The 54,028-nt window shown below is 65.3% G+C and carries 59 protein-coding genes (1 of these 59 only partly in view); 29 read left to right on the top strand and 30 right to left on the bottom strand.

The features are described 5' to 3' along the window. Nucleotides 1-83: 83 nt before the first annotated feature. The gene (locus ACFB49_RS17755; RefSeq protein ID WP_380872628.1) at nt 84-785 is read right to left on the bottom strand and encodes a DUF3313 family protein; all 702 of its coding nucleotides are present in this window, start codon (nt 783-785) and stop codon (nt 84-86) included. 189 nt (nt 786-974) lie between these two features. Here ACFB49_RS17755 and ACFB49_RS17750 point away from each other — a divergent pair, with 189 nt between their 5' ends. Beyond that, nucleotides 975-1,619, top strand: a complete 645-nt coding sequence (locus ACFB49_RS17750) for an O-methyltransferase (RefSeq protein WP_380872627.1) — start codon at nt 975-977, stop codon at nt 1,617-1,619. 562 nt (nt 1,620-2,181) lie between these two features. Here ACFB49_RS17750 and ACFB49_RS17745 read toward each other — a convergent pair. The 3 genes from ACFB49_RS17745 to ACFB49_RS17735 all read right to left on the bottom strand — a co-directional run bounded on the left by ACFB49_RS17745 (nt 2,182) and on the right by ACFB49_RS17735 (nt 5,387). Further along, complete coding sequence (locus ACFB49_RS17745) at nt 2,182-3,015, bottom strand: hypothetical protein (RefSeq protein WP_380872626.1); 834 nt, start codon at nt 3,013-3,015, stop codon at nt 2,182-2,184. Nucleotides 3,016-3,023: 8 nt separating this feature from the next. Then, the gene (gene guaA, locus ACFB49_RS17740) at nt 3,024-4,586 is read right to left on the bottom strand and encodes a glutamine-hydrolyzing GMP synthase (RefSeq protein ID WP_380872625.1); all 1,563 of its coding nucleotides are present in this window, start codon (nt 4,584-4,586) and stop codon (nt 3,024-3,026) included. Nucleotides 4,587-4,790: 204 nt separating this feature from the next. Continuing rightward, nucleotides 4,791-5,387: a hypothetical protein gene (locus ACFB49_RS17735; RefSeq protein ID WP_380872624.1), complete on the bottom strand. Its 597-nt coding sequence runs from the start codon at nt 5,385-5,387 to the stop codon at nt 4,791-4,793. Between the two features lie 182 nt (nt 5,388-5,569). On the opposite strand from ACFB49_RS17735, the gene ACFB49_RS17730 reads away from it, so the two are divergent. Then, entirely contained in the window at nt 5,570-6,622 is a 1,053-nt protein-coding gene (locus tag ACFB49_RS17730) for a methyl-accepting chemotaxis protein (RefSeq protein ID WP_380872622.1), read from the top strand. Between the two features lie 24 nt (nt 6,623-6,646). Here the strand turns inward: ACFB49_RS17730 and ACFB49_RS17725 are convergent, their stop codons facing one another. Both ACFB49_RS17725 and ACFB49_RS17720 read right to left on the bottom strand, forming a co-directional pair. Then, nucleotides 6,647-8,374, bottom strand: coding sequence for a flotillin family protein (locus ACFB49_RS17725; protein ID WP_380872621.1), 1,728 nt, complete (start codon nt 8,372-8,374; stop codon nt 6,647-6,649). Further along, a complete protein-coding gene (locus ACFB49_RS17720) occupies nt 8,375-8,989 on the bottom strand; it encodes a YqiJ family protein (RefSeq protein WP_380872620.1) in 615 nt (204 codons plus the stop codon). Between the two features lie 119 nt (nt 8,990-9,108). On the opposite strand from ACFB49_RS17720, the gene ACFB49_RS17715 reads away from it, so the two are divergent. The 4 genes from ACFB49_RS17715 to ACFB49_RS17700 all read left to right on the top strand — a co-directional run bounded on the left by ACFB49_RS17715 (nt 9,109) and on the right by ACFB49_RS17700 (nt 11,223). Further along, entirely contained in the window at nt 9,109-9,585 is a 477-nt protein-coding gene (locus ACFB49_RS17715) for a HEAT repeat domain-containing protein (RefSeq protein ID WP_380872619.1), read from the top strand. Nucleotides 9,586-9,655: 70 nt separating this feature from the next. Further along, complete coding sequence (locus ACFB49_RS17710) at nt 9,656-10,324, top strand: RluA family pseudouridine synthase (protein WP_380872617.1); 669 nt, start codon at nt 9,656-9,658, stop codon at nt 10,322-10,324. Further along, complete coding sequence (gene arfB, locus ACFB49_RS17705; RefSeq protein WP_380872615.1) at nt 10,311-10,724, top strand: alternative ribosome rescue aminoacyl-tRNA hydrolase ArfB; 414 nt, start codon at nt 10,311-10,313, stop codon at nt 10,722-10,724. Before ACFB49_RS17710 ends, arfB begins: the two co-directional genes overlap by 14 nt. Nucleotides 10,725-10,734: 10 nt before the next feature. Beyond that, a complete protein-coding gene (locus ACFB49_RS17700) occupies nt 10,735-11,223 on the top strand; it encodes a GAF domain-containing protein (RefSeq protein WP_380872613.1) in 489 nt (162 codons plus the stop codon). A 145-nt stretch (nt 11,224-11,368) separates the two neighbouring features. Here the strand turns inward: ACFB49_RS17700 and ACFB49_RS17695 are convergent, their stop codons facing one another. After that, complete coding sequence (locus ACFB49_RS17695) at nt 11,369-11,824, bottom strand: universal stress protein (RefSeq protein WP_380872612.1); 456 nt, start codon at nt 11,822-11,824, stop codon at nt 11,369-11,371. A 133-nt stretch (nt 11,825-11,957) separates the two neighbouring features. Here ACFB49_RS17695 and ACFB49_RS17690 point away from each other — a divergent pair, with 133 nt between their 5' ends. From ACFB49_RS17690 to lpdA, 3 genes are read left to right on the top strand one after another with little or no spacing between them, the layout of a single operon-like run. Then, entirely contained in the window at nt 11,958-13,256 is a 1,299-nt protein-coding gene (locus ACFB49_RS17690) for a pyruvate dehydrogenase complex dihydrolipoamide acetyltransferase (protein WP_380872611.1), read from the top strand. 53 nt (nt 13,257-13,309) lie between these two features. Next, a complete protein-coding gene (locus tag ACFB49_RS17685; RefSeq protein ID WP_380880016.1) occupies nt 13,310-13,666 on the top strand; it encodes an acyl-CoA thioesterase in 357 nt (118 codons plus the stop codon). Nucleotides 13,667-13,720: 54 nt separating this feature from the next. Next, complete coding sequence (lpdA, locus tag ACFB49_RS17680; RefSeq protein WP_380872610.1) at nt 13,721-15,115, top strand: dihydrolipoyl dehydrogenase; 1,395 nt, start codon at nt 13,721-13,723, stop codon at nt 15,113-15,115. Between the two features lie 122 nt (nt 15,116-15,237). On the opposite strand, the gene ACFB49_RS17675 is transcribed toward lpdA, so the two are convergent. Both ACFB49_RS17675 and ACFB49_RS17670 read right to left on the bottom strand, forming a co-directional pair. Then, nucleotides 15,238-16,305 carry a hypothetical protein gene (locus ACFB49_RS17675; RefSeq protein ID WP_380872609.1) on the bottom strand — a complete coding sequence of 356 codons (1,068 nt, stop codon included), beginning with the start codon at nt 16,303-16,305 and terminating at the stop codon, nt 15,238-15,240. Further along, nucleotides 16,296-16,790 (bottom strand): hypothetical protein, encoded by a 495-nt coding sequence (locus tag ACFB49_RS17670; RefSeq protein WP_380872607.1) that lies wholly within the window; start codon nt 16,788-16,790, stop codon nt 16,296-16,298. The genes ACFB49_RS17675 and ACFB49_RS17670 overlap by 10 nt, the downstream gene beginning before the upstream one ends. Before the next feature lie 21 nt (nt 16,791-16,811). Between ACFB49_RS17670 and ACFB49_RS17665 the strand changes: the two genes are divergently transcribed. Together ACFB49_RS17665 and ACFB49_RS17660 are read left to right on the top strand one after the other, a co-directional pair. Further along, nucleotides 16,812-17,696 (top strand): aspartyl/asparaginyl beta-hydroxylase domain-containing protein, encoded by an 885-nt coding sequence (locus ACFB49_RS17665; RefSeq protein ID WP_380872606.1) that lies wholly within the window; start codon nt 16,812-16,814, stop codon nt 17,694-17,696. A 101-nt stretch (nt 17,697-17,797) separates the two neighbouring features. Beyond that, nucleotides 17,798-18,082 carry a hypothetical protein gene (locus tag ACFB49_RS17660; RefSeq protein ID WP_380872605.1) on the top strand — a complete coding sequence of 95 codons (285 nt, stop codon included), beginning with the start codon at nt 17,798-17,800 and terminating at the stop codon, nt 18,080-18,082. Between the two features lie 58 nt (nt 18,083-18,140). On the opposite strand, the gene clpB is transcribed toward ACFB49_RS17660, so the two are convergent. Further along, nucleotides 18,141-20,720 carry an ATP-dependent chaperone ClpB gene (clpB, locus tag ACFB49_RS17655; protein WP_380872604.1) on the bottom strand — a complete coding sequence of 860 codons (2,580 nt, stop codon included), beginning with the start codon at nt 20,718-20,720 and terminating at the stop codon, nt 18,141-18,143. Between the two features lie 202 nt (nt 20,721-20,922). On the opposite strand from clpB, the gene ACFB49_RS17650 reads away from it, so the two are divergent. Beyond that, nucleotides 20,923-23,781 carry a M16 family metallopeptidase gene (locus ACFB49_RS17650; RefSeq protein WP_380872603.1) on the top strand — a complete coding sequence of 953 codons (2,859 nt, stop codon included), beginning with the start codon at nt 20,923-20,925 and terminating at the stop codon, nt 23,779-23,781. A gap of 186 nt (nt 23,782-23,967) precedes the next feature. Then, nucleotides 23,968-24,270, top strand: coding sequence for a hypothetical protein (locus ACFB49_RS17645; protein WP_380872602.1), 303 nt, complete (start codon nt 23,968-23,970; stop codon nt 24,268-24,270). Between the two features lie 116 nt (nt 24,271-24,386). Here ACFB49_RS17645 and ACFB49_RS17640 read toward each other — a convergent pair whose 3' ends face one another. The 7 genes from ACFB49_RS17640 to ACFB49_RS17610 form a co-directional block, all read right to left on the bottom strand. Next, on the bottom strand, nt 24,387-25,253 hold the full coding sequence (locus ACFB49_RS17640) for an RDD family protein (RefSeq protein ID WP_380872601.1): 867 nt from the start codon (nt 25,251-25,253) through the stop codon (nt 24,387-24,389). Continuing rightward, nucleotides 25,246-26,262 carry a stage II sporulation protein M gene (locus tag ACFB49_RS17635; RefSeq protein WP_380872600.1) on the bottom strand — a complete coding sequence of 339 codons (1,017 nt, stop codon included), beginning with the start codon at nt 26,260-26,262 and terminating at the stop codon, nt 25,246-25,248. Before ACFB49_RS17635 ends, ACFB49_RS17640 begins: the two co-directional genes overlap by 8 nt. Further along, on the bottom strand, nt 26,262-27,575 hold the full coding sequence (locus ACFB49_RS17630; RefSeq protein WP_380872599.1) for a DUF58 domain-containing protein: 1,314 nt from the start codon (nt 27,573-27,575) through the stop codon (nt 26,262-26,264). The genes ACFB49_RS17635 and ACFB49_RS17630 overlap by 1 nt, the downstream gene beginning before the upstream one ends. Further along, entirely contained in the window at nt 27,572-28,528 is a 957-nt protein-coding gene (locus ACFB49_RS17625) for an AAA family ATPase (RefSeq protein WP_380872598.1), read from the bottom strand. Before ACFB49_RS17625 ends, ACFB49_RS17630 begins: the two co-directional genes overlap by 4 nt. Next, a complete protein-coding gene (locus ACFB49_RS17620; protein WP_380872597.1) occupies nt 28,518-29,726 on the bottom strand; it encodes a hypothetical protein in 1,209 nt (402 codons plus the stop codon). The genes ACFB49_RS17625 and ACFB49_RS17620 overlap by 11 nt, the downstream gene beginning before the upstream one ends. Next, the gene (locus tag ACFB49_RS17615; RefSeq protein ID WP_380872596.1) at nt 29,723-30,355 is read right to left on the bottom strand and encodes a DUF4129 domain-containing protein; all 633 of its coding nucleotides are present in this window, start codon (nt 30,353-30,355) and stop codon (nt 29,723-29,725) included. Before ACFB49_RS17615 ends, ACFB49_RS17620 begins: the two co-directional genes overlap by 4 nt. Before the next feature lie 75 nt (nt 30,356-30,430). After that, nucleotides 30,431-30,949 carry a TIGR00645 family protein gene (locus ACFB49_RS17610; RefSeq protein ID WP_380872595.1) on the bottom strand — a complete coding sequence of 173 codons (519 nt, stop codon included), beginning with the start codon at nt 30,947-30,949 and terminating at the stop codon, nt 30,431-30,433. Nucleotides 30,950-31,122: 173 nt separating this feature from the next. Here ACFB49_RS17610 and ACFB49_RS17605 point away from each other — a divergent pair, with 173 nt between their 5' ends. Further along, nucleotides 31,123-31,893: a hypothetical protein gene (locus tag ACFB49_RS17605; protein WP_380872594.1), complete on the top strand. Its 771-nt coding sequence runs from the start codon at nt 31,123-31,125 to the stop codon at nt 31,891-31,893. Nucleotides 31,894-31,911: 18 nt separating this feature from the next. On the opposite strand, the gene ACFB49_RS17600 is transcribed toward ACFB49_RS17605, so the two are convergent. Then, complete coding sequence (locus tag ACFB49_RS17600) at nt 31,912-32,673, bottom strand: class II aldolase/adducin family protein (protein WP_380872593.1); 762 nt, start codon at nt 32,671-32,673, stop codon at nt 31,912-31,914. Nucleotides 32,674-32,881: 208 nt separating this feature from the next. Here ACFB49_RS17600 and rpsU point away from each other — a divergent pair, with 208 nt between their 5' ends. Both rpsU and ACFB49_RS17590 read left to right on the top strand, forming a co-directional pair. Beyond that, nucleotides 32,882-33,088, top strand: coding sequence for a 30S ribosomal protein S21 (gene rpsU, locus ACFB49_RS17595; protein ID WP_025295445.1), 207 nt, complete (start codon nt 32,882-32,884; stop codon nt 33,086-33,088). A 73-nt stretch (nt 33,089-33,161) separates the two neighbouring features. Then, a complete protein-coding gene (locus ACFB49_RS17590) occupies nt 33,162-33,782 on the top strand; it encodes an FKBP-type peptidyl-prolyl cis-trans isomerase (protein WP_380872592.1) in 621 nt (206 codons plus the stop codon). A 90-nt stretch (nt 33,783-33,872) separates the two neighbouring features. On the opposite strand, the gene ACFB49_RS17585 is transcribed toward ACFB49_RS17590, so the two are convergent. The 6 genes from ACFB49_RS17585 to pyrE all read right to left on the bottom strand — a co-directional run bounded on the left by ACFB49_RS17585 (nt 33,873) and on the right by pyrE (nt 38,857). Then, nucleotides 33,873-34,958, bottom strand: a complete 1,086-nt coding sequence (locus tag ACFB49_RS17585; protein WP_380872591.1) for an AI-2E family transporter — start codon at nt 34,956-34,958, stop codon at nt 33,873-33,875. After that, nucleotides 34,955-35,905 (bottom strand): signal peptidase I, encoded by a 951-nt coding sequence (lepB, locus tag ACFB49_RS17580; protein WP_380880014.1) that lies wholly within the window; start codon nt 35,903-35,905, stop codon nt 34,955-34,957. The genes ACFB49_RS17585 and lepB overlap by 4 nt, the downstream gene beginning before the upstream one ends. Nucleotides 35,906-35,954: 49 nt before the next feature. Beyond that, a complete protein-coding gene (gene acpS / locus ACFB49_RS17575) occupies nt 35,955-36,356 on the bottom strand; it encodes a holo-ACP synthase (protein WP_380872590.1) in 402 nt (133 codons plus the stop codon). Between the two features lie 112 nt (nt 36,357-36,468). Continuing rightward, nucleotides 36,469-37,197, bottom strand: coding sequence for a pyridoxine 5'-phosphate synthase (locus ACFB49_RS17570; RefSeq protein ID WP_380872589.1), 729 nt, complete (start codon nt 37,195-37,197; stop codon nt 36,469-36,471). After that, nucleotides 37,197-38,276 carry a serine hydrolase domain-containing protein gene (locus tag ACFB49_RS17565; RefSeq protein WP_380872588.1) on the bottom strand — a complete coding sequence of 360 codons (1,080 nt, stop codon included), beginning with the start codon at nt 38,274-38,276 and terminating at the stop codon, nt 37,197-37,199. Before ACFB49_RS17565 ends, ACFB49_RS17570 begins: the two co-directional genes overlap by 1 nt. Next, nucleotides 38,273-38,857 carry an orotate phosphoribosyltransferase gene (pyrE, locus tag ACFB49_RS17560; protein WP_380872586.1) on the bottom strand — a complete coding sequence of 195 codons (585 nt, stop codon included), beginning with the start codon at nt 38,855-38,857 and terminating at the stop codon, nt 38,273-38,275. Before pyrE ends, ACFB49_RS17565 begins: the two co-directional genes overlap by 4 nt. Nucleotides 38,858-39,038: 181 nt before the next feature. Between pyrE and coxB the strand changes: the two genes are divergently transcribed. The 8 genes from coxB (at nt 39,039) to ACFB49_RS17520 (ending at nt 45,389) form a co-directional block, all read left to right on the top strand. Further along, complete coding sequence (gene coxB / locus ACFB49_RS17555) at nt 39,039-40,097, top strand: cytochrome c oxidase subunit II (RefSeq protein WP_380872584.1); 1,059 nt, start codon at nt 39,039-39,041, stop codon at nt 40,095-40,097. Nucleotides 40,098-40,108: 11 nt separating this feature from the next. Next, entirely contained in the window at nt 40,109-41,770 is a 1,662-nt protein-coding gene (gene ctaD, locus ACFB49_RS17550) for a cytochrome c oxidase subunit I (RefSeq protein WP_380872583.1), read from the top strand. A 125-nt stretch (nt 41,771-41,895) separates the two neighbouring features. After that, nucleotides 41,896-42,807 carry a heme o synthase gene (locus tag ACFB49_RS17545; RefSeq protein WP_380872581.1) on the top strand — a complete coding sequence of 304 codons (912 nt, stop codon included), beginning with the start codon at nt 41,896-41,898 and terminating at the stop codon, nt 42,805-42,807. Beyond that, nucleotides 42,804-42,929 carry a hypothetical protein gene (locus ACFB49_RS17540; protein WP_380872580.1) on the top strand — a complete coding sequence of 42 codons (126 nt, stop codon included), beginning with the start codon at nt 42,804-42,806 and terminating at the stop codon, nt 42,927-42,929. The genes ACFB49_RS17545 and ACFB49_RS17540 overlap by 4 nt, the downstream gene beginning before the upstream one ends. 1 nt (nt 42,930) lies before the next feature. Continuing rightward, nucleotides 42,931-43,485, top strand: a complete 555-nt coding sequence (locus ACFB49_RS17535; RefSeq protein ID WP_380872579.1) for a cytochrome c oxidase assembly protein — start codon at nt 42,931-42,933, stop codon at nt 43,483-43,485. Between the two features lie 35 nt (nt 43,486-43,520). After that, on the top strand, nt 43,521-44,366 hold the full coding sequence (locus ACFB49_RS17530; RefSeq protein WP_380872578.1) for a cytochrome c oxidase subunit 3: 846 nt from the start codon (nt 43,521-43,523) through the stop codon (nt 44,364-44,366). Between the two features lie 76 nt (nt 44,367-44,442). Continuing rightward, nucleotides 44,443-44,811, top strand: a complete 369-nt coding sequence (locus ACFB49_RS17525) for a DUF983 domain-containing protein (RefSeq protein WP_380872577.1) — start codon at nt 44,443-44,445, stop codon at nt 44,809-44,811. Continuing rightward, nucleotides 44,808-45,389 (top strand): SURF1 family protein, encoded by a 582-nt coding sequence (locus ACFB49_RS17520; protein WP_380872576.1) that lies wholly within the window; start codon nt 44,808-44,810, stop codon nt 45,387-45,389. Before ACFB49_RS17525 ends, ACFB49_RS17520 begins: the two co-directional genes overlap by 4 nt. Before the next feature lie 60 nt (nt 45,390-45,449). Here the strand turns inward: ACFB49_RS17520 and ACFB49_RS17515 are convergent, their stop codons facing one another. Genes ACFB49_RS17515 through ACFB49_RS17505 form a run of 3 tightly spaced genes read right to left on the bottom strand, consistent with a single transcriptional unit; the run spans nt 45,450 to nt 48,060 of the window. Beyond that, complete coding sequence (locus ACFB49_RS17515) at nt 45,450-45,818, bottom strand: VOC family protein (protein ID WP_380872574.1); 369 nt, start codon at nt 45,816-45,818, stop codon at nt 45,450-45,452. Nucleotides 45,819-45,859: 41 nt separating this feature from the next. Further along, nucleotides 45,860-47,017, bottom strand: coding sequence for a sulfotransferase family protein (locus ACFB49_RS17510; RefSeq protein ID WP_380872573.1), 1,158 nt, complete (start codon nt 47,015-47,017; stop codon nt 45,860-45,862). Between the two features lie 8 nt (nt 47,018-47,025). Further along, nucleotides 47,026-48,060: a zinc-binding alcohol dehydrogenase family protein gene (locus ACFB49_RS17505; protein ID WP_380872572.1), complete on the bottom strand. Its 1,035-nt coding sequence runs from the start codon at nt 48,058-48,060 to the stop codon at nt 47,026-47,028. A 177-nt stretch (nt 48,061-48,237) separates the two neighbouring features. On the opposite strand from ACFB49_RS17505, the gene thrC reads away from it, so the two are divergent. Genes thrC through ACFB49_RS17490 form a run of 3 tightly spaced genes read left to right on the top strand, consistent with a single transcriptional unit; the run spans nt 48,238 to nt 51,730 of the window. Beyond that, the gene (gene thrC, locus ACFB49_RS17500; RefSeq protein ID WP_380872571.1) at nt 48,238-49,638 is read left to right on the top strand and encodes a threonine synthase; all 1,401 of its coding nucleotides are present in this window, start codon (nt 48,238-48,240) and stop codon (nt 49,636-49,638) included. Continuing rightward, the gene (locus tag ACFB49_RS17495; RefSeq protein WP_380872570.1) at nt 49,635-50,864 is read left to right on the top strand and encodes a M16 family metallopeptidase; all 1,230 of its coding nucleotides are present in this window, start codon (nt 49,635-49,637) and stop codon (nt 50,862-50,864) included. Before thrC ends, ACFB49_RS17495 begins: the two co-directional genes overlap by 4 nt. After that, nucleotides 50,861-51,730: a class I SAM-dependent methyltransferase gene (locus ACFB49_RS17490; RefSeq protein ID WP_380872569.1), complete on the top strand. Its 870-nt coding sequence runs from the start codon at nt 50,861-50,863 to the stop codon at nt 51,728-51,730. The genes ACFB49_RS17495 and ACFB49_RS17490 overlap by 4 nt, the downstream gene beginning before the upstream one ends. Before the next feature lie 98 nt (nt 51,731-51,828). Here ACFB49_RS17490 and ACFB49_RS17485 read toward each other — a convergent pair whose 3' ends face one another. Genes ACFB49_RS17485 through ACFB49_RS17475 form a run of 3 tightly spaced genes read right to left on the bottom strand, consistent with a single transcriptional unit; the run spans nt 51,829 to nt 53,455 of the window. Then, a complete protein-coding gene (locus tag ACFB49_RS17485) occupies nt 51,829-52,476 on the bottom strand; it encodes a heme exporter protein CcmB (RefSeq protein WP_380872568.1) in 648 nt (215 codons plus the stop codon). Beyond that, entirely contained in the window at nt 52,473-53,063 is a 591-nt protein-coding gene (ccmA, locus tag ACFB49_RS17480; protein WP_380872567.1) for a heme ABC exporter ATP-binding protein CcmA, read from the bottom strand. The genes ACFB49_RS17485 and ccmA overlap by 4 nt, the downstream gene beginning before the upstream one ends. After that, the gene (locus ACFB49_RS17475) at nt 53,060-53,455 is read right to left on the bottom strand and encodes a metallopeptidase family protein (RefSeq protein ID WP_380872566.1); all 396 of its coding nucleotides are present in this window, start codon (nt 53,453-53,455) and stop codon (nt 53,060-53,062) included. The genes ccmA and ACFB49_RS17475 overlap by 4 nt, the downstream gene beginning before the upstream one ends. Nucleotides 53,456-53,598: 143 nt before the next feature. Between ACFB49_RS17475 and ACFB49_RS17470 the strand changes: the two genes are divergently transcribed. After that, nucleotides 53,599-53,889, top strand: coding sequence for a 4a-hydroxytetrahydrobiopterin dehydratase (locus ACFB49_RS17470; RefSeq protein ID WP_380872565.1), 291 nt, complete (start codon nt 53,599-53,601; stop codon nt 53,887-53,889). 55 nt (nt 53,890-53,944) lie between these two features. Then, on the top strand, nt 53,945-54,028 hold the 5' portion of the coding sequence (locus ACFB49_RS17465; protein ID WP_380872564.1) for a hypothetical protein. The gene runs 858 nt beyond the window's last position; 84 of the gene's 942 nt are visible here — the first part of the coding sequence; it begins with the start codon at nt 53,945-53,947; the stop codon falls past the right edge of the window.

Genomic DNA, 54,028 nt, shown 5'->3' with positions numbered 1-54,028 from the left:
GGGAGCCTGCGCTTTATGTTGCGGAAATACAATCCGTGGCCCGGACGGCGCCCCACACGCCGCCCGGGGGACGCGCGAGCGAATTACTTCGCCGGCTGCGCGTTCGTGTTGATGGGTGAAAGCGCCTTGAGTTCGTCAAGGCCCTTCGCGCTGATCTCCGCCCAGCGCTTGAACGCCATCATATAATCGCTGCGGTTGGTGACGCTGTTGCGCATGTAGGCCATGGTGTCGCCGATCTCGCGCGCATCGACCGCACGGCCCAGGATCGCGCCGCTCTGCGAATCCCGCACCTCCAGCACCAATGTCGCCTCACCCGCCTCGCGCGAATAGGTGCGCGACCGGCCCGGCGCCATCACGTCGGGCGCGTTGACCGAAATGTTGATGACGGCAGTGCGGATGCGCAGCACATCCGGCCCCGGCGTGGTGACGACCTGATAGCCGCTCGCCGTCTGGGCCTGCCGGAACGCTTCTTCAAAGCCCGCGCGGACCTCACCCAGCATCTTCTCCGCATCGGAATCGCTGATCCGCCGCGACACGCCGATCGTGGAATTGTTGTAATCGCGCAGCCAGTTCTTCTGGAACGCGACTTCGGTGGGATCGAGCATCACCTTGGTGTAGGTGCGGAAATCCGCGCCCGGCAGCAGATAGACGGCGTCGAGCCGCTTCGATTTGACCTTGTAGAGGCTGTCCCAGGTGTCGGGCGCCTTGGCGATCGCCATGGTGGCGGGCACCACTGCCGCGACCAGCGACAGGCCGACAATCGAGGTCATGATTCCGCGCAGCATGGCAGCACCTCTTTTTCGTTTCGCCGCGGATATTAGGCCGTGATGCCCTGAGTTTTGTATCGGGGAAAATCCCGACGCGGCATGGGGATGATTGCGGGGTGGCGGGGCCGGCGGCGTAAGCGTTGATTTGACAAAGAGCTATCAAGATATATCTTTGGATTGCTGCGCCAAACTCGGAGGACCGATGCGATGAACTTTTCCAGCCCTGCCGTTGCGGACGTGTTCGCCGACTATGAGGCGCGCGCCACGGCGGACCGCGCGCAGATGGCGGCGCTGGGGGCGGAGGCCCATGCCCGGCGCGACGAATTTCTGCTGCCCGTGGGTATCGAGGTCGGCCGCTTCCTCCACAGCCTCGTCCTCGCCCGCCGCCCCGCCCGCATCCTCGAACTGGGGACGAGCTATGGCTATTCCACCCTGATCCTGGCCGATGCCGCCGTCCAGGTCGGCGCGACTGTCATCAGCATGGACCTGGCCGATTACAAGCAGGCCGAAGCGCGGCGGATGCTGGAGAAAGCGGGCGTCGCGGGCGCGGTGGATTTCCGGCTGGGCGACGCGGTGGCGCTGATCCACGCCGATCCCGGCCCGTTCGATCTGGTGCTGCTCGATATCTGGAAGGATCTCTACGTCCCCTGCCTCGACGCTTTCTATCCGAAGCTTTCGGAGGAGGGGATCATCGCCGCCGACAATATGATCGAACCGGTCGCCGCGCGCGAGGATGCCCGCGCCTATCGCGCGGCGGTGCGGACGCGACCCGATCTGCAAACGACGCTGCTGCCGATCGGCAACGGGGTGGAGCTTTCGGTGAAGTGGAGCGCGGGGAACGGGAAGTTGTGAGGGGGGAAGCTCCGATCGCGTTAAAACTCGAATGATTCGACTTATTGTTGATGTTAGCTTGGGTTAGCTGAAACTGAGGATCTTCGGATGGTCGAGGGGGTGCCGATCTTAGGTCTTTTTGTGCTCGCCTGTACGCTTCAGGATATTGACCCGCATACTGGCGCTGCAATTTCCGAGGAGCACGCCGCATCGCTAGTCGCGCGCGACGGTGTTGGAACGTTGATCGGGTGGGAAGGGTTGGACGGTCAAGGAAACGTATTGGTGCGACGGTTTGCGAACGGCGAAATATACCTCACTGGGATGATATCGAGGGAAACCTCGGCTGAGATATGGGCCGTCGTAAAACCATCTAAAATAGTTAGAAATTTCGAAATCGAATGGCGGGCACTCGATTACATTTCGGAGGACGAGCCTCCCGTTGCCGTAACATGGTCGAAGGGTTCCTGTGAGCAATTGGCGGCCGGAGGCGACTAAGCTTGTCCGGTATCGGCAGGAACTAACAAATTGGTGTTGCGGCCGATGATATCGAGAAGTCTGTCAAGATATCGATGAGATCGTTCGTTTAATAATCTCGCATAAGAGGATTTTCGATCAAACCGGGAACGCTGTCGGTTGACATCAGATCGCTCACGCTTACCCAACCGGAGCGCTGCTCCTCGATCGGTAAATCCTCGGCGATCAAAACTGCGATCACCATTCCGTCCCCGAATTGGCAAGTCGTTGCAAAAACCTCTACATCTTCCTCAGGATCGGATGCGCTCCAGCGATAACGGAAGCGATCACCAAAATTGATATTGGTGCGACTGCCAATCGTCATTTTTGGAAGAAATCCGGAAACTTCTACAAAGGATTCCATTTGTTTCAGATTGGTTGCCTGTGTCCAAGCTGACCATATCAAATAATTTTGCAGTGCGACCTTGAACATCTCGCGGTAATATAGCGCTAGCCCAATTTTGGACGCGTAGCGCAAGATCGGTCTATTTATCTCCGGATTAAAGCTGACCGCTGGAACGCGATCAAGATATAAACCCTCCGGCCTTTGTTGTCCGAGCTGGCGTAACGCGCGACGCTTGTCATTTGCACCCGACAAAACTTCTGGCACCAGCATCGGGTGGTTATTCACCATTCCGGAAATGGCGTTCTTTGCCATGTCGCGGTCCCGATTGGCTGGGTTTTGATCTGAGAGATGAACCATGAACGAGAACACCTGCTCATCCTTGCGAGAGGCATCCTGACATAGCTGGCAAGCTGGAAACTCGAAGCCATCGGGAAACTGGCGTTGAGGAAAGCAGGCGCGATTTGGAACGTGGTCGATGGTAAGACTCGGTGTCGCTCCACCGCAAAAGCAGCAAAAGGGGTGCGCCTCAAGCAGCTTGCGACGCTTCCCCAATTTCATCGACTATCTCATTCCCATTCAATCGTCCCCGGCGGCTTCGACGTATAGTCGTAGGTCACGCGGTTGATGCCCTGGACCTCGTTGACGATGCGGGTCGCCACGCGGGACAGGAAGGCCGCGTCGAAGGGGTAGATGTCGGCGGTCATGCCATCGGTGGAGGTGACGGCGCGGAGCGCGCAGACCGAATCATAGGTGCGGCCGTCGCCCATCACGCCGACCGTCTTGACCGGCAGCAGCACCGCGAACGCCTGCCAGATCGCATCATAGAGGCCGGCGTTGCGGATCTCCTCCAGATAGACGGCGTCGGCCTTGCGCAGGATGTCGCAGCGTTCCTTGGTCACTTCACCCGGAATGCGGATGGCGAGGCCGGGGCCGGGGAAGGGGTGGCGGCCGACGAAGATGTCGGGCAAGCCAAGCTCGCGGCCCAGCGCGCGGACCTCGTCCTTGAACAATTCGCGCAGCGGCTCGACCAGCTTCATGTTCATGCGATCGGGCAGGCCGCCGACATTGTGGTGGCTCTTGATCGTGACGCTGGGGCCGCCGGTGAAGGACACGCTTTCGATCACGTCGGGATAGAGCGTGCCCTGGGCGAGGAACTCGGCGCCGCCGATCTTGCGGGCTTCTTCCTCGAACACGTCGATGAAGGTCTTGCCAATGAACTTGCGCTTCTTTTCCGGGTCGGTCTCGCCCTTCAGGCCCGACAGGAACAGGGTCTCGGCATTCACATGGACGAGCGGGATGCCATAATGCTCGCGGAACAGGCCGACCACCTGGTCCGCCTCACCCATCCGCATCAGCCCGTGATCGACGAACACGCAGGTGAGCTGGTCGCCGATCGCCTCGTGGATCAGGACAGCCGCCACCGCCGAATCGACGCCGCCGGAAAGGCCGCAGATCACCTTGCCGTCGCCGACCTGTTCGCGGATCTCGGCGATCTTGGCGGCGCGGAACTCTGCCATCGTCCAGTCGCCGGCGAGGCCGCAGACATGGCGGGCGAAGTTCGCGATCAGCTTGCCGCCATCGGGGGTGTGAACCACCTCCGGGTGGAACTGCACACCGTAGAAGCGGCGGCTTTCATCGGCGGTGACGGCGAAGGGTGCGCCTTCGGATGCGGCGACCGGGTGGAAACCCGCCGGCAGCGCATCGACCTTGTCGCCATGGCTCATCCACACCTGGTGGCGCTCGCCTTCCTTCCACAGCCCGTCGAACAGGCTGCATTCGCGCGTCACCTCGATGAAGGCGCGGCCGAATTCGCGATTGTCGGTGGAGGGAGAGACGGAGCCGCCCAGTTGCTCGCACATCGTCTGCTGGCCGTAGCAGATGCCGAGGATGGGGATGCCCGCCTCGAAGAAATGCTGGGGTGCGCGGGGGGAACCCGCCTCGGCCACCGAAGCCGGCCCGCCCGAAAGGATGATGCCGCGCGGGCGGAGGCGCTGGAACGCTTCCTCGGCCGCGTTGAACGGGGCGATTTCGGAATAGACGCCGGCCTCGCGGACGCGGCGGGCGATGAGCTGCGTGACCTGGCTGCCGAAATCGACGATCAGGATGCAATCATTGGGATGGGCTGTCATGGCGGCCCGATAAAGAAAGGGCCGCTTTCTGTCCAGCCGTTGTGGACCTTTCCTTCCTCTGCATACCGGTCATGCTGAACTTGTTTCAGCATCCATGTGGGCGGTCGGTCCGGGACGCTAAGGAAAACCGCCTTTCTGCAATGATGCGATGCGGTAGTCGGCTCGCATGGACCCTGAAACGAGTTCAGGGTGACGGTGTGGAGTTCACCGCACCGCCAGTTCATTGCCGAGTTGCACGAAATCCACCCGGCCGGAACGCACCCCGCATTGGAAGTTGCGCTGGTCGCTGCCCTGATCGCCGATCGCGACCACGCCTTCGACGCGCCAGCCATCGCCATCCGGGGTGACGGTGCCGACGTCGACCACCCTGGCATCGTTGGAAAGGCGGCGCGCCTGGCGTTGCGCGGCGGTGGCGCAGGCGGTGGCTGCGGCGTCCTCTTCGCCGGTCGACGACCGTTCGGAACGGACTTCGCCTTCGTCATGATCGTTGATGGCGGAGGTGGCGATCGCGGCGATTCCGCCCGCGACCACCGCGCCCAGCAGGAAATCACCCCAGTCGAAATGATCGTGATGATAACCGTAAGCCGGATAGCCATAAACCGGGTAGCTGTAGCGCGGATAGGCGTAGCCGCCGTAGCGATAGCCGCCATGGCCAGAGCCCCTATAGCCATAGCCCTTGTAGCGGTGGCCGCCATGGCCATAGCCGCCCTTGCCATAGCCGTGACCGCCCCCGCCATGGCCGCCGCCTCGGCCTGGCCGCGCCTCGGCCGGCAGGGATGCGGCGAGCAAGACGGCCGCCATGCCCAGCCCCAACAATTTCGCGCCAATGCCCATCGTAATCGTCCCTGAAAACAGGCTCTCCTTATACGCCCAACGCGCACGCGATGCGAAGAATCCACGCGGCTCGGCTCGTCCCGATGGAGGACGCTTTGTTAACCATTGTCGCTTAGCCGTCGTCCGATAAACCTTCGGAATCGCGCCACATGCCCAGACGGATACGCTCGCTTCTCGCCTCGCTCCGTGATGAGGTGCAGCTTTATGCGACCGAAAATGCCCGACTCGCGGGCCGCACCAACCTGCTCGCGCTCAATGCCACGATCGAGGCGGCGCGATCGGGTGAGGCCGGCCGCGGCTTCTCGGTCGTCGCGCAGGAGGTGAAGGCGCTTGCCAACCAGGCGCGGGCGAGTTCACTCGCCTTCCGGGCGGAGGTGCTCGATCGCTTGGCCAAGGCCGCCGGCATCGCCGACGAGATGGTGGCGGAGATCGAGGGCGCGCGCCTCGTCGATCTGGCCGAGGCGATCGTCTACAACGTCACCCGCGCGGTCTATGCTCGCTCGGTCGAGCTCAGGATGCTGGCGACCGATCCGGCGGTGGTCGCCGCGGTCGCAGACCCGAGCCACGCCAACCTCGCCGCCGCACAGGCGCGGCTCAAGGCGATGGTGCGTTACTCAAAGGACTATCTCAACGCCTTCGTCGCCAATGCGGAAGGCCGCATCTTCCTGTCGGCGGATGAACATGCCCGCGTCCAATCGGCCGACGTGCGCGATGCCACCCAGTTCCGCCGCGCGATGACCAGCCATCGTTCGGACGACTGGTTCACCGATGAGGTGTGGCAGAACCCCTGGTCCGATCATCATGCCGTGCTGATCTTCGCAGCCGGCATCCGCCTCAATCCCGCGCATGACGGCCCGGCCGCGGGCGTGATGTATCTGGAATATGATTGGGAACGGAAGATCGGCGAACATATCGCCGCGATGGACAGTGCTGACAACGGCAAGCGTCGGGTGAGCCTGGTCGACGGCCAGAACCGCATCGTCGCCTCGTCCTGGGGCGCGCGTTTCGGCGAGACGATGGTGATCGATACGTCGACGCCGATCGGCCTGTCTTCGGGCGAGGACACGATCATTGCGCACGCAAAGGCGGAGCCGTTCGGCGGCTTCGATAGCCTGGGCCTGCGCTGCGTGATCGAACAGAAATTGATGACCGAGGCCGAAGTTCAGGCGGCCATCGCCAACGAGAACCGCTTCGCCGCCTGATTGGCGACGAAGCGGCGCAACCTCTTATTCGGCGGCCTTGGGCAGCTTCGCGGGCACAGGCTTCGCGGCGACTGGCGCCGGCACCTGCGCACCATCGACCTTGGCCGCACCGGCGACGAGCGAATCGAGCGTCGATCCGTCGAAGCCCAGCTCCTTCATCAGCCCGTCGATAACCGGGGCCTGCGCGCGATAGCGCAAAGCCGCCGCGACCGCCGAATTGGCGAGGTTGCCGTCATTGGCGGGCACAGCCACGCCATCGACGGCCACCGAGCCGCCGCCGGTCAGGCCATCGACCTGGACGATCTTGATGCTGTCGATCGCCTCCATCGGCTTGGCCGCCTCGCGGATCACCTCCGGCAGAACCTTCAACAACGCCATCTTGGTCTGGAGCGAGATCTGGTCGGATGACAGCAGGTTGGCCGCCTCGTTGATCGCGCGCTGGCCGGCGGCTTCCACCTCGAAACGGACGCGTGCGGCCTCGGCCCGCAACTTTTCGGCTTCGGCCTCACCTTCGGCGGCGGCACGCAGCGCTTCGGCACGGTCGGCAGCCGCCTGCTTTTCGGCTTCGGCCTGAACCTTGATGCCGATCGCGGCGCGCTCGGCCTCGCGGGCGGCGTCGATCAGCTCGATCCGCTTCACGCGCTCGGCCACCTCGGTCTCACGCGCGGTGCCGACCTGTTCCTCGGCGGCGACCGCGGCGGCGCGCGCCTTGTCGGCTTCCGCTTTCGCCTGGCTCTCCTCGCGGCTCTTGTTCTGCACCGCGATCTGCTGTTCCTGCCGGGCGATCTCGATCGCCTGGGCCTGGGCGATCTTGGCCTGCTGGATCGCGCGATCGGCCTCGATCTGGGCGGCGTCGGTCTGCTGCTTGGCAAGGATTCGCGCTTGATCCGCCTCGCGCTGGCGTTCGGATTGCTGGCGGGCGATTTCGGACGACTGCTCGGCGCGGCGCATCTCCACCTCGCGCTCCTGCTCCAGCCGCGCGAACTCATTGTCGCGGCCGATGGTGAGTGACTGGCGCGATGCCTCCAGATTCTTCGCCTCGATCTGGACGCGGGTGTCCTGCTCGATGTCGTTGCGCGCCTTCTTGCGCAGTTCGATCTGCTCGGTGAGCTTGGTCAGGCCTTCGGCGTCGAAGGCGTTGTTGGCGTTGAAATGCTCGATCGAAGTCTGGTCGAGCCCGGTCAGCGACACCGATTCCAGCTCGAGCCCGTTCATCGCGAGATCGGCGGACGAAACCTGCTGCACCTTCTGCACGAAGTCCGAACGCTGCTCATGCAACTGGTTCATCGTCATGCCGGCCGCGACCGAGCGGAGCGCGTCGACGAACTTGCCTTCGACCAGTTCCTTCAGCGCATCGGGGTGCATCGTCCGCATGCCGAGCGTCTGCGCCGCGATGGCGAGCGCTTCGCGATCGGGGCGGACGCGGACGTAGAATTCCGCCTTCACGTCGATGCGCAGACGATCGAGTGTGATCAGCGCATCGGCATTCTTGCGTTCGACCGCGAGGCGCACCGTGTTCATGTTGACCGGCATCGTCTCGTGGAAGACCGGCAGCACCAGCGCGCCGCCGTTCATCACCACCTTCTCGCCACCGAAACCGGTGCGGACGAAGGCGATTTCCTTGGACGCGCGCTTATAGAGGCGGGCGATGATGAAGCCGAGCGTCAGGATCAGTGCCAGCGCGACGCCGGCATAGATGCCGATGCTGATCAGCGAACCGCCCTGTTCGGCGGCGGGAATGATGTTGGTCATCTAGGCATCCAGTTGGAGAGGAGAGGGGCGGCCCGTGGCGACGGCGCGGAAGACATGGCCCTCGCGCCGGACGAGCAGGACTTCGTCATTCTCGCCGAAGCTCTGGCCGTGATTGTCGGGCTCGACCATGATGTAATGGGTCAGGCCATGATAATCGCGCACCCGCGCCTTGGCGGGCGAGCCCTGGGCGGCGCGGCCGACGACGATCGTGGCGGACAAGCCCACCAGTTCGCCGATATCGATCGCGGTGGTTTCGTCCTGGGGCAAGATGCGGCCTAGGCCGCGGGCGAGGACGCCGGTGACAGGCAGCGCCGCGACGCCGGCGGCAGGCGCGGCGATCCAGGCGGGGAGCAGGGTGCCGGTGATGTTCAGCGCGACCTGCTGGCCGATCAACCCGATCAGCCCGAAGCAGGCGAGCAATACGCAGAGCAGCATGAGCAGGGGGATGCGGCCGACGCCCAGCCAGCCGAGCCAGTCGCCATCGCCGTCAATGTCGATCTCATGGCCGATCATGCCGGCGGACAAGCCGACAGCCTCCACCGCGCCGATCAGCAGCATCACCGCCAGCGCGACCGCAAACGCCAGATTTTCGCTGGCCCCCAAAAACTCCAGCAAGCCCTTGATTCTCCCCTGCCCATCAGCAGGCTAGCCGGCGCGGATCAACTCGTCGAGACAGATGGAGGTTAATTGTCGGCGGGATGGATCGCGCGGCGCTAAGATGCCATTTCTCACCCATGAGCGAAGGATATTACCCGGCGTCCGAATTTCTCAGGTCGATCATTGCCGAGGAAGTTCCCTTGTTCGGCAGCGAAATGGCCGAGCATAACTTCAAGCGCCTGATCGCGTTGACGCGGGACGAGGATCGGTCGAACCGCGATTGGGCGGCCATGCTTTTATCGCAGCAGGATATCGACACGGCGGAGGTTCGCGAGGCGCTGCTTTGCGCTGCCGCTGATGAAGATGCAGATGTTCGCGCGGAAGCAATTTGCGGGCTGGCCCGACGCGATCCGGCGATCGCTCTGCCTTTCATCCGTGAGGCGTTGATATCCGACAGGGTCGGCTATGGCGTATTTGAGGCGGCCGCTTTGGTAGCGGATTCGTCGTTGGTTGATCATCTCCGTTCCTTCGCCGATCCTTCGGACGACCCCTTTGTCGATGATGCCGTTTTGAGGGCGTTGGCGGCGTGTGAGAGTGGCGTTCCGCGCGATTGAGCAGCGCCGACTCCCGCGCCCTTGTCCCGGCAAAGTTGCACCCGCCCCCACTCCGTGACAGAGCGGCGACATGCTTTCCGATAACGTCCTTTTCATCGATGCCGAGGCGCTGGTGGTGAACAAACCCGCGGGCCTGCCGGTGACGGAGGTTCGCGACGGGTCGCTCAGCGTCGAGAACCATCTCGATTCGCTGCGTTTCGGTTTCCAGCGGCGGCCGGCGATCGTCCATCGGCTCGATCGTGATACGTCCGGCTGCCTGTTGCTCGCGCGCAACCCCAAAGCACACAAGCGCTATTCCGCCGCGTTCGAGGAAGGGGCGGTCGAGAAGTTGTATTGGGCCGTTGTCAGCCCGGTGCCGGCCGAGGAGAGCGGGACGATAGACCTGCCGCTGCTCAAGGTTTCGACGCGGGAAACGGGCTGGCGGATGGTGGTCGACGATCGCGGCAAGGCATCGCGCACCCACTGGCGCAAGCTGGCCGAGGCCGATGGCCGGGCGCTGATCGAATTCCGGCCGGAGACGGGCCGCACCCACCAGATCCGCGTCCACGCTGCGTCGGGCCTCGGCGCGCCGATCCTTGGCGATCCGGTCTATGGCCAAGCTGGCGGGCCGATGCTGCTCCACGCCCGCGCGCTGACGGTGCCGCGCGGCAGCAAGCCGCCGATCATCGCCGTGGCTGATTTGCCGCCGAGCTTCGGCGCCTTTGCATCCTACGCGCCCAAGGCCGATGCCGCCGCCTGATCCCTGGCCGATCCCGGAGGAGGCGCTGGAGGAGAAATTCCTCGCCGCGACCGGGCCGGGCGGCCAGAACGTCAATAAGGTGGCGACCGCGGTGCAGATCCGGCTCGACGTGTTCGCGCTCGGCCTCGCGCCGGATGTCTATCAGCGGCTGAAGACGCTCGCCGGCAGCCGCTTCACCAGCGAGGGCGAGATCGTGCTGGTCGCGCGCAGCCATCGCACACGCGAGGCGAACCGGGCGGAAGCGCGCGAGCGGCTGGGGGAGTTGCTGGCCAAGGCGCATGTCCGCCCGATCCGCCGGGTCAAGACCAAGCCGGGCAAGGCCGCGAAGGCGCGCAGGCTTGAAGGAAAGTCGGCGCGTTCCGAAATCAAGCGTGGACGGGGCAAGGTCTCGTTCGATTGAAGGATTGGAAATGTATCAATTCGCCATCGCGGAAGGGCAGGACAAGCCCGCTTTCTATCACGAGGTCGCCGACGCGCTGGAGGCGCTGACCGCCGGCGAGCCGGACCCGATCGCCAATATGGCGAATGCGGCGGCCTTGTTGTGGGAATATCTGCCCGATCTCAACTGGGCGGGCTTCTATCGCGCGCAAGGGAGCGAGCTGGTGCTCGGGCCGTTCCAGGGCAAGGCGGCGTGCATCCGCATCCCGTTCGGCAAGGGCGTCTGCGGCGCGGCAGCGGCGACGGGCGAGACGCAGGTCGTTGCCGACGTTCACGCTTTCCCCGGCCATATCGCCTGCGATGCCGCCTCGGCGTCCGAGCTGGTGGTGCCGGTGGTCAGAGACGGCAAGGTGATTGCGGTGATCGATCTCGACAGCCCCAGCCCGAACCGGTTCGATCGGGAGGATGCCGCGGGGGTCGAAAGGCTGGCGGCGATATTGGCCGGGCGGATCGGGGAGTAGGCCTTCCCACCCCGTTTGTGTCGAGCGAAGTCGAGACACGGCCGCAAGCAGCGCGCTCGCGGATGGGATGTCTCGACTACGTTCTCGGCTTCGCTCGAACTCCGCTCGACACGAACGGGTTGGTAGTGAGGCAGGGGCATGCGCCCTAACTCAACCGATCCAGCGCCTCGTCGCTCAGCGAGCCCGGAATGATCATCACCGGGCAGGGGAGCTTGCCAGCATCCGGGCCGGCGAAGTGCGTGACCAGCGGGCCGGGCGCGCCCGATGCGGCGGCGCCGAGCACCAAAGCCGCGGTCTCGGGCCGGTCCTTCAGCATGTCGCGGACCACCGCCACCGGTTCGCCGGTCTTCACCGTGATCGACGGTCTCAGGCCGGTCTCCTCGATCAATTCGCCCGCGGCCTGCGCGACCAGCGCGTCGGCGCGCAGCCGCGCTTCCTCCTCCATCGCCGCCTGGACGCCGCCCCACTGGACGAACTCCGGCGGCGGGATCAAGGCGACGATTTCCACCGCGCCCCCCGTCTTGGCGGCGCGGCGCGCGGCGAAGCGCAATGCGACGCGCGATTCGTCATTGTCGTCGATCACCACCAGATAGGTGCGCATCGCCCGTCTCTCCCCTGTTGGGGCGAGACATGAGAGATATCGTCGCGGCGCGCAAGCTGCGGCCTTGACCCCAATGGCCGCTTGTCCGAGAGACGGCGCCTGACCACTTGCCCATCTGATACGAGGCCAGCCCATGCCCATCGAGCTCAAGATGCCCGCCCTCTCGCCGACCATGGAGGAGGGGACGCTGGCAAAATGGCTGGTGAAGGAAGGTGACGTGGTGAAGTCCGGCGATCTCCTCGCGGAGATCGAGACCGACAAGGCGACCATGGAGTTCGAGGCCGTCGATGAGGGCACGATCGCGAAGATCGTGATCCCCGAAGGCAGCGAAGGCGTGAAGGTGGGCGCGGTGATCGCGCTGATCGCCGGCGAAGACGAGGATGCCGCGGCGGTTGCCCCGAAGGCGGAGAAGAAGGCCGAGGCGCCTGCGCCCAAGCCCGAGCCAGAAGTCACTGCCAAGGCCGAGGCCGCGCCCAAGGCGGCGCGGACCGCCGCGCCTGTAGCTGCACCGGCCCCCGCGGCCTCCGGCGATCGCGTGAAGGCGAGCCCGCTCGCCCGCCGGCTGGCGCAGGCGCAGGGCCTCGACCTTGCGAGCGTCGCCGGTTCCGGCCCCAACGGCCGTATCGTCAAGGCGGACCTTGCCGGCGCCAAGGCTACGGCCCCTGGTGCGCCCGCAGCCGCCCCGGCTGCCGTCCAGCCCGCGCCGGCCCCCGTGGCCGCCGGTGGAACGCCTTTCGCGAGCATTCCGCAGCAGGCGATCAAGCTGTCCAACATGCGCAAGGTGATCGCCAAGCGCCTCACCGAATCCAAGCAGACGGTGCCGCATTATTATCTGACGATCGACTGCAACCTCGATGCGCTGCTCAGGCTGCGCGGCGATCTCAACGCCGGGCTGGAAGGCCGCGGCGTCAAGCTTTCGGTCAATGATCTGCTGATCAAGGCGCTCGGCGTGGCGCTGGCGGAAGTGCCAGATGCCAATGTCCAGTTCGCGGGCGATACGCTGATCAAGTTCGAGCGGTCCGACATCTCGATGGCGGTCGCCATCCCCGGAGGTCTCATCACGCCCGTGATCACCGATGTCGTCAACAAGCCGCTGTCCCGCATCGCGACCGAGGCGAAGGACCTCGCCGCGCGTGCCCGCGACGGCAAGCTGGCGCCGGAGGAATATCAGGGTGGCACCGCCTCCATCTCCAACCTTGGCATGTTCGGCATCAAGCAGTTCGATGCCGTCATCAATCCGCCGCAGGGCATGATCCTGGCGGTCGGCGCGGGCGAGAAGCGGCCCTATGTCGTCAACGACGCGCTGTCGGTGGCGACGGTGATGACGGCGACCGGCAGCTTCGACCATCGCGCGATCGACGGCGCCGTCGGTGCCGAGCTGATGGCAGCGTTCAAGCGGCTGGTCGAAAAGCCGCTGGGCATGCTCGCTTGAACGAAGACGACCCGCTGCCGCCGGAGGGCGCGCCGGCGATCCGCGTGATCGCAATGCCGGCCGATACCAATCCCAATGGCGATATCTTCGGCGGCTGGCTGATGAGCCTGATGGATTCGGCCGCGGGATCGATCGCGGCCCGGCATGCGCATGGGCGCGTCGTCACCATCGCGGTCGACAGCATGACATTCCACCGGCCCGTCGTCGTCGGCGACGAGGTATCGGTCTATGCGAAGCTGGTGGGCGTTGGCCGAACCTCGATGAAGATCGACGTACAGAGCTGGCGGCGCGCGCGTCATGACGATCGCAGCTATCAGGTGACCCACGCCACCTTCACCTTCGTCGCGATCGGCGAGGATCGGCAGACACGCCGCGTGCCGCCGTTGGCGAACGGTGAGGCTGCGGCTTGAATTTTCACATGGCCGGCGCGGAAATCCGCACGGTGATTAGATCGGGAGCGTTCCTTGGCTGACTCTTACGACCTCATCGTCCTCGGCTCCGGGCCCGGCGGCTATGTTGCGGCGATCCGCGCGAGCCAGCTTGGCCTGAAGACCGCCATCGTCGAGCGCGAATTGCTGGGCGGCATCTGCCTCAACTGGGGCTGCATCCCCACCAAGGCGCTGCTCCGCACGTCCGAGATCTATCATTATATGGGCCACGCCGACGCCTATGGGCTGACGGTGGAGAAGCCCGGTTTCGATCTGTCGAAGATCGTCCAGCGCAGCCGCAAGGTCGCTGGCCAGTTGAACCAGGGCGTCAAGGGCCTGATGAAGAAGCACAAGATCACCGTGGTCGAAGGCTTCGGCACGCTGACGGGCAAGGGCAAGCTTTCGGTTGAGAAGGACGGCAAGAAGACCGATCTCGAGGCCAAGAACATTATCGTCGCCACCGGCGCGCGGGCACGAGAGCTGCCCTTCGCCAAGGCCGACGGCAAGCGGATCTGGACCTATCGCCATGCCATGACGCCGGAGGAGATGCCGACCAAGCTGCTCGTCATCGGATCGGGCGCGATCGGGGTCGAATTCGCCAGCTTCTATTCGGACATGGGCGCCGAGGTGACGATCGTCGAAATGCTGCCGCGCATTCTGCCGGTGGAGGATGAGGAAGTCTCCGCCTTCATGGAAAAGGCGCTGACCAAGCAGGGCATGAAGATCCTGACCGGCGCTGGCGTCGAAAAGCTCGACGCGACGGCCAAGGGCGTTACCGCCGTCATCAAGACCAAGGATGGCAAGGCGGAGACCGCCGAGTTCAGTCACGCCATCGTCGCCGTCGGCATCGCCCCCAATACCGAGAATATCGGGCTGGAGACGCTGGGCGTGAAGACCGACCGCGGCCATATCATCAATGACGGCTATGGCCGCACCAATGTCGATGGCATCCTCGCGATCGGCGATGTCGCCGGCGCGCCCTGGCTCGCGCACAAGGCGATGCACGAGGCGGTGATCTGCGTCGAGAAGCTGGCCGGCGGCAATCCGCACGCCTTCGACAAGGGCAATATCCCGGGCTGCACCTATTCGCGGCCGCAGGTCGCCTCGGTCGGCCTGACCGAGGCCAAGGCCAAGGAAGCCGGCCACAAGGTCAAGGTCGGTAAATTCCCCTTCATCGGCAACGGCAAGGCGATCGCGCTCGGCGAGCCAGAAGGCTTCATCAAGACGGTGTTCGATGATGCTACCGGCGAACTGCTGGGCGCGCACATGGTCGGCGCCGAGGTGACCGAGCTGATCCAGGGCTATGGCATCGCCCGCACGCTCGAGACCACCGAGGCCGAACTGATGGAAACGACCTTCCCGCACCCGACGCTCAGCGAAATGATGCACGAAAGCGTTCTCACGGCTTACGGACGGCCGCTGCATATCTGAACCTGTTCCCCTCCCGCTTGCGGGAGGGGGTGTCGCAACAGTTCGAGGCGCCGCTTCCGCTGGGCCAGTACCCGGGGGCATTCCATCAATTAACGTGCGGATGCGGGCTTCACGACCGCGGGTCAGCTGAGGAGCGGGGTGCCCAGAGCCATTGGCAGGCCGGCGCTTTCCGCGACGGCCGCAGCCCATATCGTCACTTTCTTGATTTCGTCTGCGTGAATTGCCGACGCGTCGCGATATTCCGCTTCGCGATCCGACGAGGCGAATTCGCTGCCGAATTTGGAATGCCGCGTGAAGGCTGGCCCTGCCATGATCTCTGTGAGTGCTGCATCGTCGAGCGCGAGCCCGTAATGCTGCGCGAGCGAACGCATCGCCGCTGCCGGATGCGCCAGCAATGTCTGGCTGTCGAGTGTGCGCACCCGATCCGGGCCGAGGCGTTCGATAAGCTGGTGAAAATTCGCATGCTGCGCGAGCCAGCCAATCGCCGCGACCTGCAGGTCGGTCTGGCCCAGATAATCCTTCTGATCGAAACCGAACGGGACTGCACCGTCCATCAGCAGGCCGACGATGGCGTCTCTTGCCCAGATCCGTCCTGTCATGCCCTTCTTCGCGATCGACGCGAGATAGGTTTCAAGCGGCGCGTGCAGCAGCAAGGCCCGCGCATTGGGCCGCATGCCGAGCATCGCGGTGGCCAGCACGTTCACCACATTCGAGGGCTTCACCACCACCGCCTCGCCGGACGCAAAGGACCGTCCCAGCAAGTGCAGGCTATGGTCCAGCACCATTGCTATCCTGCGCGGCTCGCCGCCGCGCCGTCGCCAGCCGACGAGATCATTGAGAATGACCGGTTCCTTAAGGCCCATGGCCCAGCCTTCGCGGTCGAATGCGCGGGCGAGCAGTGTCGAGCAGCAGAAAGCCGAATGGAAGAGAAAGTGGATTGGCGCCTCCGGGGGCGCTGCGGCCACGGCTTCATCGCGTCGCAACACCAGCTTGCGGCTGTTCTCCGGCAGATATTCGTCGGTGATGAAGGTGGCTGCCCGATGCGCTTCGCGCGGTGTCCACTGGAAGTGGATCGCGTCATGTTCCGGGTCATAACGATGGGCCAACCAGGACGGATCGTTCGCGACGTCGGTTACAATGGAATTGATGGCGGCCACACCCGCTGATCGCACATCGCCAATCAATTGCACAAGCGTCTCTGCCGCTGCTTGCGCGTCTCCTCGCTTCCATTTACTCCCGTGTCAGTGGCAATATCGTTCCCGTATCGGGACGTGGGCGGCCGTGGGGGCCAATGGAAAGACAGAAACAGGACGTGGCGCGGCTGATGGCGGCGTCGGCGGCTGCGCGTCAGCGCGGCGATCGCGAAGAAGAGCGGAAACAGCTTGAAGCAGCGTTGAAGCTGGAACCCGGCAATCCCCATGCGCTTAACGCGCGCGGGATGCTTGCCCTGGCGACAGGAGATACGGCCGCAGCCGTGGGCTTCTTCCGCCGGGCGGCGGACGCTGATCCCCGGGAGCCTGCGTTGTGGATGAACGTCGCGCGGGCGCAGCGCGATCTTGGCGACGACAAGGGTGAAGGCGAAAGCCTGGATCGCGCGCTGGCCATCGATCAGCGCCACTTCATGGCGCGACTGCGAAAGGCCGAGCGCCACGAGCGACTGGGCGAACTGGCGCATGCCGTTCCCGCGTGGCACGCGGTGCTGGCGCTTGCCGCGGGGGCTGACCAACTGCCGCCGGCTCTGGTCGAAAGGTTGGCGCAGGCGCGTGCTTTTGTGACCGAGCAGACGGAGGCCTTCTCGCGCGAGATCGATGCCGGCATGGCGGCGGCGCGGGCGCAGTTGTCGGGCACGGACACGCGGCGTTTCGATGCCTGTCTCGATCAGGTGTTCGGCCGACGACAGATCTACCGCAACGAATGTGCCGGCGTGCACTTCCCATTTCTGCCAGCCTACGACTTCTTTGACCGGCATCACTTCCCCTGGTTCGCAGAACTGGAAGCCAAGACCGATCTTATCCGAGCTGAACTGGAAGCGGTCATCGCGCGATCCCAAACAATGCGACCCTATGTCGCCATGGATCCTGGGACGCCCCAGAATAAATGGAGCCCGCTTGATGGATCCCTCGACTGGAGTGCGTATTTCCTTTGGGAATATGGCGAGGCGAAGGAAGAGGCCTGCGCCTTGTGCCCCAACACCGTGGCGGCACTTCAGGCCGTGCCGCATGCCAAAATCCCGGGTCGGGCACCGACCGCCTTCTTTTCGATCCTTCGTCCCCGCACCCACATTCCGCCGCACACTGGCGTCACCAACACGCGCGCGGTAATCCACCTGCCACTGATTATTCCGGAAGGGTGCGGGATCAGGGTCGGCGGTGAAACCCGTCAATGGCAGGTCGGCGAGGCCATGGCGTTCGACGATACGATCGAGCATGAGGCGTGGAATGATAGTGATGAATTGCGCGCGGTACTGATCTTCGATGTCTGGAACCCGTTCCTGACCCAGGCCGAACGCGATTTGCTGTGCCGTTATTATGGCTTGGCAGAATCCAGCGGCCATAATCCGGTGTCAAAAGGGCCGCTTTAGGCCGTCTGGACAATCATCGGGAATCGATTAACTTGCAGCTTTAGGCGATTGCTGGATCAGGGGGGACTGAGCCTGGCTCGCGTTTACCAGGAGTTTTGTAGATGATCTTGCGCAATTTGTTCGTTGCATCCTTGTTAGCCGTCGTCGCCCAGCCTGTCATGGCCGCGGAACCGGCGGACCCGCCTGTGAAGAAGGACAAGCGGGATCCCAACGCCGTGCGCTGCCGTTCCGAGCCGATGATCGGTACCCTAGCGAAGCGGACCAAGATTTGCCGTACCAATGCCGAGTGGCAGCGTCTGTCGATCGAAGGCAATCGGGACGCCGCCGATGTCGTTCGCGGCAATGGCGGATGCGCTGGCGGTGCTGGCTGCTCTGGCGGCAACTGACGCCATTCAGTCGTTATGAAAAGAGGACGGGCGGGACATTGTCCCGCCCGTCCTTTGTTTAGGACGTCTTCAACGCCAGCGCGCCGTCGCCTTCGTCGATGGTGACGAGCGAGCCGTCCTTGATCTCGCCCTTCAGGATTGCGTCGGCGAGCGGGTCCTGCAGATATTTCTGCACCGCCCGCTTCAGCGGCCGGGCGCCATAGACGGGATCATAGCCGACCCGGCCCAGCCAAGCGCGGGCAGCGTCCGTCAGCGACAGCGCGATCTTGCGGTCCTTCAGGAGCTTCTGGACGCGTGCGACCTGGATGTCGACGATCGGGCCCATATGCTCCTGGCCCAGCCGGTGGAACAGGATGATCTCATCCAGCCGGTTGAGGAATTCGGGCCGGAAATGGGCGCGAACGACCTCCATCACCTGCGGCTCGACCGACTCGACGTCCGTCCCGTCGGGCAGGTTGGAGAGGAACTGGCTGCCGAGGTTCGACGTCAGGATGATCAGCGTGTTCGAGAAATCGACCGTGCGACCCTGGCCATCGGTCAACCGCCCGTCGTCGAGCACCTGCAGGAGCACGTTGAAGACGTCGCTGTGCGCCTTTTCGACCTCATCGAACAACACGACCTGGTAGGGGCGCCGCCGCACGGCCTCGGTTAGCACGCCACCTTCCTCATAGCCGACATAGCCGGGAGGAGCACCGATCAAGCGGGCGACCGAATGCTTTTCCATGAATTCCGACATGTCGATGCGGACCATCGCGTTGTCATCGTCGAACAGGAAGCCGGCGAGCGCCTTGGTCAGTTCGGTCTTGCCGACGCCGGTGGGCCCGAGGAACAGGAAGGAACCGAGCGGGCGGTTCGGATCCTGCAACCCGGCGCGACTGCGGCGGACGGCGCGGGCCACGGCGGAGACCGCGTCCTTCTGGCCGATGACGCGCTTGCCGAGCATGTCTTCCATCGCGAGGAGCTTCTCGCGCTCGCCCTCCAGCATCTTGTCGACGGGAATGCCGGTCCAGCGGCTGACGACCGAGGCGATGTCCTCGCTGGTCACTTCCTCGCGCAGCATTGCGCCCTGCGAGACGGCCTGCGCTTCGGCGAGTTGCTTTTCGAGATTGGGGATCACGCCGTAGGAGAGCTCGCCCGCGCGGGCGAGGTTGCCCGAGCGCTGCGCCTGATCGAGTTCGAGCCGGGCGGTATCGAGCTGTTCTTTGATCTTGGCCTCGGCGTGGATCTTGTCCTTCTCCGCCTGCCAGCGGGTGGTGAGCTCCGCCGACTGCTGCTCTAGCTGCGCCAGATCAAATTCGAGCGTGCCGAGCCGATCCTTGGAGGCCTGGTCGGTCTCCTTCTTCAGCGCCTCGCGCTCGATCTTCAGCTGGATGATGCGGCGGTCGAGGCTCTCGATCTCCTCGGGCTTGGACTCGACCTCCATGCGTAGACGCGACGCGGCCTCGTCCATCAGATCGATCGCCTTGTCCGGCAGGAAACGATCGGTGATGTAGCGGTTGGAGAGCGTTGCGGCCGAGACCAACGCCCCGTCGGTGATGCGGACGCCGTGGTGGAGCTCGTACTTCTCCTTCAGGCCGCGGAGGATCGAAATCGTATCCTCGACCGTCGGCTCGCCGACGAAGACCGGCTGGAAGCGCCGCTGAAGCGCCGGGTCTTTCTCGACATACTTCCGATACTCGTCGAGCGTGGTGGCGCCGATGCAGTGAAGCTCGCCGCGGGCAAGCGCGGGCTTGAGCAGGTTCGAGGCATCCATCGCGCCTTCGGATTTGCCGGCGCCGATCAGCGTGTGCATCTCGTCGATGAACAGGACGATATCGCCCTCGGCCTGCTTGACCTCGTCGAGCACACCCTTCAGCCGTTCCTCGAACTCGCCGCGATATTTGGCGCCCGCGATCAGGCTGCCCATGTCGAGCGCCATCAAGGTGCGGTCTTTCAGCGTATCGGGCACGTCGCCATTGGCGATGCGCAGCGCGAGCCCCTCGGCGATCGCGGTCTTGCCGACGCCGGGTTCGCCGATCAGCACGGGATTGTTCTTGGTGCGGCGAGCAAGGATCTGGATGGTGCGGCGGATCTCCTCGTCGCGGCCGATAACCGGATCGAGCTTGCCGTCGCGTGCGGCTTCAGTGAGATCGCGGGCGAATTTCTTGAGCGCGTCGTAGCGATCTTCGGCGCCGGCGGTGTCGGCCGAGCGGCCCTTGCGGAGCTGGTTGATAGCCAGGTTCAGACTGTTCGCGTCAAGACCGGCCTGGTTGAGGGCCTTGCCTGCGGCGGTGTTGGATGCGAGCGACAGGGCCTGGAGCAGGCGTTCGACGGTGACGAAGCTGTCGCCCGCCTTGTTGGAAACCTGTTCAGCCTGATCCAACAGGCGCACGGCATCATTGCTGAGGCCCGGCGTCGACTGGGCGCCGCCGCCCGATACGGCGGGGATCTTGGCGAGCGCGGCATCGACCTCGCGCGTTGCCACGTCGGGCGAGCCGCCGGCGGCGCGGATCAGGCCCGCGGCCATGCCCTGTTCGTCTTCGAGCAGGGCCTTCAATATATGTTCGGGGGTGATCTGCTGATGGCTCAGCCGGATAGCCACGGTCTGCGCCGACTGCAGAAAGCCCTTCGCGCGATCGGTGAATTTTTCGAGGTTCATGGATCCTCCCTTTCGCCCGCGATATGGTGTGACTATTATGCAACACAAGGGCGCATCATAGCCGCACCGAAAATATTCGCACTGTCCAGATAATCTCGTCGAAGCCCGTCGACCATCGGTCGATTCCCGTAGCTTGCCCGGAACGAGCGAAAGGTTAGGATGCGGCATTGGCCATTCGGCCGTCCCTAATGGAAAGCCGCTTATGCTGCGCTTGTTCTCCGGCTCCCTCGCCGCAATCCTTCTGGCAACCTCTTCACCCGTCGCGCTGCAGGCAGCCGAGCCGGCGCCCGTCGCCGAACTCGTGAAGAAAGTGAACATTCCCTATGAGCAGTTCACGCTCGCCAACGGATTGCGCGTCATCGTCCATGAGGACCGCAAGGCGCCGATCGTCGCGGTTTCCATCTGGTATCATATCGGATCGAAGGACGAGCCGAAGGGCAAGACCGGCTTTGCCCACCTGTTCGAGCATCTGATGTTCAACGGGTCCGAAAACGCCAATACGGATTTCTTCAAGCCGCTGGAGGCGGTGGGCGCGACCGACCTGAACGGCACGACCTGGTTCGACCGGACCAATTATTTCGAGACGGTGCCGACCGGCGCGCTGGAAACCGCCCTGTTCCTGGAATCGGACCGCATGGGCCATCTGCTCGGCGCGATCGACAAGACCAAGCTCGATAACCAGATCGGCGTCGTCCAGAACGAGAAGCGCCAGGGCGACAACGAGCCTTATGGCCTGGTCGAATATGCGCAGCTCGCCGCCCTGTTCCCCGAAGGCCACCCCTATCGCCACTCGACCATCGGTTCGATGGCTGACCTTTCGGCCGCGAGCCTGGAGGATGTGAAGAACTGGTTCCGCGGCCATTACGGCCCCAATAATGCGGTGCTGGTGCTGGCCGGCGACATCGACGCCAAGAGTGCCAGGCCGCTCGTCGAGAAATGGTTCGGCGCGATCCCGCGCGGGCCGGAGACGGCGCGCCCCGAAGTCACCATCCCGACGCTGCCGGCGCCAGTGGATCAGGTGATGAAGGACCGCGTCGCGACGACGCGGATCATGCGGAGCTGGGCGATCCCCGGCCTCAACGATCCCGACACCAACAAGATCGACATCGCGATGTCGGTGCTGGGCGGGCTTTCCTCCTCGCGGCTCGACAATGCGCTGGTGCGGCAGGAGAAGACCGCCGTCAGCGTTTCGGCCGGCGTGCAGGAATTCGAGAGGATGTCGATCGTCGAGATTTCGGCGAACGTGAAACCTGGTGTCGATCCCAAGGTCGTCGCCGCGCGGCTGGACGCACTGATCGCCGATTTCCTGAAGAACGGCCCGACCGCCGACGAGGTGAAGCGGGCGGCGACGCGCGATATTTCCGGCCGCATCGGCGGGCTGGAATCGGTGGGCGGCTTCGGTGGCAAGGCGGTGACCTTGGCCGAGGGCGAAGTTTATTCGGGCGATCCGGCCAAATATAAGAAAGACATGGCGGAAACGGCCGCGGCGACGCCGGAGTCGGTTGCGGCGGCGACGCGCAAATGGCTAGGCCGCCCGGCTTATCGCCTGACGATCGAGCCCGGCGAACGCAGCGAGGCCGACATTGCCATTGCCGGCGGCATCCGATCCGCCCCGCGTTATTATCGCGACCCCAAGAGTGAGGGCGGTGCCGCGGCGCCGGCGGCGTCGCTCGTCGATGCGGATCGCAGCAAATTCCCCGAAGTGCAGCCGATCGGCGACCTGGAATTCCCGGCGATAGAGCGGACCACCTTGTCGAACGGCATGTCGGTGACGCTGGCACGGCGGACGACGGTGCCGACGGTGCGGATCGCTCTGTCCTTCGATGCGGGCAATGCCGCGGACCCGAAGGCGAAGCTCGGCACCCAGGCGCTGATGCTGTCGCTGCTCGACGAAGGCACCAAGACGCGCAACTCGATCCAGATCGCGGAGGAGCAGGAGCGGCTGGGCGCCGCAATCGGCACCAGCGCCAATATGGACCGGACGAGCGTGACCTTGTTTGCGCTCAAGGCGAACCTCGCGCCCTCGCTCGATCTCCTGGCCGACATCGTCAAGAATCCGGCGTTCGATCCGGCCGAGGTGGAGCGCCTGCGCGCGCAGCTCGTCACCTCGATCGCGGCGGAGAATACCCAGCCACGCGGTATCGCCCGGCGGACGATCCCCGAACTGCTTTATGGCAAGCTGCATCCTTATGGCGTGCCGCTTTCGGGCAGTGGGACGGAAGCCGGGGTGAAGGCCGTCACCCGCGACGACCTGCTGAGCTTCCACCAAAGCTGGCTGCGGCCGGACAATGGCAAGATCTTCATTGCCGGCGATACGACGCTGGCCGAGATCAAGCCGCTGCTGGAGGCCCGTTTCGGCCAGTGGCAGGCGCCCGCGACCGCGAAGGGCGCCAAGCTGTTCCGCATGGACCGCATGGCGCGGCCGCCGCGGATCGTGCTGATCGATCGTCCGCAGAGCCCGCAATCCTACATCATGGCCGGCCATCTGCTGCCGTTCAAAGGCACCGACGATCCCGTGACCTTCACCACCGCCAACGAGGTGGTGGGCGGCAGCTTCCTATCGCGCCTCAACATGGATCTGCGCGAGGACAAGGGCTGGGCTTATGGCGCCTTCTCCACCTCGCCGCTGGTGCGCGACACCATGCCCTTCTACGTGATCGCGCCGGTGCAGACCGACCGCACAGGGGATTCGATTGCCGCCGCGATCGGCGACATCAAGACCTTCCTGACGACCAAGGGCGTGGACCAGGAGGAGCATGAGCGGACGATCAACAGCCAGATCCGCTCGCTGCCGGGATCGTTCGAGACCAGCGGCGACCTGCTGAGCGGGCTGATGACGATCGACACGTTCGGCCGGCCGGACGATTATTACACCAAGCTCGCCGACCGCTATCGCGCGATCAGCGCCGCCGACATGGACAAGGCGGCGCGGGCTGCGATCCGCCCGGATGACCTGATCTGGGTGGTGGTGGGTGATGCCGCCAAGGTGCGCCCGCAGCTCGAAAAGCTGAAGGAAAAGGGCATCAATCTGCCGGTAGAGGACGCGAAGCCGGCGAACTGATGTTGTAACCCTAATCCGTCACCCCAGCGCAGGCTGGGGTCCATGGCCGCGTGAACCGGCGCTTGAGGATAGAGCCATGGATGCCAGCCTCCGCTGGCATGACGTGGATGAGGCAAGGGTGGCTACTTGACGTGAACGTCAAGCCGCCGCATGCCTGCACTTCCAAATCAGCGAGAGGGAATGAACATGGCGAATGTCGACGGTCAGTATGATTGCGTGACCAAGACGCCGATGGGCGAGCAGAAGTCGGTCTTCACGGTGGTCAGCAATGGCGACACCTTCACCGGTTCCAATGCCGGGCCGATGGGCACGCTCGAGGTGGTCGAGGGCAAGGTCGACGGCAACACCCTCTCCTGGAAGATGGAGCTGAAGGTGCCGATGGCAATGACCATGGATGCGACCGCAACCGTCGACGGCGATGCGCTGACCGGCGAGATCAAGCTGGGCGCGTTCGGCGTGGCGCCGATGTCGGGCACGCGGAAGGGTTAAATTCTACGTCACCCTGAACTTGTTTCAGGGTCCACCTTTCCGCGGGCATTGTGGCGCAAGTGGAAGAGTGGATGCTGAAACAAGTTCAGCATGACGGTTAAGGGAGCTGGTGCGCCCTACCGCTTGTCGAACTTGTTCTCGCGCCGCCGGCCGAACAATAGCCCGCGTTCGAGCTTCATGCGCAAAGCGGCATAATAAGCGTTGAGGAATTCAACGTCGCCGGCCGGGCCCGTCCAGCCGATCTTGGTGCGGATCGTTTCCGCGACCGTCTGCATCGTCGCCCAGTCGCCGCGGCGGATCACGTCTTCCAGCGTCTGCAATTCATAGACACCATAAGCGTCGAGCTGCCGATCGGTGAAATTATAGCTGATCCGCGCCTGGCTGCGGGCGGTATGACCGATCAGATCGAGATCGAGCTCGGTCCTGGGCGCACGCACGACCCAGGTGCCGGCGAGGAGATCGCCGACGCGCAGGCGATCCTTGTTCATCAGTGGGAAGAACAGGAAGATGCCGCTCCAGCCCAAGCCGAACAAAGCGGTCGCGGCGTCGGCCAGCCCCTCGCTCGTCTGGTAGAAGAGAAATGAGAGGGGGAGGAAGATTTCGATCTCGCGCATCAGGTTGCGCGCGATGACGGCATCGCCGGTCAACCGGCCGCCATTACGGGCGACGACGCGCAAGCCCATCCGCCGCTTGCCGGGGGTGGCGCCGCGTGCGCCCATCTCGAACAGGATGAAATAGCCGTTGCGGGCAAGGAAGGAGCCGAGCAGCCAGAGGATGATGGCGAGCTGGCCGGTGCCGCCGCCGAACCAGATGCCGATGATCGCCAGCAGGATGGTCGCGACGATCAGCGAGCCGATGATGATCGCGGCATCGACCATGAAGGCGGCGGCGCGCTCACCGGCTGAGCCGAGCGTCAGGCCGAGATCCACCCCTTCGGGCGTGATGAAGCGTCGGCGGAGCGCGGGATCGCGATACTCAGCCATGAGGCGCCCTTCGCGGCCAATAGAAATAGAGCAGCCACAGCAGGAGCGCGGCGCCGCCGATGGCGTAGCGGATCGCATCATTGTCGATGCGCTGGCGGCCGATACCTTCGAGCAGACCGGCGACCATCAACATGACGACGACACCCGCCATCACCGTCGCCGATGCGCGGCCGGCCTCTGCGGCGGCGCGGAGTCGTGTGCGGGCGCCGGGGAAGGCGACGGTGCGGCCGATCCGCAACCCCGCGGCGCCGGCGAGGATGATGGCGAGCATCTCGGTCGTGCCATGGATGGCGAGCCAGCCGCCCAGTTCCTCGCCCAGCCCATGCGGCACGAACAGAGCGAAGAAGGCGCCCATCATGCAGCCATTGTAAACGAGCAGCAGCGACGAGGGCACGCCGAAGGCGAAGCCCAACGCGAAGGCGAAGATCGCGACCTGGGCATTATGGGTGAAGAGGAAGGTCGCGAAGATGCTGAGCCCGTCCTCGTCGCCGGCGCCGTAGAGCGTTTCCTTGAGTTGCGTGGCGGATGCGGTGGGATCGCGCCCGGCGGCGAGATCCTGCGGGATGATCGAGAAAAACCAGGTCGAATCGTGGGTGATCAGCACATAAGCGGCGATGAAGCCGGCGATGCTGAGCAGCAGCGCTACCAAAGTCTCCGGCCAGACGGCGCGGACGGCGGCCGACCAGTCGTGCAGGAAGAATTGGCGCAGGCGTTGAAGGGCGGGCGTGCGGACCCCGTAGAGGTAGAAATACGCGCGCGCGCACAGGCTTTCGAGATAATCGACGAGCGCGCGATCGAGCGAGGTTTCGCGCGCGACCGACAGTGAGGAGAGCGCCTGGCGATAGAGGACGGGGAGCGCCATCAGCTCCTCTTCGTCGAGCGCCTTCAGCGATCGCCGTTCGGCGACGGTGAGAATCGCATCGAGCCGGCGCCAATCGCCCTCATGCGCCTCGCGGAAGCGGCGGGCGGTGGCGGTGGGATCGCCTTCGGATGCGAGCAGGGGGCGCATCACAGCAGGTTCCGCCGCTTGAGATCGATATAATAAGCCACAAGCTTCAGCCCGACCCGGTTGTGCGGGGTTTCAAGGACGTGGAAGCCGGCATGGCGCAGCCTGGTGGTGACGATGCGGCGTTCGCGCAGCAGCTCGGCCGCGGTGACGGCGCGGGATACGTCGTCGGCGGTTTCGGGTTCGGCTGCGGTGATGTCGCCCAGTTCTTCATCGTCGAGGACGACGAACAGCACGAGGTGGCGATCGAGCAGGCGGGTGGCGGCGCGAAGCATCAGCTCCGCGCTCGTCGGATCGGAAAATTCGGTGAAGACGACGATCAGCGACCGGCGGTTGAGCCGGCCGCCGAGCGTGGTGAGGGCCAACGTGTAGTTGGTCTCCTCGGTCGAATAATCGAGTTCGGCTGCGAGGCGCTGGATGAGGCCGAAGGAGCGCGCGCCCGACACCGCGCCGCTGGCGATGCGGGGCTTGGCATCGAAACCGAACAGGCTGACCCGATCGCCGAGCTTCAATGCGACATAAGCGGCGAGAAGCGCTGCTGAGACGGCGCGGTCCATGCGCGGCACGCCATCCAACGGCTCGCACATCGTCCGGCCGGCATCGAGCGCGAAGACGACATTATTGTTCCGTTCGGTGCGATATTCCTTGGCGAGCAATTTGGAATGGCGGGCCGACTGTTTCCAGTCGATTGCGCGGCGATCCATGCCGGCCTGGAAATCGGCGAGCGATTCGAATTCCGCGCCGTCGCCGCGATCGAGCTGGGCGATCAGGCCGTGCATCGCGCTGCGCAGGAAGAGGTGTGCGCCGCGTTCGCGCACGGGGCGGACGTCGGGCGTGACGATGACGCGCGCGTTACAAGGATCGCGGCGCTGCTTCCAGACCAGCCCCATCGGCCCGGTCCAGCGGAGCCAGAGCGCGGGCAGCCGCGCGCTGCCGCGGCGGGCGGCGAGGAGATGTATGGTCGCCTGGCCGCGGGCTTCGGTGATGGCAATCGTTGCACGCGCGCCTTCCGGTGCTTCTAGCAGATCGGAAAGCTCGACGATCACCTCGACAGTCCGCGGGGCGGAACGGGGGAAGGCGACACGCACTTGCGCCGGCACATCGGCGCCGATGCTGGCGCTGTTGTCGATGCCGAGTTCGGCCACCGGCTCGCGCGGCCAGGCGCCCGAAACCGCGTCGATCACCGTCAGCGCGAAGACGAACAGGGTCCAGCCCACGCCGACATACCAGTAAGCCGGGAAGGCCACGCCGAGCACCAGCGCTGCGGGGCCCCCCGCCGCCGCCAGAAACACCGCGCGGGCCGTGGGATAGATCAACGCGGCGCCTCGATCCGTTCGATGATGTCGGCGACGACGCTTTCCACCTGGCGCCCGTCGATTTCGGCGGCGGGCGAGAGGATGACGCGATGGCGGAGGACTGCGGGGGCGAGTGCCTTCACATCGTCGGGGATGACGAAATCGCGACCGTCGAGCGCGGCGCGGGCGCGGGCGGCGGCGGCGAGCATCGCGCCGGCGCGGGGAGAGGCGCCGCTTTCGAGATCGGCGACATCGCGGGTCGCGCGGATCAGGGCGACGATATAGTCGATCACCTCATCGACCAGCCGCACTTCCGAGACGGCGGCGATCGCGGTGTCGATGACGGTGCTGTCGGCCCGCGCGGTGATCCCCCAATCGTCGGGCTTGGGCGCGCCGAAGCGGACGCCGTGGGTGGCGATGATCTTCCGCTCCTCGTCGGCCGCCGGATAATCGACGGTCTGCTTGAACAGGAAGCGATCGAGCTGCGCTTCGGGCAGCGGATAGACGCCCTGCTGCTCGATCGGGTTCTGCGTCGCGACGACCATGAAGCGGTTGCCCAGCGACATGGTTTCGCCATCGATGGTGACGGTGCGTTCCTGCATCGCTTCGAGCAAAGCGGCCTGCGTCTTGGGGGGCGTGCGGTTGATCTCGTCCGCCAGCAGCAGATCGGTGAAGATCGGGCCGCGGGTGAGCGTGAAAGTGCTGGTCTGGAAATTGAAGAGATTGGCGCCGAGAATGTCGCCCGGCATCAGATCGGGCGTGAACTGGATACGCCCGAAATCCAGGCCGATGGCCCGCGCGAAACATTGGGCGAGGAAGGTCTTGGCGGTGCCGGGCGGCCCTTCGAGGAGGATATGGCCCGAGGCGAAGAGAGCGACGAGCATCAGTTCGACCGTTTCCGCCTGGCCGATAACGGCCTTGCCGATTTCGCCGCGGATGTCGTCCGCCAGCGCCTTGACCTCTTCAACCTTCACGGATCACGTCCCTTCTCCAGCGATAGAGCGCGCGGGCCGCGGTGGTGAGCGCGCCGGGATCGGCGGCGTCGCGCGCGGCGGCGGCGAGTTCTGAAAATTTCGGTTCGGCGAGCCTGTCGAGATAGGCGTCGAGCGTCGCTTCGTCGGCATGGGTGGGCGCGCCGGTCGCCTGCGCCACGGCATCGCGGGTGAGCGCGACATAGCGGCCGCCCATGCGGTGCTGGCGTTTGGCGAGCTTGAGCAAGGCTGCGCTGTTATCGACCAGAGCGCGCTTGCCGAAGGCGATCTCGCGTTCCTCGCGCAGCGGCGGGCCAAAGCGGAAGAGGGCCTGGATGCCCGCCAATATGCCGGCGCCGAGGATGCAGAGCGTGAGCGCCAGGAAAGGCGGCTCGAACGCCAGTTTCAGCAAGCTCGGCGAGCGGCCGAAGCCGTTGAGGGTGAGATCGAAATCGATCGTTTCCGCGCCGGTGGAATTCAGCCAGGTAAGCATCGCGATCGCGGCATGGGCCGTTTCCTCGCTGCGCATGCCCTGATTGTTGAGCAGATCGGGGTCGGCGAGGATGTAGAGCTGACGCCCCTCGACTTCGGCGAGCACCATCCGGCCTTCGCCATCGACGATCAGCGGGCGGAGGTTGCGGCCCGATATAGTCTGAAGTTGGGCCGGGGCGCCGGTGACACCAGCGGTCGTGAAATCGTTGATCGCACGCAACTGCCCGCCGGCGCTGCGCTGGATCGCGAAGTTCGGCACCTGCCGGATCAGCGGTGTGATTTCGGCAGGATGAAGCGGGCCGGCATTCTGCACCCACGCGGTTTTTTCGGGCAGCGGTGCCACCTCCCATTTGGGCAGCACGATCAGAGTAGGATTATTTTCCGCGCGGCCGGCGAGGCGCTTTTCGATCTCTGCGGGATCGGTCCAGGGTTCGGGGGTCAGGATCAGCAGCGACACGTCGCCCCATTCATCCTCGCTGCGGACCAAATAGGCGTAGGTATCCCACGGCAGCGAACTGATGAGGTCGGTCACGCCCTTGAAGCCGACGGCCGAGGTCGAGAGCGCGTGGGCGCCGCCATTGCGGCCGTTGCGCAGATCGGGGGCATAAGCGCCGAGCAGCAGCAAAGCGGCGAAGGCGAGGATGCCGGAACCGATGACCCACAGCATTGTCCGCGCCGAAAAGGGTGAGGTGCTCGTGTCGGCGCTCATCGCCAGGCCTGCGGCAGCGCGAAATCCTCATAAGCCGCGCGCGCGGCCTGCCAGCCATCCGCATCCACATCGCTGCCGCCGAACAGGCTACGTTCGACCACGGCGGCGATGCGGGAGAAGACGCGGCGCGTTTCCCCCGGCAGACCATCGGCCGCGGCGATATCGCGGCTGGTGAAGGCGGGACGGACGAGGTGCGGGCGGCGGCGCTCGATCTCCTCGATGCTGCGATAAAGCAGCAGGTGGACCGCCTCGGCATAGCGGCCGGCGGCCGCCAGTGCGTCTGCCTCACGCAGCAATTGCCGCGCGGGGCCGGCCTCGGGCCGCCATTCGGGCTCGACATGCTCGACGGTTTTCGCCGCGCGGCGGGCGAAGGGCAGGCCGTTTTCAAGCAAATGGCGCGCGACCACGTAGAGCAAGGCCAGGCCCGCGGCGATCAGCAGGCCCCAGGCGATATATTCCATATAAGGCGCGATCGCCTTGAACAGATTGACCAGCCACTGGGGCGGCGGTTCGGGCGGCTTGATGGCCGGCATGTCGAACTGGATGGCGGTATCGGCGCGCAACTTGTCATGCGCGGCGACAAAATCCGCCTCGCTGATCGTCCCGCCCGCGTTTTCCCCTGACGCCAAGCCCAACCCCCTATGCGCACAGCAACTTAGCGCAAGTCATCGGCGAGGCAAGCGGGCGGCTGGCGAGGAGCGGTGCTACTCCCTGGCCCGCGCGACGAACCATTCGCTGATCGCGGCGGCGATCGTCGTCACCAGGAAGATGCCGTGGATGACGACCAGCCAGGTGAGCGCCTGGACATTGGGCACGCCGCTTTCGCGCAGATCCATGAAGGCCTTGAGCAGTTCGATCCCGGTGATCGCGACGATCGAGCCGAACAGCTTGAGCTTCAGACCGGCGAAATCGATCTTGCCCAGCCAGGCGGGCCGATCGTCATGCTCGTCAATGCTGAGGCGCGACACGAAATTCTCATAGCCGGCATAGAGCACGATCAGGATCAGATTGGCGATCAATGCGAGATCGATGAAGGACAGGGTCGCGACCACCGCGTCATGCACGGTGATGGTCAGCAGGTTGCGCGCCACAAGCACCAGATATTTGACGAGGATGACGAGCAGGATCAGCAGGCAGAAGATCAGGCCCAGATAGATCGGTGCCGCCAGCCAGCGGGCGGCGAACAGCCCTTCCTCGAACAGCTTTTCGATCCTGCCCCGCATGCCGCCCCCGCGATTTGGAGATCCGAACCCACATCTGCGGCTGACTATAAGGTCGCGCGAACCGGCCAGCCATCGGGGTTTGCACCGAGGGCGGAACGATCTTTCGTGGGGCGATCTGGACAAGCGGATTGGGACCGGGAAGGATGGACGCAGGGGAAAAGGGGGGATTCAAAATGGCTTATGCGGATGTCGTGCCTGTGCCGTTCGAGATGGGGCGAGTGATCCGGCGGATGACGGAATCGATCGGTCGGCGTTGGGCGACGCTCGGCCTGACGATCTTGCTGGTGAGCGTTTTGCCGGGTGTCGCCTATCAAACCTGGTTCGGCGCGAGCCTGGGGCAGAACGCGAAAGCGCCGTTTGCGATGTTCACCGATGGCAGCCTGGCGATGGCGTGGATAATGCTGATGATCGTCGGCTTCGTTGCGCAAATCGTCATCATGCTGATCCTTCTGGGGGATCAACTTGGCGAAGAGCCAAGCCTGCGCGATAGCATCGCGCCCGCCCTCGGCCTGTTGCTACCGGTGGTCGCAATCAAAATTGTCGTCTGGCTATCACTGGCCATTGCCTGGATGTTCTTTCTGGTGCCGGCGTTGATTCTGTTCACGCGGTGGTTCGTCGGAATGCCGGCGCTGGTGGCGGAGCGTGGCGGCGTGCTGGAAAGCCTCGGCCGCAGCCGCGACCTGACCGATGGATCGCGCTGGCGTGTCTTTGGCCTGATCGCCCTGATCGGCATTCTGTATATGGTGCTGCTGGGCACGTTATTCCCGCTCGCCTTTATGGCGGCGTCAGGTACGGCGATAGTGATAGTCGTGACGTTGGTGCAGCAGATTGTGGCCGGTGCCGGTGCGATCGTCTGGGCGGCTGCGCTGGTTTCGACCTATGTCGAACTGCGTGAGGTGAAGGAGGGGGCTCCCACAAATCAACTCGCCGAAGTGTTCGCCTGACCAGCCGAACTGGCGGGATTAATCCCGCCAGCTCTTGTCCTTGCGGTCGACCAGGCGGACGAGCGCCTTGAACTCGGCCTCGCCGGGCATGCCGGGGCGGACGAGCTTCGCCTGATCGCGCTGGTGGATGGCGAGCACATCGGCAGGGATCTCGCGCAGCTTGCCCATTGGCGCCGAGGCCATCTGGATCTGGCAGGCGCGTTCGAGCGCCCACAGGCGCAGGAAGGCGATCGGCAGGGTCGGCCCCATCGACAGCAGGCCGTGGTTGCGCAGAATCATCAGCCTTTTGTCGCCGAGATTGGCGATCAGGCGGGGGCCTTCATCGTCGCGGACGGTTATGCCTTCGAAATCATGATAGGCGATCTGGCCCGCGACCTGGCCGGCGTAGAAATTGCTGATCGACAGCCCGTCTTCCAGGCAGGCGACGGCCATGCCGGCGGTGGTGTGGGTGTGCATCACGCAATGCGCATCGGGCAGATGGCGGTGGAAGGCGGCGTGCTGGACGAAGCCCGCCAGGTTCACACCCCATTCCGACTCGGCCAGCTTGTTGCCGTCGATATCGACCTTGACGAGATTCGATGCCGTGACCTCGCTGAAATGCAGGCCGAACGGGTTGATCAGGAAAGCGCCTTCCTCCCCCGGCACCCGCAAGGTGATGTGGTTGAAGATCAGTTCGGTCCAGCCGAGCAGATCGAACACGCGATAGCAGGAAGCGAGCTCCTGACGGGCGGCCCATTCGGCTTCGCTCGCCACGCCGGCAGGCCGGATTGCGGTGGCCATCACCTCTCTCCTTACAGTTTTGTCAGTATAGTGCCGGGCGCCTTGTCGCGTGTCGAGCGGCTTCGAGCCTTTTCCGGTTGAAGAATCGGGCACCCACTGCTAGGGCGCACGCCTTGCGACACGGACCTCGGTTCGTGGCGAACCCTATTCGTGTCCGTCGGGCGGCCTTTCTGCCTCCGCCGGAAGAAGACTGGAGATCGACGGCCTTATGCAAATCATCGTTCGCGACAATAATGTCGACCAGGCGCTGCGGGCGCTCAAGAAGAAGCTGCAGCGTGAGGGTGTCTATCGCGAGATGAAGCTTCGCCGTCATTACGAGAAGCCGTCGGAAAAGCGTGCGCGCGAGCGTGCCGCTGCGATCCGTCGTGCGCGCAAGCTGGAGCGCAAGCGCGCCGAGCGCGACGGCGTCAAGTAAGACGCCTGCCTGCGCCCCCAAAGCGGGGCGCAGGATGATTGCCAGCCTATCCTGACAGAGCGAGCCTTTGCCTATGTCCGTGACCGCCGTTCCGCTGCGTCCGATCAAGAAGGGTTCGCTCCTGAAGCTTTGGGTGGGCATCGGCCTGCTTGCGGTCGCGGGTGCGGGCGTGGCGTGGTGGACGACGCATTCGGCGATCGTCGCGGCGCAGACGCCCGAGGAATATCTCGCGTCGAACGGCAAGCGCTCTGGCGTCGTCACGCTTCCGTCGGGCCTGCAATATGAAGTGCTGAAGGAAGGCGATGGCCCCAGGCCGACGCCTGCCGACCTCACCGTCGTCAATTATGAAGGCAAGCTCGCCAAGACCGGCGAGACCTTTGACGCGTCCGAGCGCCATGGCGGCCCGGCGACGTTGCCGGTCGTCGGCCTGATCCCCGGCTGGACCGAGGGCGTGCAGCTGATGAAGCAGGGCGCCAAGTACCGCTTCTGGATCCCGCCGGCGCTGGGTTACGGCGAGCAGGGCGCGGGCCAGAGCGGTGAGATCCCGCCCAATGCCGTGTTGCAGTTCGATCTGGAGCTGGTGGCCGTCCAGCCCGGCGCGATGAATGCGATGCAGGGCATGATGGGTGGTATGGGCGGCGCCGGTGGTGGCGATCCCCATGGTGGCGTGGTTCCCCCGCCGACGGGCATGTAAAAACAGCTCATAAAAAGAGCGAGAGGATGCGGCGGCATCCCGGTCACGGCCGGGGTGCCGCTTCTCTTTTGGGCCCGATCTCTTTTGGGCTCAGTGGGGTCGCAGGATGAGCGGGGGCGTGGCGCCCGCTTCCTCGGCATTGTTTCCGGAGCTTTCTTCCAGCAGCACCTTGATCATCGCGACGATCGGATCGGCAAGCGCGAGCCCGAGGATGCCGAACAGGGCGCCGAACAGGAGCTGCGCGCCGAGCACCAGGGCGGGCGCGAGATCGACCGAGCGCTTGGCGACCATCGGCACGATCAGATAGCCATCCACCGTCTGCACGATCAGATAGACGGCGATCGCCCATATCCCGGTTTCGAAGCCCGCCGAGAAACCGACGAGGATCAGGAGTATGCCCGACACGATCGCGCCGATATTGGGCAGGAAGGCGAGCAGACCGGTGAGGATGCCGAGCAAGGCGGCCATCGGCACCCCGCCCACCGCGAGCAGAATCCAGGTGCCGACGCCTTCCACCGCCATGCCGAGCAGGCGACCGGCCATCAGCCGGCGCATCGTGTAGCCCATCTTGGCGGAGGTTTCGTAGAATTCCTGGCGCTTGCCCATCGGCAGCATCCAGGCGACGCCGCGTTCGTAGAGCCGCGGCTCGATCGCGACGAAGATGCCGATGACGAGGATCATCGCCAGGCTGGAAATCGCGCCGAGCGCAGTGCCGACCGCGCTGGTGAGCCGGCCGAGCGAGCCCATCACCTGTTCGCCGATCGCATCCGCGCTGTTTTCGGGCATCAGGCCCATCGCCTGCACCCAATCGGCGATGCGGTTGAACTGTTCGGTGACTACAACGCGCAGCGTTTCGAACTGGGCGGCGATGGTGGCGCCGGCGAAATAGCCGGTCCAGACCAGGAAGCCCAGGGTGGCGAGGCAGACGATCGTCAGCCGCCAGCCGCGCCCGATCGGCAGTATGCGGCCGAGCAGGCGGGTGCCGCCGTCGAGCATCGAGGCGAAGACGAGTCCGCCGACGATGAGCAAGAGCGGCTGGGCGAGGAACCAGACGAGGACGATGGCGACGCCGAGCCCGAGCCAGACGGCCGCGCGCTTCAGCTCGCGCGCCGTCATCGGGTCGCGGAAATCGGACGGTCCGGGCTGTTCCGGCGCGCGGCCTTCCGTCTCGCTCATTCGTTCGGAGTTCCCGTGACCGCGGGGCGCAGGCTGGTGCCGGCGCGGCCGCCGCGCATCGCGGTGAACCAGCTGATCGGATTCACGAAAGACGAGCTGCCGTCGAGCGAGAAGGTGATGAATTCGGCGCGGCCGCCGAGATTTTCGACCGGCACCGGCCCGCCAAGGCCGCCCAGATAGCTGGCGACGCGGCTGTCGGCGGATTGATCGCGATTGTCGCCCATCAGGAAGACATGCCCCTCCGGTATCGTCAGCGCCGGGAAATCATCATTGGTTCCGCCGGGGCCGAGATCGATCGTGTCGTAACTGACGCCGTTGGGCAAAGTTTCGCGGACGCGCGGCATCTGGCAATATTCACGGCCATCGGGGCCGGTGACGCGCAGCCGATCGACATCGGGCGTGTCGCACGGAATGTTCGGATCGATCGGGATCATCGCCGGCGCCAGGAATTCGCGCTTCACCGGCACGCCGTTGAGGATGACGACGCCGTTGCGCACTTCCAGCCGGTCGCCCGGCAGGCCGATCACGCGCTTGATATAGTCGGTATATTGGGTCGGCGGCTTGGCGATGACGATGTCGCCGCGGCGCGGCAACCGGCCGAACAGGCGACCCGAGATGAAGGGGATGGAGAGATAATCCTGCCCCGTCAGCCTGCCGAGCCACTCGCCGGGCGGGCCGGGGATCCGGGTGATGCTGGGCGACACATAGGACCAGCCATAGGGATATTTGGTCACCACCAGCCGATCGCCCTTGATGAGCGTCGGCATCATCGATTCGGACGGGATGTAGAAGGGTTTGGCGAGGAAGCTGTGAAAGGCCAGCACCGCGAGCACCAGCCAGAACACGCCCTTGGCCTCGGCCCACCAATCGGTGCCGGGCTTCGCCTCCGCGACGGGGGCGGGCCGGGGCGCCTCGGGGGCGGGGGAAGCTATCTCGTCGGAACTCATCGGCAACATTTGATCGCTCAAGCGATCCACTCCTTAAATGGCGCGCCCGTCACAGGGGCCGGGCATAGAGAATGACGAACGCCTGCGCCCAGGGGTGGTCGTCGGTCAGCGTCAGATGCACGTCCACGGCGTGGCCCGGCGGCGTGATCGCGTCAAGCCTTGCGCGCGCGCCGCCGGTGAGCGCGAGCGTCGGCGCACCGGAGGGCGCGTTGACGACGCCGATATCCTTCATGAACACGCCCTTGCGGAAGCCGGTGCCGACCGCCTTGGAAAATGCCTCCTTGGCGGCGAAGCGCTTGGCATAGGTGGCGGCGCGGGTGAGCGTGCGCCGTTCGGCCTTGGCGCGTTCCACATCGGTGAAGACGCGGATGACGAAGCGCTCGCCGAAGCGATCGAGCGAATTCTGGATCCGCTCGATATTGCAGAGGTCGGAACCGAGGCCGATGATCATGACGGCCTCCCCAGCCCGTCATCCCAGCGCAGGCTGGGATCGCGTGCGGCAAGGATGCGCCCGGCCACCAGGAGACCCCAGCCTGCGCTGGGGTGACGGAATAAGGTAAGAGTCATCGCGCACCATCCATAAGGCTGCGCATCCGCGCGACGCTGGCGTCGAGTCCGGTGAAGATGGCCTCGCCGATCAGGAAATGGCCGATATTGAGCTCGGCAAGCTGCGGGATCGCCGCCACCGGCACGACATTATCGAAGGTGAGGCCGTGGCCGGCATGCGGTTCGATGCCATTCTTCGCCGCGAGCGCCGCAGCGTCGGTGATGCGGCGCAATTCGGCGGTGCGCGCCTCGCCTTCGACATGGGCGTAGCGGCCGGTGTGGAATTCGACGACCGGCGCCTTCAGCCGGATCGCTGCCTCGATCTGGCGGAGATCGGGTTCGATGAACAGGCTGACGCGGATGCCGGCGTCGGCGAGGCGCGCGACAATGGGCAGCAGATGATCGAACTGGCCCTCGGCGTCGAGCCCGCCTTCGGTCGTCCGCTCCTCGCGCCGTTCGGGGACGATGCAGGCGGCGTGCGGGCGGTGGGCGAGAGCGATGCCCAGCATCTCGTCGGTCGCCGCCATCTCCAGATTCAATGGCAGGTCGATCTCCGCCATCAGGCGGTCGATATCGGCATCGGTGATGTGGCGGCGATCTTCGCGCAGATGCGCGGTGATGCCGTCGGCGCCAGCCTTGGCGGCGATGATCGCGGCGCGGACGGGATCGGGATGATCGCCGCCGCGCGCGTTGCGGATGGTGGCGACATGATCGATGTTGACACCAAGGCGCAGTTTTTCAGGCATCACGGCTCCGGGCAAAGGGCAGCGGCAAGCATGGCGTGCGCGAAGCCGGATTGCCCCGCGACCTCGCCATAATCGAAATCGCCCCGGTTGGTGAACAGGATCACTGCGACGCGCCGTTCGGGAGCGAGGAAATTGCGGACCTGGACACCGTCGATCGCTCCCCGCCGCTCGATCAGCGCGACCGGATCGGGGCAACCCTTCAGCGGCACCGAATAGCTCCACGCGCCGAGCGCAGCGAAGCCGAGACCGGGCTCGCCCGTCCACATCGCGCTCGTCTGGATGCGATCGAGCAGGCGGTTTTCCATGAGCGCGCGATCGACCGCCCAAAGCTCGCGCGGGCGGATATAGGCCGAACCCGCGGCACCATAGGTGCCGAGATTGATCGCCGGATCGGCGATGCCTTTCCCGTTCATGCCGGGAACATTGGCCGGGGCGGGCGCATCGAAGGGGAAGAGGCCCAGGCTGGAAAGGCCGAGCGGCATGGCGATTCGCTCTGCCAGCAGATCGGCGAAGGGCTTGCCCGTCACCTTCTGCAGGAGCGCACCGAGCACCATATAGTCGCAATTATTATAGTGGAAATCCATCGGCGCCATGCCGCGTGGTGCGCCGGCGCAGAAGGCGGAGGCGGCGCGCAGCGGATCGGCTTCGGCACCCTTCCTTATATAGAAGGCCGGAACCTCGTCGCCGTCGGCGCCGGTATCGCCCGGATCGGGCAGGCCGCTTTCGTGGCGGAGCAGCATTCGGACGGTGATCTTGTCCGCATCGCGCGCGGGCCATTCGGGCCACCAAGTGCGGACGGGTGATTCGAGGTCGATGGTGCCCGCCGCCACTTCCTGCATGACGATCAGCGCGGCGAGCTGCTTGGTGACGGAGGCGAGCCGCCAGAGGGAATCGACCTGATGCGGCTCGCCCGGGCGGACATCGCCGGCGGCGCGTTCATAGGTGATGCGGTCGCCTTGGCCGATCAGCGCGACGCCCTGGAAGCCGGCTGCGGCGATCGCCGCGTCGGCACGGGCACCGTCCGCCGCGTGCGCCATGCCGGGAAGCATCAGCGCGATCGCGGCGGCCAGCAGCTTCACGCGGCCGCCCGGCTGCCGGGCTTCACCGCGGGAATGGCGGCCAGTTCGGGCGGGAGCGAATCGGCCTCATAAGTGGGCACGGCGAGCCGGATCAGCGGGTAGAAGGGGACGCCGAGATCGGCCTTGCCGTCGGAGCGATCGACCAAAGCGGCGGCGGCGATCACCTCGCCGCCGGCCTCGTTGACGGCCTTGATCGCCTCCCGCGAGGACAGGCCGGTGGTGACGACATCCTCCATCAGCAGCACCTTCTGCCCCGGATGGAGGCGGAATCCGCGGCGCAGTTCGAACGTGCCGGTCGGCCGTTCGACGAACATCGCGTCGAGCCCGAGCGCGCGGCCCATCTCATGCCCGGCGATGACGCCGCCCATGGCCGGCGAAACCACGGCGCCGAGCTGAATCTTAAGCTTGTCGGGGATCTTGAAAGCGAGCGCATCGGACAGTCTTGCGGCCCTTGCGGGGTTCATCAGCACCCGTGCGCACTGCAGATAGCGGGACGAACGCAGGCCCGACGAGAGGATGAAATGGCCTTCGAGAAGGGCCTCTGCGGCGCGGAATTCCGCCAGTATCTCGTCATCGGTCATGTTTTTGCTCCCGCCGGTTTCGTGCCCCGCCAGATAGGCTGCGAAGCCCCTTCCATCAACTGCCCGAAATTCTGCGATTCCGGTGCTTGAGGCTCGCGACACCCGCGCCTATAAGCGCGCCGATCGCGATAGGCCCGATAGACGAAAAGCTGCACCGAATGCGGCGCTGACCGGGGGTGAAATGAAGACGTTGAAGACGATGTTGATGGCGCTGACGCTTGCTGCGATTCCTGCAGCGGCTCTGGCGCAGGAAGCCGCTGCCCCCGCCGCGGCGCCGACGGCGGCCGCCGCCGCACCGACTGAAGCTGCTGCGGCCCCGGCCGCCGATGCCGCCAAGCCCGTTTTCGAGCATGCCGCTCCGGAAGCCGATATTGGCCAGCCGATTCCCGGTGGCTGGAAGATCCAGCCGCAGGTGACGGCGATCGGCGAAGACGGCCAGTGGCTGCACGACGCCATCCTGGTGCCGGTGATCACCGCCATCTCGGTCCTCGTCCTCGCGCTCTTGCTGTGGGTGGTCGTCCGCTATCGCGCCAAGGCGAACCCGGTGCCGTCGAAGACCACGCACAACACCTTCATCGAGGTGATCTGGACGCTGGTTCCGGTGCTGATCCTGCTGGTGATCGCCGTCCCGTCGATCCGCCTGCTGGCCGCGCAATATTCGCAGCCCAAGGCCGATGTGACGATCAAGGTGATCGGCAACCAGTGGTATTGGACCTATCAGTATCCGGACAATGGCGACTTCGAAATCGTCTCCAACATGCTCAAGGAGAAGAGCGAGGTTGAGGCCGGCAAGCGTTTCCGCACCGATGCGGACGGCCCCCGCCTGCTCGCCGTCGACGAGCGGATTGTCGTGCCGGTCGGCGCCGTCGTGAAGCTGATCGTCACTTCGAACGACGTGATCCACAGCTTCGCGGTCCCCGCTTTCTGGACGAAGATGGACGCGGTTCCGGGCCGTCTGAACGAGACCTGGTTCAAGGCCGACCGCAAGGGCGTCTATTTCGGCCAGTGCTCCGAACTTTGCGGCGCACGCCACGCCTACATGCCGATCGCCGTCGAGGTGGTCGAGCCGGCGCGCTTCGCCGAGTGGGTGAAGATCAAGGGCGGCACCATGCCGGGCGAGAAGGTGGCTGAAGAAGCCGCCGCCGCACCGGCCGCTGCTGCGCCCGCCCCCGCCGCCGAGGCTCCCGCAGCGGAGCCGGCCGCGAACGCAACCGCCGCGCCTGCGGCGCCGACGAACTAAGGCTGAGCAGAATGACCGATACAACCGCCGCAGCCGCGCATTTCCAGGCGCATGATGATCACGCGCACCACCATGACGCGGATCACAAGCCGGGCTTCTTCGCCCGCTGGTTCATGTCCACCAACCATAAGGACATCGGCACCCTCTACCTGATCTTCGCCATCATCGCCGGTATCATCGGCGGTGGCATTTCGGGCATGATGCGCGCCGAGCTTATGGAGCCGGGCATCCAGTATCTGCCGACCTGGCTTGCCATGCTGCATGGCCCGGGCACCTTCGACGAGGCGCTCCATCTGTGGAACGTGCTCGTCACCGCCCACGGCCTGATCATGGTGTTCTTCATGGTCATGCCGGCGATGGTTGGCGGCTTCGGCAACTGGTTCGTTCCGATCATGATCGGTGCGCCGGACATGGCCTTCCCGCGCATGAACAATGTGTCGTTCTGGCTGCTGATCCCGGCCTTCGTGCTGCTGCTCGCTTCGCCCTTCTTCGGCGGCGCCGGCACCGGCTGGACGGTCTATGCCCCGCTTTCCACTTATGGTGAGCCCGGACCGTCGGTCGACATGGCGATCCTGTCGCTCCACATCGCGGGCGCGAGCTCGATCCTGGGCGCGATCAACTTCATCACCACCATCTTCAACATGCGCGCTCCGGGCATGACGCTCCACAAGATGCCGCTGTTCGTGTGGTCGATGCTGATCACCGCTTTCCTGCTGCTGCTGGCGCTGCCGGTGCTCGCCGCCGCGATCACGATGCTGCTGACCGATCGTAACTTCGGCACGACCTTCTACGATCCGGCCGGTGGCGGCGATCCGCTGCTCTACCAGCACCTGTTCTGGTTCTTCGGCCACCCCGAAGTCTACATCATGATCCTGCCGGGCTTCGGCATCGTCAGCCAGATCATCGCCACCTTCTCGAAAAAGCCCGTGTTCGGCTATCTCGGCATGGCCTATGCCATGGTCGCGATCGGCGTCGTCGGCTTCGTCGTGTGGGCGCACCACATGTTCACCGTCGGCCTCGACGTGAACACGAAGATGTACTTCACCGCAGCGACGATGGTCATCGCGGTCCCGACCGGCATCAAGATCTTCTCGTGGATCGCCACCATGTGGGGCGGCTCCATGACCTTCAAGACGCCGATGGTCTGGGCGCTGGGCTTCATCTTCATGTTCACCGTCGGTGGCGTGACGGGCGTGGTCCTCGCCAACGGTGGCATCGACAACTATATGCACGACACCTACTATGTCGTCGCGCACTTCCACTATGTGCTCTCGCTGGGCGCCGTCTTCGGCCTCTTCGCCGGCTTCTATTACTGGTTCGGCAAGATGTGGGGGAAGAAGTATAACGAGTTCCTCGGCCAGCTGCACTTCTGGGTGTTCTTCATCGGCGTGAACCTGCTGTTCTTCCCGATGCACTTCCTGGGCCTCGACGGCATGCCGCGCCGCTACCCCGATTATCCGGATGCCTTCGCGCAGTATAACCACCTCGCGACCGTGGGTTACATGGTCATGGCCGCGGGCATGGCGATCTTCTTCGTGAACGTGATCTGGTCGCTGATCGCGGGTCCGAAGGAAGAGGATAATCCGTGGGGCGAAGGCGCGACCACGCTCGAATGGACGCTGTCGAGCCCGCCGCCGTTCCACCAGTTCGAGACGCTGCCGCGGGTCGACTGACACCGGCGACACTCGGAAAATGATTGCCGCCGCCCCGGTTCATGACCGGGGCGGCGGTCCCGCGATGAGACCGGCGTCGGCAATAGGCCTGCGAATGTAACTGGTCAGAATTCAGACGGAATGCGATGAACACGACCACCATGAACCCTACGGTCACCGCACCGGCAGACTGGCGCGACTTTCTCGCGCTGACGAAGCCGCGCGTGCTGAGCCTGGTGGTGTTCACCGGCCTGTGCGGGATGCTCGCCGCCCCGGCGTCGATCCACCCAGTGCTCGGCTTCACCGCGATCCTGTGCATCACGCTGGGCGCCGGCGCCGCGGGTGCGCTCAACCAGTGGTATGAGGCGGACATCGACGCCAAGATGAAGCGGACGGCCAATCGGCCGCTGCCGGCGGGCCGTATGGATCGCCAGGCGGCGCTCCATTTCGGCGTCGGCCTCGCCACTTTCTCGGTCCTGCTGATGGGGCTGGCGGTGAATCTGCTCGCCGCCGCGATCCTGACCGTTTCGATCCTGTTCTACGTCCTCGTCTACACCGTCTGGCTGAAGCGCCGGACGCCGCAGAACATCGTCATCGGCGGTGCCGCCGGCGCCTTCCCGCCGCTGATCGGCTGGGCCGCCGCGACCGGCCATGTCGACATGCTGCCGGTGCTGCTGTTCACGATCGTCTTCCTGTGGACGCCGCCGCATTTCTGGGCGCTGTCGCTGTTCGTGCGTACCGATTACGCCAATGCCGGCGTGCCGATGCTGCCGGTGGTCGCCGGTACGAAGACGACGCGGACGCAGGTTCTGCTCTACACGCTGCCGATGGTCGCTGCGGCCGTCGCGCCCTGGCCGATGGGCCTGACCGGCGCGATCTACGGCGTCGCCGCTGTGGCGCTGTCGGGGCTGTTCCTGCTGCTTTCGGCGCGCGTCGCCTTCAATCGCGAGACCGACCAGGCGAAGATGAAGCCCGAACGGCAGCTCTTCGCTTATTCGATCGTCTATCTCTTCGTACTGTTCGGCGCACTCGTCGCCGACCGACTGGTGCTTGCATGACCAATCTGCCTGACGAAACCGAGATCCGCCGCCGCCAGCGCAGCCGCGCCATGGTGATGGCGATGCTGTTGGCGGCGTTCGTCATCCTCATCTACGCCATCTCGATCGTGAAGATGACCTGACATGACGACGCTGGCCCAGAAGAACCGCAAGGTCGGCCTGATGGCTGCTGCGCTGGTGGGCGCCATGATCGCGCTCGGTTTCGCCAGCGTGCCGCTCTACCGTATCTTCTGCCAGGTCACCGGCTTTGCCGGCACGACCAAGATGGCGGTCGGCACCGAAGCGCCGGGCGCCGTCGTCGGCAAGATCGTCCGTGTCCGCTTCGACGGCAATGTGACGCCGGGCATGCCCTGGAAGTTCGCGCCCGAGGAGCATGTGCAGCGCGTGGCCGTCGGCGCGCGTGACATGGCGTTCTACAACGCCACGAACATGAGCGACAAGCCGATCAAGGGCACCGCGACCTTCAACGTCACGCCTTCGCAGGCCGGGCAATATTTCACCAAGATCCAGTGCTTCTGCTTCACCGAGCAGGAACTGAAGCCCGGTGAGACGATGCGCATGCCCGTCATCTTCTACGTCGATCCGAAGATCCTGCAGGATCCGGACGCCAAGGATATCAACGAAATCACGCTCTCCTACACCTTCTTCCCGGTGGATTCCGCCGGCAACGGCGGTTAAGGGACGGGCAAAGGGAACCCCGAGGGACAAGAGAAATGGCCGGAGCCAAGACGCACGACTTTCATATCCTCCCGCCCAGCATCTGGCCGCTTGCCGGTTCGATGGCGGCGCTCATTCTGGCTTCCGGCGCGATCATGTGGATGCATGAGGCAGCCCATGGCGGGAAGGTGTTCCTGCTCGGCGCCGCGGCGCTGCTGTTCACCTTCTACTCCTGGTGGTCGGACGTGATTCGCGAGGCGCATGCCGGCGATCACACGCCCGTCGTGTCGCTGCACCTGCGTTACGGCATGATCCTGTTCATCGCATCCGAAGTGATGTTCTTCGTCGGCTGGTTCTGGGCCTGGTTCGATTTCTCGCTCTTCCCGGCCCCCGTCGAGGTGACCGAGGGCGCGGTGGCGCTCACCCAGGCGGCCGGCGTGTGGCCGCCCAAGGGCCTGGAAGTGATCGATCCTTTCCACCTGCCGCTCTTGAATACGCTGATCCTGCTCTGCTCGGGCACGACCGTGACCTGGGCGCACCACTCGCTGATCCATGGCGACCGCAAGGGCCTGATCACTGGCCTGTGGCTGACCGTGGTGCTCGGCCTGCTGTTCAGCGGCATCCAGGCCTATGAATATGCCCATGCCCCGTTCGCCTTCAAAGGCCTGAACTATGGCGCGGCCTTCTACATGGCGACCGGCTTCCACGGCTTCCACGTTTTGGTCGGCACGATCTTCCTGATCGTCTGCCTGGTCCGCGCCCATAAGGGCCACTTCACCCCGACCCAGCATTTCGGCTTCGAAGCGGCGGCCTGGTACTGGCATTTCGTCGACGTGGTGTGGCTGTTCCTCTTCGTCGTCGTCTATGTCTGGGGCGGCTGGGGCGCGCCGATCCACGGCTGATCCGGTCTTCGGAAGAGCATGATGAGCGCCGCTCCGGCCTGGGCCGGGGCGGCGCTTATGCTATGCGGGGAATGAGATGAAGACGCCGACTCCCATCGAAAGCGGCCTGAAAGGGCTTTGCCCGCGCTGCGGCGCCAAGACCTTGTTCAGCAGCATTGTCGGTTTCGCGCCGTCCTGCCGCGCGTGTGGGCTGTCCTTTGCGAGCTTTAATGTCGGCGACGGCCCCGCGGCTTTCCTGACATTGGGCATCGGTGCGCTGGTGACGGCGCTGGCGGTCGCGCTGGAACTGAGCACGCAGCCGCCTTTCTGGGTGCATCTGATCCTGTGGATACCGTTCACGGCGCTGGCGGTTATCGGATCGCTCAGGATCGCCAAGGGGATGCTGATCGCGCTCGAATATCGCAACGCCGCGCGCGAAGGCCGGATCGTGGAGAATGGCGAATGAAGCGACTGCCCTTCTGGCCGACCTTGCTGGTGCTGGCGGCCGTCGCCGTGATGGTCGGCCTCGGCATCTGGCAGTTGCAGCGCGCCCAGTGGAAGGAAGATCTGCTGGCCCGCTATGCCGCGGCGGAGAAATTGCCGCCGACCGCCTTTCCCGCGGTGCCGGTGCCCGATGAGAACCTCGTCTTCCGTCGCGCTTCCGGCAATTGCCTGGAGGTGGTGAAGTGGGACGCGCGGGCCGGGCGCAACCGCAAGGGCGAGGGGGGCTGGCGACATATCGCGTCCTGCCGCACCGGCGGGGCGGAAGGGCCGGGCATGGCTGTGGACTATGGCTGGTCGCGCACCTCCGACGCGCCCAAGGCGCCCGGCCTGAGCGGGCCGGTGACGGGCGTGATCGATTTCGACCGCGACCGTGTGTTCATCCTCGTTTCCGAAACCGCGGCGCCGGGTCTTGAGCCGAGCGAGAAGCCGTCGCCGGCCGAGGTGCCGAACAATCATCGCGCCTATGCGGTGCAATGGTTCCTGTTCGCGCTGGTGGCGCTGGTGATCTACGGGATTGCGGTCTGGCGGCGGAAGGGCTGAGCTTACCGAAATCCGAGCATATGATTGGGGCAGGCAGTGGATGCCGCCCGCCCCACTAGCTCAGCCCAGACGGCAGGCGCAGAACTTGTTGCCTTCAAGATCGCGGAAATAGGCCATGTAGAAACCCGGCGCCCGCTCGCCCGGCGCGCCTTCATCCGTGGCGCCCAACGCCAGCGCCTTGGCATGGAAGGCGTCGACGGCCTCGCGGCTCGGCATGTCGAAGGCGACCATCGTGCCGTTGCCGGGTGCTGCCTGCTCGCCATTGGCGGGGGTGAGGACGCCGAGCACGAGCCGGCCGTCCTTGGCGAACAGCGTGCCGCCACGCGGATGATCGAACAGCTTGGCGACGCCCTGCGTGCCGAGCAGTTCGGTGAAGAAGGGCAGCGATTTGCCGAAATCATTGGAGCCGACGGTGGCGTAGCTGATCATTGCACTCTCCGTGATTGTCGATATCGGGTTGGCGGCTGTCGCTATCCTACCAGTTCACGGCGGATATCGTAGCGCTCGATATAAGGGCGGAAGCGTTCGCCGATTGCGCCGGCGTCGAGCCCGAATTCCTCCAGCCCATAGCCGTGGTGGCCGAAGCGGTGTTGCGGGCGGGCGGCGACATGGGCCTGCATGGCGGCAAGCGCGGGCCCGTCCAATTCCTCGCCCAAGGCGGCGTAGATGCGGCGCATCGTCGCGATCGGATCGGCCGCGAGATCGGCATAATGCACGTCGATCAGCGGATGACCGGGATTGGCGTCGCGGAAGCGATCGACGCCGGCGATCGAGCGGGCGAGCATGTCCGTCCAGTGGGTGGCGATGTAGCGGCCATGATCAGCATCGGAGAAGGTGCCGCTGAGCGTGGTGATGAGGCTGCACACCGAAGCGCAGAGCACTGCCGGGTCGCGGTGCATGACGATCAAGCGAGCATCGGGATAGACGGCCGTGAGGGCATCGAGCCGCATCGCATGATGCGGGCTCTTCAGCGACCAGCGGCCGCGCACGCCGCCGCTTTGCAGCACCTGCAGCGCCTGGCGATGATATTCATAGGCCGAGCGATGATCGGTGCGATGGAGCCAGGCGCCGTAGCTCGGCACATTGGCCATCGCTTCCCAGGTCAGGCTTTTGAAATCCTGGTTCATCAGCGCGATGCACTCGGTCGGCCCGTCCGGTTCTTCATTCTGGACGATGCGGACGCGCGGATTGATCTGGTCGAGCATGGCGCCGGCGGCGCGGGCGGCCTCGATGCGGGGATCGCTGGCGATGTCCTCCGGCGTGGGCGGGGGGATGCTGTTGTCCACCTCCCAGCGCAGCAGCGGGCGATGCGCGGGATCACGTTCGAGCAGATAGGACAGCAAGGTCGTGCCGGCGCGGAACAGGCCGATCACGAAGACCGGCGCCTCGATCCGCTCCTCGCGCACCTCCGGGTGGTGCTTCACCCAGTCGGTGAGCCGGAGCCGGTTGATGAGCGCCGCATGGATCTGGGCGGGCACGGCCATCGCCCCGATCGGATTGAGCTGGGCTTCTTCCGACACCGCATCGCAATAGAGGACGAGGCCCTCGCGGAAGCTGTCGCTGCCGAAGTCGCGGAGGCCGGTCTGCTCGCACGCTGCGGCGAGCATGGCTTGCGGGTCGATGCGCATCGGGGGCTTCAGGCGCCGGGGATCAGTACGATGGTGCGGCCCATGGTCTTGCGGGCTTCGTGATCTTCCAGCGCGGTGGCGACCTCCTCCATCGCGATGCGGCGGCCGATCAGCGGCTTGATCTTGCCGGCCGCGATCAGATCGCAAAGCGCGACATGGACCTGCTGGCCGGTTTCGGGCGGGAAGGGGTTGAGCCCCATCCGGCGGATCATCGGGTTGGGCGGGGCATAAGAGAGCATCACGCCCAAAACCGAGAAATTGGCCATGGCGACCTTGCGCAAGGGACGGCCGGTGAAGCCGCCTTCGGCATCGCCGTTGAAGCCGATCGGCAGGTAGCGCCCCTCCCGCGCGACGCAGGACCAGAGCGCATCAGTGAGTTCGCCGCCGACGAGATCGAAGACCACGTCCGCGCCGCGGCCTTCGGTGATCGTCATGACGCGTTCGAACAGATCGTCGACCTGATGATCGATGAAATGGTTTGCGCCAAGATTCAGGCAGGCGCGGCCTTTCTCCGCCCCGCCGGCGAGCGCGATCACCTGACCGCCCGCTGTGGCCGCGAGCTGGATCGTGGCCGAGCCGACGCCGCTGGCCGCGCCGGTTACGAGCACGCTTTCTCCGGCCTGGAGTTTCGCGCGGACCTGGAGGCCGAGATAGCTGACATGGAAGGGCAGCAGGAATCCCGCGGCCTCGGCGTCGTCGAACTGCGGCGGCGCATCGAACACGGAAGCTGCGGGCGCGATGGCGAATTGGGCCATGCCGCCAAAGGCCATGCGCGTCATCGCCACCACGCGCCGGCCGATCCATTGTTCGGCGCCTTCGCCTGCGGCCTCGACAATGCCGCACACGTCCATGCCGAGCGTCAGCGGCGGCGGGAACATCATCGCCGCGACGCCTCCGCGCGAGCGGGCGATATCGCCGAAATTGAGCGATGCGGCGGAAACCGCGATGCGGACCTCGCCCGGCCCGACATGGGGCACGGCAATGTCCGTGATTTCGATCGCTTCGGTCGGCCGTCCATGCCGAAGCACCTGTACCGCCTTCATCCTGCTTCCCCTCCGAAGCTGCCGATGGGTCCGGGAACGGCGCGCAGGCTGCACCGGCACCGGAACGAAATCCATGGCTTGCCGGCTCTCCACGGCGCTTGCGACCAAGATGGCCGGATCGAACGCTTCGCGGGAAAAGTTGCCCCGGCGCGCAGGCATCGCTAAGCGCGGCCCACTATGCGTTACATCAGCACCCGCGGCGCCGCGCCCGCTCTCGACTTCGAGGATGTCACCCTGACCGGCCTGGCGGCCGATGGCGGGCTATATGTGCCGGAAAGCTGGCCGCACTTCTCGGCCGATGCGATCCGCAAGCTTGCCGGCCTGTCCTATGTGGATACCGCGATCGAGGTGATGACGCCCTTCGTGGGGGATTCGCTGAGCCGGGACGAACTGCGCTCGCTCTGCACGGCCGCTTATGGCCGGTTCGACCATGAGGCGGTGACGCCGCTCGTCCAGCTCGATCCGCGCAACTGGCTGCTGGAGCTGTTCCACGGCCCGACGCTGGCGTTCAAGGATGTGGCGCTGCAACTGCTGGGGCTGCTGTTCGAGCGGTTCCTTGCGAACCGCGACACGCATCTGACGGTGGTCGGTGCGACGTCTGGCGATACCGGATCGGCGGCGATCGACGCGCTGGCTGGCCGCGCCAAGGTCGACATCTTCATGCTGCATCCGCTGGGCCGCGTTTCCGACGTGCAGCGGCGGCAGATGACGACCGTGCTGGCGCCCAACGTCCACAATATCGCGATCGAAGGGAGCTTCGACGACGCGCAGGCGCTGGTGAAGGCGATGTTCGCGGATCGCGATTTCGCCGGCCGCTTCCGCCTGAGCGCGGTCAATTCGATCAACTGGGCGCGGCTGATGGCCCAGATCGTCTATTATTTCTACGCCGCCGTCCGCCTCGGCGCGCCCGAGCGCCCGGTCGCCTTTTCGGTGCCGACGGGCAATTTCGGCGACGTGTTTGCGGGCTATGCGGCGGCGAAGATGGGGCTGCCGGTCGCCAAGCTGATCGTCGCCACCAACGTCAACGACATCCTCCACCGCGCGCTTTCCGCCGGCGACTATTCGGTCGGCAGCGTGACGCCGACGGCGGCGCCGTCGATGGACATCCAGATCAGCTCCAATTTCGAGCGGCTGCTATTCGATCTCCACGGTCGCGACGGCAAGGCGCTGGCGGCGACGATGGCGGGGTTCGAGGCATCGAAGACGCTGGCGATCCCGACTGCGATGCAGGCGCAAGCAGCGGAGCTGTTCACCAGCGCCCGGATCGACCCGGATGGCATGGCGCTGGCGATGCGCCGTGCGGCGGACAAGAGCGGCCAGGTGATCGATCCGCACACGGCGATCGGCCTGGCGGCGGCGCATCGTGCGGATCTCGACCGCGACGTGCCGATCGTGACCTTGGCGACCGCGCACCCGGCGAAGTTCCGCGACGCGGTGGAGCGCGCGACCGGGCAGCGGCCGCATTTGCCGGCGCGGATCGGTGGCCTCTTCGAGCGCGAGGAGCGTTACGCCACCTTGCCCGCGACGCTGGAGGCGATCGAGACCTATGTCGCCGAGCGGGCGACCCCCGCGGCATGAGCGCCCGCCTCCATCGGCTGGCGAACGGGCTCACCGTCGCGGTCGAGCCGATGGGTGGGGTGGAGACGCTGGCGGTCGGCCTCTATGCCGATGTCGGCGCGCGGTCCGAGCCGGACGGGCTGGGCGGGCTCGCCCATATGGTCGAGCATATGGTGTTCAAGGGCGCCGGTAGCCGCGACGCCCGCGCCATCGCTGAGGATATCGAGGATGTCGGCGGATCGCTGAACGCCTGGACGGCGCGCGACCATACGGTGTTCCACGCGCGGTTGCTGGCGGACGATCTGGCGCTGGGGGTCGGCATGATCGCCGATCTGGTCCGCGTGCCGCATTTCGACGAGGGCGAGCTGGAGCGCGAGAAGGCCGTCGTGCTTTCCGAGTTGGGCGAAGCGCGCGATACGCCCGACGACATCGTCTTCGATCATCTCCAGAGCGCGGCCTTCCCCGGCCAGCCGCTCGGCGTGCCGGTGCTGGGCGACGAAGCGAGCATTGCCGCGATCGACACCGCGGCGCTGAAGCGTTGGGTGGCCGATCAATATCGGCCCGAAGGGCTGGTGCTCGCGGCGGCCGGCAAGGTGGACGAGGCGGCACTGTTGAAGCTTGCGGAGACGCATTTCGGCGACATGGCGACGGGTGCGCCCGCTGCGGCGACGCCGGCTGCCTTCGCCAGCGGGACCAAGCATGACCGGCGGCGTTTCGACCAGATCCACCTGGCGCTCGGCTGGGCGGGGCTCGGCTATCGCGACCCGGCGATCCATGCGCTGAGCCTGTTCACCAGCGCGGCCGGCGGCGGCATGTCCTCCCGCCTGTTCCAGGAACTGCGCGAGCAGCGCGGGCTGGCTTATTCCATCTATGCCTGGGCGCAGAGCTATGCCGAGACCGGCCTGTTCGGCGTCTATTGCGCGGCCGCGCGTGAGCAGGCGGCGGAAGCGCTGGCGCTCGTCGAAGAGGTGCTGGCGCGGACTGCCGAAGGGCTGACCGATGCCGAACTCGATCGCGCGCGGGTGCAGGCCAAAGCGGGGTTGCTGATGGGGCTGGAAGGGCCGGCGGCGCGCTGCGACCATCTTGCCCGCCAGATCCAGGTCCATGGCCGGATCGTGCCGGTGACGGAGACGGTGGCAGCCATCGACGCGGTGACACTGGCGGGTGCGCGCGACGCGGGGCAACGGGCGCTGTCTGGCGGGCGGGCGATTGCGACCGTAGGTGGCAGATTGGCAAAGGCGGCATGAGCGAACTCCTCACCCTCGTGACCGAACCCTGGGACGATTATGGCCTGGTCGATTCGGGCCATGGCCGGAAGCTCGAGCGCTATGGCCGCTTCAGCTTCATCCGGCCCGAGCCGCAGGCGATGTGGGCGCCGGCCGATCCCAACTGGAACGCCGATGGCGACTTCATCGCCGCGTCCGACGAGGATGGCGGCGGCAAATGGCATCTGAGCCGCGATGTGCCGCGCGGCGGCTGGCACCTGAAATGGGAAGAGGTGCGTTTCCTCGCCCAGAACACGCCCTTCCGCCACCTTGCCTTCTTCCCTGACATGGCGCCGCAATGGACGTGGATGCGCGATCGGATCGCGGAGGGCGACGAGGCGCTCAACCTGTTCGGCTATACCGGCGTCGGCACGCTGGCGCTGGCGGCCAAGGGCGCCAAGGTGACGCATGTCGATGCGTCGAAGAAATCGGTCGAGGCGGGCAAGGCCAATGCCTTCCTGTCGGACATGGCCGACCGGCCGATCCGCTGGATGGTCGACGATGCGGTGAAGTTCGCCGCGCGCGAGGTGCGGCGCGAGCGGCGCTATGACGGGATCATGCTCGATCCGCCAAAGTTCGGCCGCGGGCCGGATGGTGAGGTCTGGCGGCTGGAGGAGCATCTGCCGGGGCTGATCACCCACTGCGTCAACCTGCTCGACGAGAAATCCAAGTTCCTGGTGCTCACCGTCTATGCGGTGCGCATGTCGGCGCTGGCGATTGGGGAGTTGCTGAAGCAGGCCACTGCGCATCTCGGCGGCCGCGTGGAAGTGGGCGAAATGGCTGTGCGCGAGGAAGCGCGCGGGCTGTTGTTGCCGACGGCGATCTTCGCGCGGTGGGTGAACGATTAATCTCGTCACCCTGAACTTGTTTCAGGGTCCATGTGAGCGCTTGCTGCTGGTGGCGCGCATGGATGCTGAAACAAGTTCAGCATGACGCAGAAGAAGGGTTATTCGCGCGCGGCTCGCAACGCCGCACCAGCAGCGAAGGGCGTCAGCGCTACCAGCAGGAGCGACGCGGCGGCGAGCAATTTCAGTCCACCATTATCTTCCGCGCCCAGCGCACCCGCGCCGAAGATCAGGATCGGCACGGCGAGCGGCAGCATGACGAGGCCGGCGAGCGCGCCGGCGCTCCTGAGGCCGAGTGTCAGCGCGCTGGTCATCAAAGCGAGCGCGGCGAGGCCCGGCGTGCCGATGGCGAGGCCGAGTTCGAGCTTGAGCAAGGTCGCGCCATTGAGGCGGAGGAGCGCCGAGGCCGGCAGCGCCGCGATCATCAGCGGTGGGCCGAAGCTCAGCCAATGGGCGAGGAGCTTGGCGGTGGCGACGGCTTCCTCGCTGATGCCGCGCAGCGCGAACTGATCGAGTATGCCGGCTTCGGCATCGGGGGCGAGCAGGCGATCGACCGGAAGCAGGGCGGCGAGCAGCGCCGCCATCCACAGCGCGCCACCGCCCGTCGCGGCCAGCAGTTGCGCGTCCGGGCCGATCGCGAAGGGAAAGAGCGTCGCGACCAGCAGGAAGAAGATGAGCGGCAGCGCTCCGCCGCCGCCCGCAAGGGCGCGGGTGAGATCGCGCCAGAGGATGCGGGCGAGCGCGTTCATGGCCGAAGCTCGATTGCTTGCACGTCGGCCAGGCCGAGCGGCTGGTGGCTGGCGGCGAGGATGATGCCGCCGGCGGCGCGGTGCGCGGCCATGGTGGCAGCCAGCCGATCGAGCGAGGCGGTGTCGAGGCCGTTGCCGGGCTCATCGAGCAGCCAGATGTCCGCGCCGCTGGCGATCAGGCGGGCGAGGCCGGCGCGCTTGGCCTGGCCGGTGGAGAGCATTCGCACCGGCACCTCGGCGATGGCGGAAAGCCCGACGGTATCGAGCGCCGCATCCACATCGCCGCGATGCCCGTCAATGCCGGCCCAGAAGGCGAGCGCCTGGCCCAGCGGCTTGCCCGGATCGAGCGCGTGGCGTTCGTCGGCCAGAGCGAGATTGCCTTCGCGACGGATCTGGCCGGCGGCGGGCGTAAGCAGCCCGGCCGCCAAGCGCAGCAGGCTCGATTTGCCGGTGCCGTTGGGGCCGGTGACGAGTGCCGCCTCGCCCGCGGCGAGCGCGAAGCTCATGCCTTCAAACAGCAGGCGGTGGCCGCGCAGGCAGGCGACATCATCGAACGCCACCGCTGGCGGCCCCCCGGCGCCGCTCATCCGACGGCATCCTCCAGCGCGTGCATATCTTCGTCCGACAGGCCGAAATGATGGCCGACCTCGTGAACGACGACATGGGTGACGAGCGCTTCCAGGCTGACGCCGGTATCGGCCCATTCGTCCAGCAGAGGCCGGCGATAGAGGGTGATGCGATCGGGCATCGCGGCCACGTCGCTGATCGATTTCTGGCCGATCGGGGTGCCGTGGTAGAGGCCGGTCAGTTCGAAGGCGTCCTCGAACCCCATCGATGCGAGCGTCTCGTCATCGGCGAAATCCTCAACGAACAGCGCCACATTGCCCATATGATCGCGGAATGCCTGGGGAATGCGCGCCAGTGCCGCGCGGGCGAGCGCCTCGATCTGATCGGCGGATGGGGCGAAAGTTTCGGCCATGGAAGTGGCATAAGGCCGAAAATCCCGTCCGCCAATCGTCACCCTGAACTTGTTTCAGGGTCCACCGTGACGCAAAGACGATCGGCGCAAGTGGATGAGTGGATGCTGAAACAAGTTCAGCATGACGCCTGTAGGAGTGGACAATGATCGAAGCCCTGAGCGAAGCTGAGCGCGCCGATGCGCTGGAGGCTCTGGACGAGTGGGATCATGACGAGGGCCGCGACGCGATCACGCGCACGATCACCTTCGCCGATTTTTCCGAAGCCTTCGCCTTCATGACGCGGGTGGCGCTGCTCGCCGAGAAGATGGACCATCATCCCGAATGGTCGAACGTCTGGAACCGGGTCGAGATATTGCTGACCACGCACGATGCCGGTGGGCTTTCGACCCGCGACATCGTACTGGCCGAAGCGATCGACGCGATGGTAGGGTAAGAACTTCTTAACCATAAGAGCCGATTAGTCCTTCCATGACAGGGAAGGACCGCCTGTGACCGCGCCTTATATGCGAGGGGTCGGATCGATCCGCACCGACAAGGAAACGGTGCGGGCGGCGATCGGCCGTGCGGCGGAG

Source organism: Sphingomonas sp. DBB INV C78 (genome assembly GCF_042693015.1).
Lineage (GTDB): Bacteria > Pseudomonadota > Alphaproteobacteria > Sphingomonadales > Sphingomonadaceae > Sphingomonas_E.
The sequence above is the reverse complement of the archived record's forward strand: the minus strand, read 5'-3'. Positions and strand labels throughout refer to the sequence as shown.

Excerpts from the sequence above, each read along its gene's own strand:
- ACFB49_RS17695 (WP_380872612.1), bottom strand. The coding sequence starts at position 11,824 with ATGCGCACCTATCTGGTGGTGATCGACGACAATGACGAATCGCGCGTC.
- ACFB49_RS17585 (WP_380872591.1), bottom strand. The coding sequence starts at position 34,958 with ATGAGCGAGACGGAAGGCCGCGCGCCGGAACAGCCCGGACCGTCCGAT.
- ACFB49_RS17570 (WP_380872589.1), bottom strand. The coding sequence starts at position 37,197 with ATGCCTGAAAAACTGCGCCTTGGTGTCAACATCGATCATGTCGCCACC.
- ACFB49_RS17725 (WP_380872621.1), bottom strand. The coding sequence starts at position 8,374 with ATGACCAACATCATTCCCGCCGCCGAACAGGGCGGTTCGCTGATCAGC.
- ACFB49_RS17535 (WP_380872579.1), top strand. The coding sequence starts at position 42,931 with ATGACGACGCTGGCCCAGAAGAACCGCAAGGTCGGCCTGATGGCTGCT.
- ACFB49_RS17685 (WP_380880016.1), top strand. The coding sequence starts at position 13,310 with ATGCCGGCCGATACCAATCCCAATGGCGATATCTTCGGCGGCTGGCTG.
- ACFB49_RS17505 (WP_380872572.1), bottom strand. The coding sequence starts at position 48,060 with ATGAAGGCGGTACAGGTGCTTCGGCATGGACGGCCGACCGAAGCGATC.
- lepB (WP_380880014.1), bottom strand. The coding sequence starts at position 35,905 with ATGAGTTCCGACGAGATAGCTTCCCCCGCCCCCGAGGCGCCCCGGCCC.
- ACFB49_RS17520 (WP_380872576.1), top strand. The coding sequence starts at position 44,808 with ATGAAGCGACTGCCCTTCTGGCCGACCTTGCTGGTGCTGGCGGCCGTC.
- ACFB49_RS17660 (WP_380872605.1), top strand. The coding sequence starts at position 17,798 with ATGATCTTGCGCAATTTGTTCGTTGCATCCTTGTTAGCCGTCGTCGCC.
- ACFB49_RS17635 (WP_380872600.1), bottom strand. The coding sequence starts at position 26,262 with ATGCGCCCCCTGCTCGCATCCGAAGGCGATCCCACCGCCACCGCCCGC.
- ACFB49_RS17745 (WP_380872626.1), bottom strand. The coding sequence starts at position 3,015 with ATGAAATTGGGGAAGCGTCGCAAGCTGCTTGAGGCGCACCCCTTTTGC.
- ACFB49_RS17485 (WP_380872568.1), bottom strand. The coding sequence starts at position 52,476 with ATGAACGCGCTCGCCCGCATCCTCTGGCGCGATCTCACCCGCGCCCTT.
- ACFB49_RS17620 (WP_380872597.1), bottom strand. The coding sequence starts at position 29,726 with ATGAGCGCCGACACGAGCACCTCACCCTTTTCGGCGCGGACAATGCTG.
- ACFB49_RS17715 (WP_380872619.1), top strand. The coding sequence starts at position 9,109 with ATGAGCGAAGGATATTACCCGGCGTCCGAATTTCTCAGGTCGATCATT.
- pyrE (WP_380872586.1), bottom strand. The coding sequence starts at position 38,857 with ATGACCGATGACGAGATACTGGCGGAATTCCGCGCCGCAGAGGCCCTT.
- ACFB49_RS17610 (WP_380872595.1), bottom strand. The coding sequence starts at position 30,949 with ATGCGGGGCAGGATCGAAAAGCTGTTCGAGGAAGGGCTGTTCGCCGCC.
- ACFB49_RS17495 (WP_380872570.1), top strand. The coding sequence starts at position 49,635 with ATGAGCGCCCGCCTCCATCGGCTGGCGAACGGGCTCACCGTCGCGGTC.
- ACFB49_RS17645 (WP_380872602.1), top strand. The coding sequence starts at position 23,968 with ATGGCGAATGTCGACGGTCAGTATGATTGCGTGACCAAGACGCCGATG.
- ACFB49_RS17590 (WP_380872592.1), top strand. The coding sequence starts at position 33,162 with ATGTCCGTGACCGCCGTTCCGCTGCGTCCGATCAAGAAGGGTTCGCTC.
- ACFB49_RS17515 (WP_380872574.1), bottom strand. The coding sequence starts at position 45,818 with ATGATCAGCTACGCCACCGTCGGCTCCAATGATTTCGGCAAATCGCTG.
- ACFB49_RS17730 (WP_380872622.1), top strand. The coding sequence starts at position 5,570 with ATGCCCAGACGGATACGCTCGCTTCTCGCCTCGCTCCGTGATGAGGTG.
- ACFB49_RS17755 (WP_380872628.1), bottom strand. The coding sequence starts at position 785 with ATGCTGCGCGGAATCATGACCTCGATTGTCGGCCTGTCGCTGGTCGCG.
- ACFB49_RS17545 (WP_380872581.1), top strand. The coding sequence starts at position 41,896 with ATGAACACGACCACCATGAACCCTACGGTCACCGCACCGGCAGACTGG.
- ACFB49_RS17600 (WP_380872593.1), bottom strand. The coding sequence starts at position 32,673 with ATGGCCACCGCAATCCGGCCTGCCGGCGTGGCGAGCGAAGCCGAATGG.
- ACFB49_RS17540 (WP_380872580.1), top strand. The coding sequence starts at position 42,804 with ATGACCAATCTGCCTGACGAAACCGAGATCCGCCGCCGCCAGCGCAGC.
- ACFB49_RS17750 (WP_380872627.1), top strand. The coding sequence starts at position 975 with ATGAACTTTTCCAGCCCTGCCGTTGCGGACGTGTTCGCCGACTATGAG.
- ACFB49_RS17735 (WP_380872624.1), bottom strand. The coding sequence starts at position 5,387 with ATGGCGGCCGTCTTGCTCGCCGCATCCCTGCCGGCCGAGGCGCGGCCA.
- ccmA (WP_380872567.1), bottom strand. The coding sequence starts at position 53,063 with ATGAGCGGCGCCGGGGGGCCGCCAGCGGTGGCGTTCGATGATGTCGCC.
- ACFB49_RS17475 (WP_380872566.1), bottom strand. The coding sequence starts at position 53,455 with ATGGCCGAAACTTTCGCCCCATCCGCCGATCAGATCGAGGCGCTCGCC.
- ACFB49_RS17510 (WP_380872573.1), bottom strand. The coding sequence starts at position 47,017 with ATGCGCATCGACCCGCAAGCCATGCTCGCCGCAGCGTGCGAGCAGACC.
- ACFB49_RS17710 (WP_380872617.1), top strand. The coding sequence starts at position 9,656 with ATGCTTTCCGATAACGTCCTTTTCATCGATGCCGAGGCGCTGGTGGTG.
- arfB (WP_380872615.1), top strand. The coding sequence starts at position 10,311 with ATGCCGCCGCCTGATCCCTGGCCGATCCCGGAGGAGGCGCTGGAGGAG.
- ACFB49_RS17650 (WP_380872603.1), top strand. The coding sequence starts at position 20,923 with ATGCTGCGCTTGTTCTCCGGCTCCCTCGCCGCAATCCTTCTGGCAACC.
- ACFB49_RS17640 (WP_380872601.1), bottom strand. The coding sequence starts at position 25,253 with ATGGCTGAGTATCGCGATCCCGCGCTCCGCCGACGCTTCATCACGCCC.
- ACFB49_RS17605 (WP_380872594.1), top strand. The coding sequence starts at position 31,123 with ATGGCTTATGCGGATGTCGTGCCTGTGCCGTTCGAGATGGGGCGAGTG.
- ACFB49_RS17670 (WP_380872607.1), bottom strand. The coding sequence starts at position 16,790 with ATGCGCCAGTTCGCCCAGTCGCTCGTGGCGCTCGGCCTTTCGCAGTCG.
- acpS (WP_380872590.1), bottom strand. The coding sequence starts at position 36,356 with ATGATCATCGGCCTCGGTTCCGACCTCTGCAATATCGAGCGGATCCAG.
- rpsU (WP_025295445.1), top strand. The coding sequence starts at position 32,882 with ATGCAAATCATCGTTCGCGACAATAATGTCGACCAGGCGCTGCGGGCG.
- clpB (WP_380872604.1), bottom strand. The coding sequence starts at position 20,720 with ATGAACCTCGAAAAATTCACCGATCGCGCGAAGGGCTTTCTGCAGTCG.
- ACFB49_RS17470 (WP_380872565.1), top strand. The coding sequence starts at position 53,599 with ATGATCGAAGCCCTGAGCGAAGCTGAGCGCGCCGATGCGCTGGAGGCT.
- thrC (WP_380872571.1), top strand. The coding sequence starts at position 48,238 with ATGCGTTACATCAGCACCCGCGGCGCCGCGCCCGCTCTCGACTTCGAG.
- ACFB49_RS17690 (WP_380872611.1), top strand. The coding sequence starts at position 11,958 with ATGCCCATCGAGCTCAAGATGCCCGCCCTCTCGCCGACCATGGAGGAG.
- ACFB49_RS17525 (WP_380872577.1), top strand. The coding sequence starts at position 44,443 with ATGAAGACGCCGACTCCCATCGAAAGCGGCCTGAAAGGGCTTTGCCCG.
- coxB (WP_380872584.1), top strand. The coding sequence starts at position 39,039 with ATGAAGACGTTGAAGACGATGTTGATGGCGCTGACGCTTGCTGCGATT.
- ACFB49_RS17490 (WP_380872569.1), top strand. The coding sequence starts at position 50,861 with ATGAGCGAACTCCTCACCCTCGTGACCGAACCCTGGGACGATTATGGC.
- ACFB49_RS17530 (WP_380872578.1), top strand. The coding sequence starts at position 43,521 with ATGGCCGGAGCCAAGACGCACGACTTTCATATCCTCCCGCCCAGCATC.
- ACFB49_RS17700 (WP_380872613.1), top strand. The coding sequence starts at position 10,735 with ATGTATCAATTCGCCATCGCGGAAGGGCAGGACAAGCCCGCTTTCTAT.
- ctaD (WP_380872583.1), top strand. The coding sequence starts at position 40,109 with ATGACCGATACAACCGCCGCAGCCGCGCATTTCCAGGCGCATGATGAT.
- guaA (WP_380872625.1), bottom strand. The coding sequence starts at position 4,586 with ATGACAGCCCATCCCAATGATTGCATCCTGATCGTCGATTTCGGCAGC.